The organism is Mycobacterium sp. 1465703.0 (genome assembly GCF_001672975.1).
Classification (GTDB): Bacteria; Actinomycetota; Actinomycetes; order Mycobacteriales; family Mycobacteriaceae; genus Mycobacterium.
In genome coordinates this window covers 1-48,713 of the sequence record NZ_LZKU01000102.1, presented here as the reverse complement: position 1 = coordinate 48,713, position 48,713 = coordinate 1, and the positions used below count along the sequence as shown (strand labels likewise).

The 48,713-nt window shown below is 66.8% G+C and carries 43 protein-coding genes and 3 pseudogenes; 27 read left to right on the top strand and 19 right to left on the bottom strand.

Annotation, left to right across the window (positions count from 1 at the left end; all coding sequences use genetic code 11):
- Positions 1–329 precede the first annotated feature (329 nt).
- Together A5625_RS09355 and A5625_RS09350 are read left to right on the top strand one after the other, a co-directional pair.
- On the top strand, positions 330–1,049 hold the full coding sequence (locus tag A5625_RS09355; RefSeq protein ID WP_066991944.1) for a GAP family protein: 720 nt from the start codon (positions 330–332) through the stop codon (positions 1,047–1,049).
- Positions 1,050–1,124: 75 nt separating this feature from the next.
- On the top strand, positions 1,125–2,213 hold the full coding sequence (locus A5625_RS09350) for a PE-PPE domain-containing protein (RefSeq protein WP_066991941.1): 1,089 nt from the start codon (positions 1,125–1,127) through the stop codon (positions 2,211–2,213).
- Positions 2,214–2,217: 4 nt separating this feature from the next.
- Here the strand turns inward: A5625_RS09350 and A5625_RS09345 are convergent, their stop codons facing one another.
- The 4 genes from A5625_RS09345 to A5625_RS09330 form a co-directional block, all read right to left on the bottom strand.
- Positions 2,218–5,430 (bottom strand): RND family transporter, encoded by a 3,213-nt coding sequence (locus A5625_RS09345; RefSeq protein WP_082984339.1) that lies wholly within the window; start codon positions 5,428–5,430, stop codon positions 2,218–2,220.
- A gap of 23 nt (positions 5,431–5,453) precedes the next feature.
- On the bottom strand, positions 5,454–6,908 hold the full coding sequence (locus A5625_RS09340; RefSeq protein WP_066991962.1) for a condensation domain-containing protein: 1,455 nt from the start codon (positions 6,906–6,908) through the stop codon (positions 5,454–5,456).
- Between the two features lie 195 nt (positions 6,909–7,103).
- Positions 7,104–8,666 (bottom strand): NAD(P)/FAD-dependent oxidoreductase, encoded by a 1,563-nt coding sequence (locus A5625_RS09335; protein ID WP_066991939.1) that lies wholly within the window; start codon positions 8,664–8,666, stop codon positions 7,104–7,106.
- A gap of 59 nt (positions 8,667–8,725) precedes the next feature.
- Positions 8,726–9,364: a TetR/AcrR family transcriptional regulator gene (locus A5625_RS09330; protein ID WP_066991936.1), complete on the bottom strand. Its 639-nt coding sequence runs from the start codon at positions 9,362–9,364 to the stop codon at positions 8,726–8,728.
- Positions 9,365–9,451: 87 nt separating this feature from the next.
- On the opposite strand from A5625_RS09330, the gene A5625_RS09325 reads away from it, so the two are divergent.
- Positions 9,452–9,949 carry a DUF2834 domain-containing protein gene (locus A5625_RS09325; RefSeq protein WP_066991932.1) on the top strand — a complete coding sequence of 166 codons (498 nt, stop codon included), beginning with the start codon at positions 9,452–9,454 and terminating at the stop codon, positions 9,947–9,949.
- On the opposite strand, the gene A5625_RS09320 is transcribed toward A5625_RS09325, so the two are convergent.
- On the bottom strand, positions 9,946–10,512 hold the full coding sequence (locus A5625_RS09320) for a class I SAM-dependent methyltransferase (protein WP_066991928.1): 567 nt from the start codon (positions 10,510–10,512) through the stop codon (positions 9,946–9,948). The genes A5625_RS09325 and A5625_RS09320 overlap by 4 nt on opposite strands.
- 54 nt (positions 10,513–10,566) lie before the next feature.
- Between A5625_RS09320 and A5625_RS09315 the strand changes: the two are divergent.
- A pseudogene (locus A5625_RS09315) lies at positions 10,567–11,347 on the top strand (helix-turn-helix transcriptional regulator); the annotation flags it as partial.
- Here A5625_RS09315 and serS read toward each other — a convergent pair.
- On the bottom strand, positions 11,313–12,572 hold the full coding sequence (serS, locus tag A5625_RS09310; protein ID WP_066991959.1) for a serine--tRNA ligase: 1,260 nt from the start codon (positions 12,570–12,572) through the stop codon (positions 11,313–11,315). The pseudogene A5625_RS09315 and the gene serS overlap by 35 nt on opposite strands.
- A 112-nt stretch (positions 12,573–12,684) precedes the next feature.
- On the opposite strand from serS, the gene A5625_RS09305 reads away from it, so the two are divergent.
- The 3 genes and pseudogenes from A5625_RS09305 (at position 12,685) to A5625_RS09295 (ending at position 14,709) form a co-directional block, all read left to right on the top strand.
- The gene (locus A5625_RS09305) at positions 12,685–14,088 is read left to right on the top strand and encodes a septum formation family protein (RefSeq protein ID WP_066991922.1); all 1,404 of its coding nucleotides are present in this window, start codon (positions 12,685–12,687) and stop codon (positions 14,086–14,088) included.
- Positions 14,089–14,092: 4 nt separating this feature from the next.
- Positions 14,093–14,511, top strand: a pseudogene (locus A5625_RS09300) (metallopeptidase family protein); the annotation flags it as partial.
- 6 nt (positions 14,512–14,517) lie between these two features.
- On the top strand, positions 14,518–14,709 hold the full coding sequence (locus A5625_RS09295; protein WP_066991916.1) for a hypothetical protein: 192 nt from the start codon (positions 14,518–14,520) through the stop codon (positions 14,707–14,709).
- An 8-nt stretch (positions 14,710–14,717) separates the two neighbouring features.
- On the opposite strand, the gene A5625_RS09290 is transcribed toward A5625_RS09295, so the two are convergent.
- Both A5625_RS09290 and pheA read right to left on the bottom strand, forming a co-directional pair.
- Positions 14,718–15,404, bottom strand: coding sequence for a histidine phosphatase family protein (locus A5625_RS09290; protein ID WP_066991914.1), 687 nt, complete (start codon positions 15,402–15,404; stop codon positions 14,718–14,720).
- A complete protein-coding gene (gene pheA, locus A5625_RS09285) occupies positions 15,401–16,351 on the bottom strand; it encodes a prephenate dehydratase (RefSeq protein ID WP_066991911.1) in 951 nt (316 codons plus the stop codon). Before pheA ends, A5625_RS09290 begins: the two co-directional genes overlap by 4 nt.
- Before the next feature lie 90 nt (positions 16,352–16,441).
- Between pheA and A5625_RS09280 the strand changes: the two genes are divergently transcribed.
- Together A5625_RS09280 and A5625_RS09275 are read left to right on the top strand one after the other, a co-directional pair.
- Positions 16,442–17,236 carry a DUF2470 domain-containing protein gene (locus A5625_RS09280; RefSeq protein WP_066991908.1) on the top strand — a complete coding sequence of 265 codons (795 nt, stop codon included), beginning with the start codon at positions 16,442–16,444 and terminating at the stop codon, positions 17,234–17,236.
- A gap of 53 nt (positions 17,237–17,289) precedes the next feature.
- The gene (locus tag A5625_RS09275; protein WP_066991956.1) at positions 17,290–18,465 is read left to right on the top strand and encodes an LCP family protein; all 1,176 of its coding nucleotides are present in this window, start codon (positions 17,290–17,292) and stop codon (positions 18,463–18,465) included.
- Between the two features lie 8 nt (positions 18,466–18,473).
- Here A5625_RS09275 and A5625_RS09270 read toward each other — a convergent pair whose 3' ends face one another.
- Together A5625_RS09270 and A5625_RS09265 are read right to left on the bottom strand one after the other, a co-directional pair.
- Positions 18,474–19,298, bottom strand: a complete 825-nt coding sequence (locus tag A5625_RS09270) for a glycerophosphodiester phosphodiesterase (RefSeq protein WP_066991904.1) — start codon at positions 19,296–19,298, stop codon at positions 18,474–18,476.
- A 4-nt stretch (positions 19,299–19,302) separates the two neighbouring features.
- On the bottom strand, positions 19,303–20,343 hold the full coding sequence (locus A5625_RS09265; protein ID WP_156748070.1) for a DUF4328 domain-containing protein: 1,041 nt from the start codon (positions 20,341–20,343) through the stop codon (positions 19,303–19,305).
- A gap of 480 nt (positions 20,344–20,823) precedes the next feature.
- On the opposite strand from A5625_RS09265, the gene A5625_RS29555 reads away from it, so the two are divergent.
- The 10 genes from A5625_RS29555 (at position 20,824) to rraA (ending at position 27,256) form a co-directional block, all read left to right on the top strand.
- A complete protein-coding gene (locus A5625_RS29555; RefSeq protein ID WP_197516031.1) occupies positions 20,824–20,979 on the top strand; it encodes a hypothetical protein in 156 nt (51 codons plus the stop codon).
- A gap of 150 nt (positions 20,980–21,129) precedes the next feature.
- A complete protein-coding gene (locus A5625_RS09260) occupies positions 21,130–21,753 on the top strand; it encodes a superoxide dismutase (protein ID WP_066991951.1) in 624 nt (207 codons plus the stop codon).
- A 193-nt stretch (positions 21,754–21,946) separates the two neighbouring features.
- Complete coding sequence (locus tag A5625_RS09255; RefSeq protein WP_066991901.1) at positions 21,947–22,480, top strand: peptidase; 534 nt, start codon at positions 21,947–21,949, stop codon at positions 22,478–22,480.
- Positions 22,481–22,729: 249 nt separating this feature from the next.
- Positions 22,730–23,425, top strand: a complete 696-nt coding sequence (locus A5625_RS09250) for a TMEM165/GDT1 family protein (protein WP_066991895.1) — start codon at positions 22,730–22,732, stop codon at positions 23,423–23,425.
- 419 nt (positions 23,426–23,844) lie between these two features.
- The gene (locus A5625_RS09245; protein ID WP_066991892.1) at positions 23,845–24,243 is read left to right on the top strand and encodes a secretion protein EspR; all 399 of its coding nucleotides are present in this window, start codon (positions 23,845–23,847) and stop codon (positions 24,241–24,243) included.
- Between the two features lie 128 nt (positions 24,244–24,371).
- Positions 24,372–25,028: a DUF6474 family protein gene (locus A5625_RS09240; RefSeq protein ID WP_066991889.1), complete on the top strand. Its 657-nt coding sequence runs from the start codon at positions 24,372–24,374 to the stop codon at positions 25,026–25,028.
- A 28-nt stretch (positions 25,029–25,056) separates the two neighbouring features.
- Positions 25,057–25,716, top strand: a complete 660-nt coding sequence (locus A5625_RS09235) for a YcnI family protein (protein ID WP_066991886.1) — start codon at positions 25,057–25,059, stop codon at positions 25,714–25,716.
- A complete protein-coding gene (locus A5625_RS09230; RefSeq protein WP_066991883.1) occupies positions 25,713–26,213 on the top strand; it encodes a copper resistance CopC family protein in 501 nt (166 codons plus the stop codon). Before A5625_RS09235 ends, A5625_RS09230 begins: the two co-directional genes overlap by 4 nt.
- Positions 26,214–26,308: 95 nt before the next feature.
- On the top strand, positions 26,309–26,749 hold the full coding sequence (locus tag A5625_RS30540) for a nucleoid-structuring protein H-NS (RefSeq protein ID WP_066991879.1): 441 nt from the start codon (positions 26,309–26,311) through the stop codon (positions 26,747–26,749).
- Positions 26,750–26,773: 24 nt separating this feature from the next.
- Positions 26,774–27,256: a ribonuclease E activity regulator RraA gene (rraA, locus tag A5625_RS09220; protein ID WP_066991876.1), complete on the top strand. Its 483-nt coding sequence runs from the start codon at positions 26,774–26,776 to the stop codon at positions 27,254–27,256.
- A 4-nt stretch (positions 27,257–27,260) separates the two neighbouring features.
- Here rraA and A5625_RS09215 read toward each other — a convergent pair whose 3' ends face one another.
- Entirely contained in the window at positions 27,261–28,730 is a 1,470-nt protein-coding gene (locus A5625_RS09215; RefSeq protein WP_066991874.1) for an NAD(P)/FAD-dependent oxidoreductase, read from the bottom strand.
- Between the two features lie 76 nt (positions 28,731–28,806).
- Here A5625_RS09215 and A5625_RS09210 point away from each other — a divergent pair, with 76 nt between their 5' ends.
- Positions 28,807–29,445 (top strand): TetR/AcrR family transcriptional regulator, encoded by a 639-nt coding sequence (locus A5625_RS09210; RefSeq protein ID WP_066991871.1) that lies wholly within the window; start codon positions 28,807–28,809, stop codon positions 29,443–29,445.
- Between the two features lie 30 nt (positions 29,446–29,475).
- Complete coding sequence (gene dinB / locus A5625_RS09205) at positions 29,476–30,690, top strand: DNA polymerase IV (RefSeq protein WP_066991868.1); 1,215 nt, start codon at positions 29,476–29,478, stop codon at positions 30,688–30,690.
- On the opposite strand, the gene A5625_RS09200 is transcribed toward dinB, so the two are convergent.
- A complete protein-coding gene (locus A5625_RS09200; protein ID WP_066991865.1) occupies positions 30,687–31,694 on the bottom strand; it encodes a PHP domain-containing protein in 1,008 nt (335 codons plus the stop codon). The genes dinB and A5625_RS09200 overlap by 4 nt on opposite strands.
- A gap of 22 nt (positions 31,695–31,716) precedes the next feature.
- Positions 31,717–32,151, bottom strand: a complete 435-nt coding sequence (locus A5625_RS09195) for a hypothetical protein (protein WP_066991862.1) — start codon at positions 32,149–32,151, stop codon at positions 31,717–31,719.
- A gap of 52 nt (positions 32,152–32,203) precedes the next feature.
- Here A5625_RS09195 and A5625_RS09190 point away from each other — a divergent pair, with 52 nt between their 5' ends.
- Positions 32,204–33,055, top strand: coding sequence for an LLM class F420-dependent oxidoreductase (locus A5625_RS09190; protein WP_066991859.1), 852 nt, complete (start codon positions 32,204–32,206; stop codon positions 33,053–33,055).
- A gap of 385 nt (positions 33,056–33,440) precedes the next feature.
- Here the strand turns inward: A5625_RS09190 and A5625_RS09185 are convergent, their stop codons facing one another.
- Positions 33,441–34,907, bottom strand: a complete 1,467-nt coding sequence (locus A5625_RS09185; RefSeq protein WP_066991856.1) for a glutamate synthase subunit beta — start codon at positions 34,905–34,907, stop codon at positions 33,441–33,443.
- Positions 34,900–39,483, bottom strand: coding sequence for a glutamate synthase large subunit (gene gltB, locus A5625_RS09180; RefSeq protein ID WP_066991947.1), 4,584 nt, complete (start codon positions 39,481–39,483; stop codon positions 34,900–34,902). Before gltB ends, A5625_RS09185 begins: the two co-directional genes overlap by 8 nt.
- A 645-nt stretch (positions 39,484–40,128) precedes the next feature.
- Between gltB and A5625_RS09175 the strand changes: the two genes are divergently transcribed.
- A complete protein-coding gene (locus tag A5625_RS09175) occupies positions 40,129–41,325 on the top strand; it encodes a MinD/ParA family protein (protein WP_066991853.1) in 1,197 nt (398 codons plus the stop codon).
- On the opposite strand, the gene sigI is transcribed toward A5625_RS09175, so the two are convergent.
- Entirely contained in the window at positions 41,322–42,179 is an 858-nt protein-coding gene (gene sigI / locus A5625_RS09170; RefSeq protein ID WP_066991850.1) for an RNA polymerase sigma factor SigI, read from the bottom strand. The genes A5625_RS09175 and sigI overlap by 4 nt on opposite strands.
- Before the next feature lie 112 nt (positions 42,180–42,291).
- Here sigI and A5625_RS09165 point away from each other — a divergent pair, with 112 nt between their 5' ends.
- Together A5625_RS09165 and A5625_RS09160 are read left to right on the top strand one after the other, a co-directional pair.
- Positions 42,292–43,140 (top strand): NAD(P)H-binding protein, encoded by an 849-nt coding sequence (locus A5625_RS09165; RefSeq protein WP_066991847.1) that lies wholly within the window; start codon positions 42,292–42,294, stop codon positions 43,138–43,140.
- A 1-nt stretch (position 43,141) separates the two neighbouring features.
- On the top strand, positions 43,142–43,582 hold the full coding sequence (locus tag A5625_RS09160; RefSeq protein ID WP_066991844.1) for a nitroreductase family deazaflavin-dependent oxidoreductase: 441 nt from the start codon (positions 43,142–43,144) through the stop codon (positions 43,580–43,582).
- Between the two features lie 11 nt (positions 43,583–43,593).
- On the opposite strand, the gene eccA2 is transcribed toward A5625_RS09160, so the two are convergent.
- From eccA2 to mycP, 3 genes and pseudogenes are all read right to left on the bottom strand, one after another.
- Positions 43,594–45,444, bottom strand: a complete 1,851-nt coding sequence (eccA2, locus tag A5625_RS09155) for a type VII secretion system ESX-2 AAA family ATPase EccA2 (RefSeq protein WP_066991841.1) — start codon at positions 45,442–45,444, stop codon at positions 43,594–43,596.
- 115 nt (positions 45,445–45,559) lie between these two features.
- Positions 45,560–47,164 carry a type VII secretion protein EccE gene (gene eccE / locus A5625_RS09150; protein ID WP_066991838.1) on the bottom strand — a complete coding sequence of 535 codons (1,605 nt, stop codon included), beginning with the start codon at positions 47,162–47,164 and terminating at the stop codon, positions 45,560–45,562.
- Positions 47,161–48,268, bottom strand: a pseudogene (gene mycP / locus A5625_RS09145) (type VII secretion-associated serine protease mycosin); the annotation flags it as partial. The pseudogene mycP and the gene eccE, both read right to left, overlap by 4 nt.
- Here mycP and A5625_RS09140 point away from each other — a divergent pair.
- Both A5625_RS09140 and A5625_RS30045 read left to right on the top strand, forming a co-directional pair.
- Positions 48,250–48,594 carry a hypothetical protein gene (locus A5625_RS09140; protein ID WP_369829997.1) on the top strand — a complete coding sequence of 115 codons (345 nt, stop codon included), beginning with the start codon at positions 48,250–48,252 and terminating at the stop codon, positions 48,592–48,594. The pseudogene mycP and the gene A5625_RS09140 sit on opposite strands and share 19 nt — an antisense overlap.
- On the top strand, positions 48,579–48,713 hold a 135-nt coding region (locus A5625_RS30045; RefSeq protein ID WP_232003556.1), incomplete at its 3' end, for a hypothetical protein. The genes A5625_RS09140 and A5625_RS30045, both read left to right, overlap by 16 nt.

Sequence of the window (48,713 nt, the reverse complement as noted above, 5' to 3'; positions counted from 1 at the left end):
CTGCGGTACCGTTGGCGGCGTCACCGCGGGGCCGGGCCCGCCAGCCCGCCGAAGCCTGCGCTGCGACCATCGCGACCACTTCGCGCGAACTCCGTTGCAAGGACGTCGGTAACGGCGGACCAACCGGCATGTCCAGCTGCTCCGGGGGATCTCTCAACCGTCAAACGGTGTACCGGAATCGTCAGCATAACGGATGGGATGAACCACCGCACCACCGAAAGTTCCTGGCGTTACGCAAAAGTGAACGAAGGATGACGAACTGCCCTCTGTTCCGCGCATTTTCGCTCGAGTGTGCTGGCGTTGACACAGCTGGAGTACGGTTGCCGAGCATGTGGATCACCGTGCTGGTATTGGCGGGTTCGGTGATCTTCGAACCGGTCCGGCTCAGCCTGGTGGTGCTGTTGCTCAGCAGGAAACGCCCACTCCTGCAACTGTTGGTGTTCCTTTGCGGCGGCCTCACCATGGGCTCGGCCGTGGGGTTGGTCGTGCTTTTCGTTCTCCGGTCCGCACCGGTGGTAGGTCAGGTCAACCTGGCGCAGGTGCAGATCGCCTCCGGTCTCGTCGCTTTGCTGATCGCTGCCCTACTTGCCACAAACTCCTTGCGGCACAAGCATGTCCGGCACCGGTCAGCTAACGGCGGGGTCCGCCGTGGTGGCGGTGTTCTGCTGCTGGAAGAAACGCCGCCTACCGGCCTGGCGAAGCTGACCGGCCGGGCACGTGTTTTCCTGCAAGGCGACTCACTTCGAGTGGCGTGGGTTAGCGGGATGGGCACCGCGCTGCCGTCGGCCAACTACATGGCGGCGATGGCCGTCATCCTGGCCACCCACGCCGGGCCCGTCACTGCGGTGCAAGCCGTTGTGGCGTACAACCTCGTAGCGTTCACGGTGGCCGAAATCCCCCTTGCCAGCTATCTACTCGCACGCGGTCGGACCCGTGCGTTCATGGTTGCGCTGCAAACTTGGCTGCGGTCGCGCACCCAGCGCGACGTCGCCGCTCTGATCGCGGCCAGCGGCACGTTGATGCTGGCGCTCGGGTTGACCAGCCTTTGAGCCGCGGTAAGCTGCTGCACTGAGCTGGCAATCGCCCAATCTAATTCTGTCGACCAAGGCAGGTAGCACGAGGACATGTTGAAGAAGCTGCTCGCCGGCGCGGTCGCCACGGGAATACTTTCCCTGACAATAACTTTCGGAGATGGCGTCGCATCCGCCGATACCGCGTTGATCGTCCCAGGCACCGAGCCCTCCCCGTATGGTCCGCTGCGGTCGCTGTATCACTTCAATCCTGCGATGCAGCCGCAGATCGACGCCAACTACTACAGCCCGGACGCCACCCGGCGGGTCATCTCCTACCCGGGTAGCTTCTGGCCGGTGACCGGGCTGAATTCGCCGACCGTCAACAGCTCGGTGAACACCGGAACCAACAACCTCGACGCGGCGATCCGCAGCACCGGCGGACCCATCTCGGTGGCCGGCCTGTCCCAGGGAACGCTGGCGCTCGACCGCGAACAAGCCCGGCTGGCACACGATCCGGGCGCACCGCCCCCGGATCAACTGACCTTCATCAAAGCCGGCGACCCCAACAACCTGCTGGCCAAGGCATTCGGACCCGGGGCGCACGTGCCGATCATCGACTACACCGTGCCGCATCCGGTGGAGAGTCAGTACCGCACCATCAACATCGTCGGCCAGTACGACCCGTTTTCCGACCCGCCCAACCATCCGGGGAATTTGCTCGCCGACCTGAACGCGGTCGCGGCCGGCGGCTATTACGGCCACAGCGCCACGGCGTTCTCCGACCCGGCCCAGGTTGCTCCTTGGGACATCAAGCGGGAGACCAACAGCGTCGGCGGCACCACGACGACCTACTTCATCCGCAATCCGCGGCTGCCGCTGGCGCGTGCGCTGGTGGATGGCGCGGGCATGCCGCAAGAGGCGGTCGGCCCTATCGATGCGGCGCTGCGCCCGCTCATCGACCGAGCATATGACCCGGGCCCGGCGCACAATCCGGTTCAGATGATCACCGGGATCGCCCATATCCCCACCATTTTCACCGCGGTCAACATTCCGCTGCGGGCCGCCTCGCTGGGCCTGCACGCGGCATCGGGTGCCATCGGCACGGTCGCCTCAGTCGGACCCAAGGTCGGGCCGAAACGCATCAAGGGCAAGGGTCTGTTGCCGACGGCCGCCCGCTTGCTACTCAAGAGCAAGAGATAGCGCCTCAGAGTCGCAGCCCGTCGTGCGGTGAGAAGCCGACCAGGTCGTCGAGCGCCCACCGCGGCGATTTCTCCGATTCGGGCAGCAGTGGTTTGCGTTTGCCCGACCGCCTGCTGCGGTTCCGTCGAAGCCGCCACAGATTCATCGGCCACCGGGGTCGCCACCAGTTCGCCTCGCCGACCAGCACCGCGATCGCCGGCACCGTGATGGTGCGCAGCAGGAACGTGTCCAACAACAGCCCGGCGCCCAGCACGAAGCCGCTCTGAATGACGTTGGTGAGGCTGGCGAATACCAGCCCGAACATCGAGGCGGCCATGATCAGGCCCGCCGCGGTGATTACCCCGCCGGTTGATCCGACGGTGCGGATCACACCGGAGCGGATGCCGAACTTCGACTCGTCGCGCATCCGGGAGATCAGCAGCATGTTGTAGTCCGCACCCACCGCGACCAAGATGATGAACGTCAATCCGGGTACGCTCCAATGCATTTCGTTGCCGAGGATGAATTGGAAGACGATCACGCCGATTCCGAGCGCCGACAGGTAGGAAACGATCACCGAACCGATCAGGTACAGCGGCGCCACCACCGCGCGCAGCAACGCGAACAAGACGAGCAGCACCACGCAGACGGTCATCACGATGATGAATCGCAGATCTTGCCCGTAGTAGTCGCGGGTCTCCTTGACGAAGACAGGCAGCCCCACCGTCGATACCGTGGCGTCGGCCAGGGTGGTATTCGGCTGCGCCCCCGCGGCGGCCGCCATCATCGCGTTGACCTGATCCATCGCGGCGCCGCTGAACGGGTTGAAATGGGTCTGGATCAGGTAGCGCACCGCGTGCCCGTCCGATGAGACGAAGGCGGCGGCGAACTTTTTGAGCTGGTCGGCATTCGTCCCACCCAGCAGGGCTTGCACCTCGCCCGGCAGCGTCGTGGGCTTTTCCCCGGAGCCGGTTGCGTACGACAACGCTTGCGCGGGAATGTAAAAGCCCGACATCGCCGGCGTAGTCGCGTCGTTTTTCATGCCCATCAGAAATGCCGACGCCTCACCTAGCCCGAGGCCCATCTTCTTGACCTGGTCGACCAGTTGCTGCACACCGTCGGCCAATTGCCGGCTGCCGTCGGCCAGCGTGCTGGTGCCCTGCCGCAGAAAGTTGATCTTCGCCCGCATGCCACCGGGACTGGCCATCCCCAGCGAACCCATGGCGCCGATGGCGGTGGACAGCGCGCGGCGCAATCCGGATACGGTCGTGGCCAGGCTTTGCACGGCCTGGGTCGCCCGCAACTGTCGAGCGAGCTCGGAAAGCTTGCCGAGCGTTCCGTCGTCGCGCGCGATGACCAGCCGCTGCAGTTCGGCGCGCGCGTTGACGCAGGAGGGTTCCGCGCTGCACATCGGGCTGTTGTCCAGTGCCGCCAATACCGGAGTGGCCCACTCGGAGTTGTTGGCGACGAAGTTTGAGTTCGCCCCGATCGCGTCACCGAGTGAGCGGATGCCGCTGACGAGTTTTTCGGCGTCGTCGAGTTCGGCGAGCGCCCGATTGCCGCCGAAGGCGTTCTGCAGAAAGCCCAGCGCGTCGACCAGACCGCCGACGGCGGACACGGCCTGGTCGACCTGCGCGCGCACGTCAGACAGCTTGCCGGCCATCAGGTTTGCCCCGCCCGCTAGCTTGTCGAGATCGCCGGTGTGATCGACGATCTGCTTGGAGCCCTGGTCCAGCTTGTCGCCGACCTCGCCGGCCTGCCAGGACGTCCTGGCTTGCTCCAGCGACTGCCCGGTGGGCCGGGTGATGCCGCGGACGCTCGCCACACCCGGCACTTGGCTCACCCGCTGCGCCATCTGCTCGAGGTCGGCCAGCGCCCTGGGCGTGCGCAAGTCGTGCGGCGATTGGACGACGAGGTACTCCGGAATGATCAGGTTGGACGGAAAATGCCGGTCGAGAGTGGCATATCCGATGGAACTTTCGGCGGCGGCCGGCACCGCCCGCCGTTCGTCGTAGTTGTAGCGCGCCAATCCCGCGCAGCCGGCCAGGATCACCAGTACCAGCACACTGGCCAGCAGATGGGCCTTGGGCTTGCGGACGATCTGGACACCCGACCGTCGCCACATCCGGCGGCTGAGGTCGCGGCGCGGTGCGATCCAGCCGCGGCGTCCGGCAAGCACCAGCAGCGCGGGCAGTAAGGTCACCGCAGCGGTGAAGACGACGACCACCGAGATTCCCAACACGGGTCCCGCGCTTTTCAGAATTCCCAACTGGGCGAAGATCATCCCCAGGAACGTGACGGCCACGGTGGCAGCCGAGGCCGCGATCACCTTCCCGACCGACGTCAGGGCCTTGATGACCGCTCGGTCCGAATCCAGGCCCTCCCGCAAATAGTCGTGATAGCGGCTGATCAGAAAGACCGCGTAATCGGTTCCGGCGCCGACCATCATCCCGCTCATGAATATGGTGGTCTGATTGGCGATTCCGAAGCCGGCCAAGCCGACTATGGCGACCAGGCGCTGGGCCACCACCACGGACATGCCGATCATGATCAACGGCAGCACCATGGTCACCGGGTTGCGGTAGATGATCAGCAAAATGACCAACAACAGCACGACGATCGCAAGCTCGATCCGGCCTCTGTCCTGCTGGCCGGTGAGGTTCATGTCGGCGACGGTGGCCGCGGGCCCAGTCATATTGGCGCTCAACGTCGTACCCGCGACCGTGTGGTTGACGATGCCGGTCACTCGGGTGTATGCGTGTTTGGATTGCGGCGAGCTCAATTCGCCGGGCATACCGACGGGCAGGATCCAGGCTTGGTGGTCCTTACTGGTCATCAGCTCACGAAGCGGCGGTGCGCTGATGAAATCCTGCAGCGTCACCACGTCCCGGGTGTCGCTGCGCAGGGTGTCCACCAGTCTTTTGTAGGTACCCTCGTCGGCCGGGCTCAGCCCGTTGGCATCGCTGAGCACCACTACCGCAATGCTTTCCGATCCGGGTTCGTGGAAGGCTTTCGTCATGTTCTCGGTTGCGACCAGCACCGGGGCGTTGGCCGGCAAGATGTCCACCGGATGCCGTTGCGAGATCTCCTCCAGCGACGGCAAGGTCAGCGACAGCACCCCGACGAGTGCGACCCAGATCCCGATCACCAGCTGCGGCCACCGCGCGATCATCCGCCCCAGCCGCGGGAAGACGCCGGCCGCCGTGTCCTGGCCGCGCTTGTGAGTCTGCCCTGACATCCCCGAACGCTAGCCTTCGAGCGTCAGCACGCGACCGGCCCCAACGCCGGTGCCAGCACCCGTTCCCGTTCGGCTGCACCCCCATCGGCGATGCGGACGCACGTGGATTTGATGACCGCCAGGTAACGCTGGATGGATTCGCGGGCAACCGGGTTGCCGGGCAGCAACACGCTGGCCGCCGTCTCGTCGTAACGGCCCACCATGGTGCTGAGCGGATAGGTGACCCGCCCGTCGCTGTGCGCACCGACGGTCATGCCCTCTAACAGCTTGGTCATCATGGAAAGTGGGCTGGCTTGTGCGTCAAAGAAGTTCACCAGCGAAAAGAGCGGCGGTGGCGGACTCAGCGACGGGACCAGCTCCGTCACTCGTTCAAAGGGCACCGTTGCCAGCTCGGCGCCGGTGTCGAAGGACGTCTGCGCGCTTCGCGCAATGTCGTTGAAGGACAACCCGGCGACCGGGACGGTGATCGGGATCTGACCGGTGAACCAGCCCTGCGTGGTCAGGTCGGCTGGGGTGCTGCGGGTGTCCTTTGGAGTGATGCCGTAATAGGTTGCAGTGCCGGTCAACTCGTGCAGAGCCAGCGCGATGCAGGCGAACATGCCGCCGATGAACCGTGCGCCCGCATCCAGGCAGGCGGTTTCGAATCGGTCGGTTTGCGCTTCGTTCATCAGCGTGAGGCTGATCAGGTCACCGTGGTACGGCGTCGATTGATCGCCCAGCGGCAGCGGGAATTTGGGGAATGTGCCGCCATTCGCTTCAGCGAAGTCGATCCAGGCTCGCACCGGCGGGCAGTCCGCGGTGAGCCCGGACGTGTACTCGCGCTGCCGAAGGCAGAAGGCGTCGTAGCTGCCGGCCGGTGCCAGCTCGACGGGTGGGTTGCCCGTGATCAACTCGGCATACATGGTCTGGAACTCCATGAGCCCCATCCCGACGAACTGGCCGTCGGCATGCAGATGATCGATGCTGGCAAAGAACGTGAACTTCTCCGCGCGCTGAATGATCCCGAAACCGAAGCAGTCCCAGTGCAGCGAATCCGGGATGGCCACGATATGGTCGCACAACGCTGCGCTGCCGAGTTCGCCGTGTTCGGTCAGGACGACTTCGATGTCTGCGGGGTCGGCGATGGTGTGCCGGACGAACTGCTGGGCTTGGAGCGAATCAGGCTGGTACTCAAACCAACTGCGGTAGGTATCGTGCCGGCGAAGGTGTGCGTTGATGACGTAACTCATGGCGCGAAGATCGCAGCGACCGGAGACCTCGACCGAGGCGATGAGCAGCCGGGAGTGGTCGAGCCCGCGGTTGGCCTGCTCGCGCAGGCTGCGTAGGTGGCGGGTTTGAACATAGCTGGGAGGTACTGCGCTGACCGGCGCCTGCAGGGCCTTGGCACGTGATGACGGTGACGGACTCCAGGAGAACAACGCACCCGGCCGGGGCTCCCATTCGTTGACCGTTGAGACATTCAATGCCCCGATCCGCACCACTACCTCCTGCCGTTGCGCACCGACTCCCGGAATCGGTCGCTGAATCCTCCACCCACGCGACGCGGGCGCGTCAGGGCGGCGAACTGGTTCTAAGAGCTGACCCGTCAATCCCCAGGGTCGGTGCTGAGGTCCTTGGGTAGCCTAGCCCGCATTCGGCGCCGCCGCCTGTCGGCGCCGCCCCGGGCCGAATGACTAGGCCGTGCGGTCGGCGAGGGCTTGCCGCGCCGCGTTGTAACCGGGAATGAAGGTGATCCCCGGCCCGCCGTGGCAGCCCGCACTGCCCAGGTACAGCCCTTCGATCGGGAGCGGCTGGCCGAGGAATCCCCGCGGGCCGGGCCGGTTGGGCCCGATCTGATTGGCGTTCAACAATCCGTGGCAGTAGTCGCCGCCGGGGGCGCCGAACATGACGCCCATGTGCTTGGGCGTGAAGGTGGTGTGCCGGATGATGCTGCGTTCGAAATTCGGTGCGAGCCTGGTGATCTTGTCGATCACCCGCTGTCCCATTTCCACCTTGGCCTGCCCGTAATCCACGTCGCCCTCGATCGGGAAGAACAGCGCGAACGCCGACGCGGCGTGCTTGCCCTCCGGCGCCAGGTCCGGATCGTTTTGCGACGGGATCTGCAATACCACCGTGGGGTCGGCCGGGACCATTCCGCGCCGCGCGTCCTCCCACTGCTGCTGGACTTCTTCCGGTGTGCAGAACAGTCCGATCGAAGCTTGCATGGCCGGCTCATTGAGAGCCTGGTAGGGCGCGGCGAAGACCGGGGCCTCGTCGAGCGCGAAGTGCATCTGCAGGTAGCTGCCGCGATGATCGATGCGGGCATAGCGTTCCCGGATATCGGCGGGCAGTGCGGCAGCATCGATCAGGTCGTTGACCGTGACATCCGGCGCGATGCCGGAGACCACGATCGGGGCGGTCAACGTCTCGCCCGCCTCAGTGCGTACGCCGGTCACCCGCCCGTCGGCGACCAGAATCTCGGTCACCTTGGTACGCAATCGAACCTCGCCGCCGTGGCTTTCCAGCACGTCGCACAGATGCGCGGTGAGCGCGCCGATGCCACCGCGCAGTTTCTTCATCTGCATGGTGTCCCCGTCCGGAACGCCGAGTCCGAAGGCGAGTGCGGCGGCGCTGCCCGGGGTGGACGGACCCCGGTAGAGGGTGTTGACGGCCAGCACCGTCATCGAGCCGCGCAGCGCCCCGTGCTTCTCCCTGTCCGGCAGGTAACGGTCCAACACGTCGGTGACCGATCCGAACAGCATGTCGTCGATCGCCGAGCGCTCGAATTCGTTTGTGGCACAGGCATACATCTCGTCGAGGCTCTTGGGTGGCGTTCCGGCTTCGAAGCGGCCCAGTGCGCGGGTGGGGGCTTGGCTCCACGCCATCAGACCCGCCATGCCGTTGACGGCATCGGCCCCGTGCACCTCGTTGAGATGGGTGAACAGCTTGACGGGGTCGCTGTACTGAACCAGCGGATCGTCACCGACGCCGCGCACTGCCACCGACATCACGTCCAGATCGATCGTCGGCAGGGTGTCCAGGCCCAGTTCGTCGACCACCACCTGGGACGTCGGGAACTGCACCGAGCCGGCGATCTCGAACTGGTATCCGTCGAAAAGCTCGACGGTGGACGCCATGCCGCCCGCGTAGAGCTTGGGATCCAGGCACACCGTGCGCAGTCCCGCCTTCTGCAGCAGCACCGCCGCGGTCAGCCCGTTATGCCCCGCACCGACAACTATCGCGTCATAACCAGTCATGTCCTGCCTCCGGAAGGAGGCTCGCATGGTCGGAAAGTTTTGTCAATTATGACGAAACTTTACGACCGCGCGGTTGCGGTGATCCACGAGTCGGTGATGCCCGCCCGCAGCGATTCCAGCGCCGCATGGCACAGGCGTGCGAGTTCGCCCAGCGACCGTTCGTCGCCCACCATCCAGACCTCCATCGCGCCGAACACCGCGGCGGCAATGCATCTGGCGGTCACCGCGCTGTGCACACGTTGGTCCGCCGTCGGATCCGCGGCGCCGTTGGCCGCACGGCTGCGCCGTTGCACCTGCGCGGCGATCGCCTCGGCGAAATCGGCCTGCACCTCCCGGATGTGCCGGACGATGCGACCGGGGTCGAGTTCGTCCTGCCGCAGTGCGGCGATCTTGGTCACGGCGTCAACGTCATACGGGAACGAGAAGATGGCCGCCTGCACCGAATCGATGATCGGTTCTTCCGCCGGCCTCGCGTCCAGGGCGGAGCGAAACCAGTGCAGCCCGGTGTAATCCGCAAACAGCAGATCGTGTTTGGAGCTGAAGTGGCGGTAGAACGTTCGCAGCGACACCCCGGCATCGGCGGCGATCTGCTCGGCCGACGTGTCTTCCACACCCTGGGCGAGGAATCGCACCAGGGCAGCCTGCCGTAGCGCTTCACGAGTTCGCTCGCTGCGTGCCGTCTGAGCGGGCCTGACCATGGCAGTAAGGTACCAAGACTCCGGCTCGCCATCTCCGTTGTTGTGTCAATATTGACAAAACTTTGTGGCGGGGGTGAGACTGCGGCCATGGTCTCGCTACTCACGCACGCGGTACTCGGACTGGCGGTCATCAGCTGGATCGTGCTGGCCAACAGAGGAGTTTTCGCCCGGCCGGCCGCCGGGCCGTTGTTCTCGCCGATGGAAGTCGTGTACTACGTGGTCGGCATCGCCTCGGTCGCCCTCGGCTGGTACTTCAACATCACCTACGTGCAGCAATACGCGCACGGATCCACCAATCCGGTGTGGGGTGAACACGGTAGCTGGCTCGAGTACATCAAGCTGATGTTCACCAACCCCGCCGCCAGCTCGGCCAGCCAGGACTACACGATCGCGAACGTTGTTCTGTTGCCGCTCTTTACCATCGTCGACGGCTATCGTCGCGGTCTGCGTCACCCGTGGCTGTACTTCGTCTCCAGCCTGTTCACCAGCTTCGCGTTCGCCTTCGCGTTCTACTTCGCGACGATGGAACGGCAGCGCCGCCACGAACGCGACGCTGCCGCGGCGGCACCGAAAGTCGCCGCCTAGATCTTGCTCGCCCGCCATTTCTGCCGACCGGCCTTGACCTCGGTGTGGATGTCGGTGAAGCCCGCGGCGCGCAGCCGACCTGGCAGATCGGCCGGCGCTATCGGGTTGTAGGTATCGGCAAGGTGGATCAGACGGAAGCCCAAGGACGGAACGCCGTCGCTGCCGGCGAACACTCCTCCCGGTTGCAGCACCCGGAACGCCTCGGTGAAAAGCCGGTCCTGCAGTCCGGCGCTGGGGACGTGGTGCAGCATCGTGAAGCACACCACCGACGTGAAATGGTCGGCGGGCAGTCCCGTTTCGGTGCCGTTGGCGTGCAGGATGCGCGCCCGCTCGCCGTAGCGGCGGCGCAGGCGATCGGCCATCGCGCCGTCCACTTCCACCGCGGTGAGCGAGGTCGTCCGATCGAGCAGCGCGCGCAGTGTCGCCCCGTACCCGGGGCCGATTTCTAAAGTGCGCGAGCCTAATTCGACGCCTTGCAACGCCCAGGGCAGCAGCTGATCGGCCACCGCCTTCTCCCATGATGCCGAGCTGCACCGCCGCCGGTGCAGGAGGTTCATCGCCATACCGGAAACCCTAGGCCGCACCCGTTCTGCGGGCTTCCGATATTCTGCCGACTTATGTCGATAATCAGCCACCACGCGCGGGTGACATCGTCGCAGGCGCTGCCGGCCGGAGCGCGCATCGAACGGCACCAGCATCCGCTGCACCAGATCGTCTATCCGTCTTCGGGTGCGGTTTCGGTGACCACCCCCGCGGGCACCTGGATCACTCCCGCCAATCGCGCCATTTGGATACCGGCGGGCTGCTGGCACGAACACAAATTCCACGGCACCACGCAGTTTCACGGCGTGGCCCTCGACCCGGGCCGCTATCGCCACGTCCCCGCGGAGCCCGCGGTGCTGGCGGTCAATCCCTTGATGCGCGAACTGATCATCGCGTGTTCGCAAACCGACGGCACCGACACCGACGAGCATCACCGGATGCTGGCCGTCCTGCATGATCAACTGCAAGCAACCAGCGTGGTGGAGCCACTGTGGATTCCCACCGCCGTCGATGGCCGGTTGCGCAACGCGTGCGCGTTGATCACCGACAACTTGCGCGAGCCGTTGACGCTGCAGCAGATCGGGAACCGAGTCGGCGTCGCCCCGCGCACGCTGAGCCGGCTGTTCCACGATGAGCTGGCCATGACGTTCCCGCAATGGCGCACCCAGGTGCGGCTGCAACAGGCGCTCGTGCTGCTCGCCGAACGTCGCGACGTCACGTCGGTGGCATCCGAATGCGGTTGGGCCACACCAAGTGCCTTCATCGACACCTACCGGCGGGCCTTCGGGCACACCCCCGGCCGGCTGTCCGCCAGAGCGTTCTAGCCGACGGGCGCGAGCACTTCGGCACCGACGAACGGCACCAGCGCCGCGGGCACCCGCACACTGCCGTCGGGCTGCTGATGGTTCTCCAGGATCGCCACCAGCCACCGCGTGGTGCCCAGCGTGCCGTTAAGCGTGGCCGCGGTCTGCGGTTTGCCCGCTTCGTCGCGATACCGGGTGGCCAGCCGGCGGGCCTGGAACGTGGTGCAGTTCGACGTGGACGTCAGCTCACGGTAGGCACCCTGCGTGGGAACCCAACCCTCGCAATCGAATTTGCGGGCGGCCGACGAGCCGAGATCACCCGCGGCCACGTCGATCACCCGATACGGCACCTCGATGCGGGCCAGCATTTCGCGCTGCCAAGCCAGCAGCCGTTGGTGTTCGGCCTCGGCGTCGGCGGGTGTGCAGTAGACGAATCCCTCGACCTTGTCGAACTGATGCACCCGGATGATGCCGCGGGTGTCCTTGCCGTAGCTGCCTGCCTCGCGGCGGAAGCACGACGACCAGCCGGCGTAGCGCAGCGGCCCGTCGGACAGGTCCAGAATCTCGTCGGAGTGGTAACCGGCCAACGGCACCTCCGAGGTGCCCACCAGGTAAAGGTCGTCGGCCTCGACCCGGTACACCTCGTCGGCGTGCGCGCCCAGGAACCCGGTGCCGGCCATCACCTCCGGCCGCACCAGCACCGGCGGGATCATCGGGATGAAGCCGTTGTCCACGGCCAGCCGCAGCGCCAGCTGCAACAGGCCCAGCTGGAGCAGCGCGCCCTTGCCGGTCAAGAAGTAGAACCGCGACCCGGATACCTTGGCGCCGCGCTGCATGTCGATCAGTCCGAGCGATTCACCGAGCTCCAGGTGGTCCTTCGGATTGTCGATCGCCGCGGGCTCGCCAATCATGTCGAGGACGGCGAAGTCGTCCTCCCCGCCGGCGGGAACGCCGTCGATGATGACGTTGGAGATCGCCATGTGCGCCGCGGTGAACGCCGCCTCCGCGTCGGCCTGGGCGGTTTCGGCGGCCTTCACCTGCTCGGCCAGCTCCTTGGCACGCGCCAGCTTGGCCGGACGCTCGTCGGGGGACGCCGCCCCCACGCTCTTGCTGGCGGCCTTCTGCTCGGCCCGCAGCCCGTCGGCCGACGAAATCGCGGCCCGGCGCGCGGCGTCGGCGGCCAGCAAGGTGTCGACCAGCGACGGGTCCTCGCCACGACTGAGTTGGGAGCGGCGCACAGCGTCGGGGTCTTCCCGGAGCAGCTTCAGGTCGATCACGGCCCTGAGACTACTTTCACCGGTTCCGGCCGGCTGGCGGCGCATCCACCTCGAACAGTCGCAGGACTCACATCAGTAACTTTTGTAACGCGCCTCAGGTGCTGCTGTCAGAATGGAGCGGATGTCGCAAGCGCCCGAGAAGGAACTGTCGGAAGGCCGGGGGGTCGAGACGCCCGTCGCCTCAACCGATGAGTTGTCCGCACAACAGCCGTCCGCCTTCCTGTGGCCGCGCAGCCTGCAGGCCCGGGCGACCCGGCGCGCGCTGCTGCTGACCGCGCTCGGCGGCCTGTTGATCGCCGGTCTGGTCACCGCGATCCCGGTCGGCGGCCCGGGAGCGGGACGGTTCCTGGACAGCAGCCCGGTGCGCAGCACCGGGACCAAGAGCGAGGCCGCCTTCAACCGAGCCGCCACCGGGGAATGCCTGATGTGGCCGGACACCACCCCGGAGTCATCGAAGATCGTCAACTGCGCCGACGAGCACAAGTTCGAGGTCGCCGAATCCATTGACATGCGGACCTTCCCGGGCTCCGAGTACGGGCCCAACGCCGCTCCCCCGACGCCCGCGCGCATTCAGCAGATCACCCAGGAGCAGTGCGAGGCCGCCGTCCGCAACTACCTCGGCCCCAAGTTCGATCCGAACAGCAAGTTCACCGTCAGCCTGCTGTGGCCCGGCGACCGGGCCTGGCGCCAGTCCGGCGATCGCCGCATGCTGTGCGGCCTGCAACTGCCCGGCATGAACAACCAACAGCAGCCGTTCAAGGGCAAGGTCGCCGACGTCGACCAGTCCAAGGTGTGGCCGGCCGGCACCTGTCTGGGCATCGACTCGGCGACCAACCAGCCGACCGATGCGCCGGTCGACTGCGCGGCGCCGCACGCGATGGAGGTCACCGGCACCGTCAACCTGGCCGAAAAGTTCCCCGGCGCCCTGCCCGCCGAGCCCGATCAGGACGGCTTCATCAAGGACTCGTGCACCAAGATGACCGACGCCTTTCTGGCGCCGGTCAAGCTGCGCACCACCACCTTGACGCTGATCTACCCGACGGTGCCGTTGGCGAGTTGGACGGCGGGCAGCCGCGAGGTGGCCTGCAGCATCGGCGCCACGCTGGGCAACGGCGGTTGGGCCACCCTGCTGAACAGCGCCCGCGGCCAGTTGCTGATCAACGGTCAGCCACCGGTGCCGCCGCCCGACATTCCCGAAGAGCGGCTCACCATGCCGCCGATTCCCCTGCAGGCCCCTCCGCAGCCGCCGTCCAGCAGTCAGTCCGGCACCCAGCCCGGCTCCACGCCGGAGATTCCGCCGAACAACCAGCACCTGCCCGGCCAGCCGGGCCAGCAGCAGGCGCCCGCTCAACAGGCGCCGCAGCAGCAGGCACCGCCGCCGGCGGATAACGGCGCCCCGCCGGCCAATCCGGCGCCCGAGGCGCCGGCACCTCCGCCGCCGCCACCACCCGCGAACCCCGCACCCGCAAACCCCGCACCGGAGGCGCCGCCCGCCGAACCGCCGCCGGGAGGCTAGCCGGGTGGCCGTGCGGATGGACCCACAGCGCTTCGACGAACTGGTCTCCGACGCCCTCGATCTGATCCCGCCCAAGCTGGCGGCGGCCATGGACAACGTCGTCGTTCTTGTCGAAGACCGCCATCCCGAGGAAGCCGAACTGCTCGGGCTGTACCAGGGGGTGGCGCTGACCGAACGCGACTCCGACTACGCCGGGGCGCTGCCCGACACCATCACCATTTATCGCGAGGCGCTGCTGGACGCGTGCGAATCCGACGACCAGGTCGTCGAGGAAGTCGCAATCACGGTGATCCACGAAATCGCCCACCACTTCGGCATCGATGACGACCGGTTGCACGAGCTGGGTTGGGCCTGAGCGACTTCGCAAGGCCGCCGATGCATGGGCGCGGCATCCCGGATTTGTCCGCGACGGGTGCTATGAACACACTTATGAGCACTGACTGCCGCGACTGCCGGGCAGGCTTAGATCACTGTCACGGCACCATCATTCGCCACGCGCTGCACCGGTCGGAATGCACGGAGCCGGATTGCTTCAGCCCGGAGTTGTTGCCGCACGCCTTCGTCATCGACTGCGACGCCGTCGGCTGCGCATGCACCGAAGTGGTTGCGCTGGCCGTCTGATCCAGACGTCAGCCCATCGGGTCGGTGCTTGACCGCACCGCGTCTGCGACCGGGGTCGCCTCCTCCTCCGGGTAAAACGGCGGCGTCAGCGTTCCCCACCGCACGCAGCTCCACCGACCGTCGGTGATCGGCGTCAATGCCACCGACTGGGCGTTCTCTAGGTGATTGTCCAGCGCGAAATCCGCCTCCACCCCGGCCAGCACCGCGGCGGCCAGCCGGATCGCCGCGCCATGGCTGACGATCACGATGTCGCCGTGGAAGTCATGGTCGTCGAGGTAGCGCAGCCGCAGTTCGGTGAGCACCGGGACGTAGCGGTCCAGCACCTCGTTTCCGGTTTCTCCACCGGGAAGCGGGACGTCGAGCTCGCCGTGGTGCCAGCGCTGGTAGATCGCGTTGAACTCGGCGACCGCGTCGTCATCGTTGCGGTTTTCCAGCCGGCCAACCTGGACCTCATGGATGCCGGACACCTCGATGGGCGGCATCTCGAGCTGGCCGCCGATCACCGCGGCGGTCTGCGACGCCCGGGTGGCCACCGAGTGCGCGAGCATCGCGGGTCGCCCTGACCCGCGGGCAAACGCCCGGGCCTGGTCGCGACCCAGCGGTGTCAGCTCCGCCCCAGGCGGGCGCGTGTCGAGTCGGCGCTCGACGTTGCCGAACGACTGGCCATGCCGCATCAGGATCAACCGGCCGCTCATCGCTGCGACCCCCCGGCGGAGTCGTCGGGGTTCCCATCGCGCAGCCGTGTCAGCCAGCGCGCCGCGCCGTCAGCGGACGGCGGCAACGCCCCGGCGGGTGAGCCGGTCGGCCAGGACCCCAGGTATCGCACATCAGCACAACGACGGTGCAGCGCTTTGAGTGCCTCGGCGACGAGATCGTCGTCGATATGGCCCACACAATCGGCGAAGAACCGATAGGTACCGAGTCCGGTTCTGGTGGGCCGAGATTCGATGCGGGTCAGATCAATGCCCCGGACCCCGAATTCGGCGAGCGCGGAAAGCAACGCACCCGGCGCGTTGTCGATGCCCAGCACCACCGAGGTCCGGTCGGCTCCGGTGCGGGCGGGCGGCGGACCAGGCTGCCCCACCAGGAGGAAGCGGGTGCGGGCGTTGGGTTCGTCGACCACACCGTCGGCCAGGGTGGCCAGGCCCCAATGGGTGGCGGCCAGCGGCGAGGTCACCGCGGCGTCGACGCGCCCCTCGGCCACCTGTTGGGCGGCATCGGCATTGGAATACGCCGGTCGCAGGTCGGCGTCGGCCAGGTTGGCGGCCACCCACTGGCGCACCTGGGCGGCCGCCACACCGAAGGCCGCCAGCGTCCGCACGTCCGCGGCGCTGCGTCCGGGTTTGACGACGATGCTGAACGCGACGTCCAGAGTGGTTTCGGCGAACACCTGCAGCGGTGAGCCGATGGCCAGGCTGTCCAGGGTGCGGGTCACCGAGCCGTCGATCGAGTTCTCGATCGGGACGCACGCGTAGTCGGCGGTGCCATCGCGGACGGCGTCGAGCGCCGCGGAGGTGCTTTCGACGGGCGAAGGTTGAACTGCGTCCGGGCCATGTCCGGGGACCAGACCGGCGGCGGCGATTTGTCGCAACGCCGCCTCCGTGAAGGTCCCCTCTGGACCGAGGTAAGCGATGCTGGCCACGTCCCAACCCTAGCGGCGTGCAGGCCAGAAGACCCTTGCGACGCCAACCCTTCTAAGTTAACTTAGGCTTACCTAAGCAGAAGGATGAGAATGGTGTTACCGCTGACTTGCCCCGCCCCGACCACCGCCGAGCGGATTCGCAGCGCTTGCGTCCGTGCCGGCGGCGCGCTGCTGGCCATCGAGCATGACGACCCGGTCCCCACTCCGGTGCATCACCTGATGGACGACGGGTCTTTCGCGCTGGCACTGCCGGTCGAGCGGGAGCGCGACCTCGAGCGCCCCATCTCGGGATCCCCGGCGCTGCTGGAGTTGACCGACTACGCGCCGCTGCCGCTGCGCGAACCGGTCCGTTCGCTGGTGTGGGTGCGCGGTCGTCTTCAAGAGGTGCACCCCGCCGAGATCGTCAAGACACTCGACCTGATCGCCACCGAGTGCCCGAACCCGGCCTTGCTGAGCGTCGACACCCCGCGGCGTGCCCCCACCGCTGCGGACGAGCCGCGGTACACGCTGTTGCGGCTCGAGATCGCCTCGGTGGTCGTCACCGACGCCACCGGCGCGGAACCGGTCAGTGTGGACGATCTGCTGGACGCCCGGCCCGACCCGTTCTGCGCGCTGGAATCCAGCCTGCTGTGGCACTTGGACAGCGCCCACGGGGACGTCCTGGCGCGACTGGTGTCCAGGCTGCCGGCGCCGCTGCGGCGCGGGCATGTGCGGCCCCTTGGTCTGGACCGTTATGGTGTCCGGTTCCGCGTCGAGGGCGACGACCGGGATCACGATGTCCGGCTGCCGTTCCACAAACCGGTGGACGACATGACCGGCCTGAGCCAGGCCATTCGGGTGCTGATGGGATGCCCGTTCATCAACGGGTTGCGGGCGCGCGGCTGACCGATCTCGCGGCGTACCACCGCGGCCGGGCGCCGGGCACGTACGTTAACCAGGTGAACGGCGACCGCTCACCGCAGCGCCGGCGGCCTCCACGGTGGAGCCCGCCCGAGCCAGCGCGCCCCGAGCCGCCGCAGGTGATTCGCCGCCAGGGCGTCCCGCCGCCTTCGCCGAGCGCCCAAACCCAGCCGCTGCACCGACAACCGCCGGCGCCGCGGGTACCACCGCCGCCACCCCCGGCGCCCAGCCCATCCCGCAGGCGCCGCAAACGCCGCCGGCTCCGAACGGCGGTGTCGATCCTGTTGGTGGGCGTGCTGCTGATCGGCGCGGGGATCATCGCCGGGGCGGTCTGGTTCGACAACAAGCTGCACCGCGAGCAGGTGCTCGCGGACTACCCCGATCGGCCCGCATCCGGTCGGGGCACCAACTGGCTGATCGTCGGATCCGACAGCCGCCAGGGCCTCAGTGCCGAGCAACAACAGGATCTGGCCACCGGCGGCGACATCGGTAACGGCCGTACCGACACGATCCTGCTGGTCCACATCCCCGGCATCGGCTCACACACGCAGACCACCATGGTGTCGATACCGCGCGACTCCTATGTGCCGATCCCGGGGCATGGCAAGGACAAGATCAACGCCGCGTTCGCGATGGGCGGCGCACCGCTGCTGGCGCGGACGGTCGAGCAGACCACCGGGTTGCGCCTCGATCATTACGCCGAAATCGGGTTCGGCGGGTTCGCAGCGTTGGTGGACGCGCTCGGCGGGGTCACGGTCTGTCCGAAGGCGGCCTTCGATGACCCGTTGGCCGGCGTCGATCTGCCGGCCGGCTGTCAGACGCTCAACGGCCGCAACGCGCTCGGCTACGTCAGATCACGCGACACTCCGCGCGCCGACTTAGACCGAATGGCGAATCAGCGGCAGTTCGTGGCAGCCCTACTGCATCGAGCCGCCACTCCCGCGGTGTGGCTCAATCCATGGCGGTGGTATTCGGTGCCCCGCGCGGCCGCCGACGCCCTGACCGTCGACCGGGATGACCACGCCTGGGATCTGGCCCGGCTCGGCTTGGCGCTGCACGGATCGACAACGACCATGACCGTGCCGATCGGCGAGTTCACCAGCGGCGGCGCCGGATCGGTGGTGGTGTGGAACCACAACGAGGCCGCCCGGTTGTTCGAGTCGTTGGCTTCCGACGCGCCGGTAGTTCCCGCCACGTCCAACGAACAGCAATAGCCGTCGGCCTAACCGCTGCCGTCACCCGCGCGGTTGCCCTGCAGCCAAGCCTTGGTGCGACCCGGGTGGTGGGTGGCGAGCCAGGCCACGCCGACGTCGCGGCAGAAGTCGATGTCTTGGTAGTCGTCCACGTTCCAGCAGTAGACGGCCCTGCCCTGGGCGATGGCGCGGTCCGCGAGCCGGGGATATTCCTTCAGCGTCGACAGCGAAGGCCCGACGGCGGTGGCACCGATGGCGGTGGGCGCACCGCTGGTCAGGTAGCGCGCGGTCTTGCCCAGCAGCACGGTGGGCAGCAGCGGCGCCGCACGCCGGATCCGCCAGACCGCCGACGCCGAAAACGACATCACCACCGCACGCGACCGGTCCGCCGAGGCGGGCGCCGCGATGCCGAACCGGTGCAGCGACGCGAGCAGCTTGGTTTCCACCAACGAGCCGTAGCGGACCGGGTGCTTGGTTTCGATGAACAGCTTCACGGGTCGATGCCAATCCAGCACCAGTGACACCAGCGCGTCCAGGGTCAGCAAGCTCGTATCGCCGTGCGCGCCGTCTTCTCGCCAGCTGCCATGCCACGCGCCGTACTCGAGTTCGCGCAGCTCGGCGAGCGTCATGGTGCTGACCAGGCCCGCTCCGGTTGACGTCCGGTCCAGCCGGCGGTCGTGCACGCAGACCAGGTGACCGTCGCGGGTCAGCCGCACGTCGCATTCGACGCCGTCGGCGCCCTCTTTGAGCGCGAGATCGTATGCGGCCAGCGTGTGTTCGGGCCGCGAGGCCGAGGCGCCGCGGTGGGCGACGACATAGGGGTGCCCGGCGAGCACCTCGTCGGCCCACGTCATATCCCTATGCTGCCGGTTCCTGCCCGTCCAACTCAACCGGGTCGGCAGACGCCGGCGCGGCGGGCCGGTCATCCGGAACCGCGACCCAGCGATGCACGGGTCGTGCCACCGGTTTGCGCTGGAAGCCCTCGAAGACACGGGTGGCGGAGGCCAAGGTGGCCGCCGCGAACAGATACCCGAAGACCATCAGGACGGTGTTGTTGGCGATGCCCTGAGCGTCGGTGGCAAAACTCGTCGCGATAGCGGCGATGGACACGGCGTAGCTGCACACCCACGCGGCCCACCACCGCAGGATGGGATCGCGCAGCCGGGCGTAGTGCTCTTCGAGGAGCGCCAGCTCGATCACATACACCGGAGCCCACAGCAGATTGGCCAGCGGCACAACACAGCCGGCCCACAGCGCACGCGCGGAACGTGGCTCGGGCAGCCCGTGATGGGCGAATACGGCGGCGCGGCGCGCGATCATCCAGCGGATCAGCAGCACGCCGGAGGCGATCAGCGCCGCACCCGCGCCCACGCTGGCGAGCACGCCGAGCCATTCGGCCGCGAAGGCAACCCACGAGTTGAGCAAGGTGTTCCGGTTGATCACCAACAGCACGTAGCGGACCACGTAGACCAGGGCGGCGATGCTGAGCACCAGCACGCTGACAAAGGACGTGGTGCGGACGGCCTGGGCCGACGGCCCCGTTGGCGCGGGCGCTTCGGCCAGCGCGGGTGCCTGCTCGACGCGGTCGGCCAAACCCCACCGCGGGATGACGGTGTAGCGCGGCGTGGGCCCGAGGGGTCGGCGGCCATGTCGTGTCGGCGGCGCGGCACCGGGCCGCACCGCTATCCAGCGGTAGCCGGGCGGCAGTCGCGGCGTGCGGTGCCACGCCGGGGCCGCGGCGGGGCGGGCCGGCGGGGCGCCGGGCGCGCTCCATCGGGGGTCGGCCGACGGGGCGTCGGGCGAGGGCGCCATCAGTGCCCCGCGGCAGCGAGGGCACCATTCGCGCTGTCGATCGCGCACGTTCCAGCGGGTGCCGCACTGGGAGCACACCTGGATCACCGGACCAGACTAACGCCGTGCCGGCGCGGGCCGAGGAACGCGGGCCGGGGGCCCCGGCAGCCGCGTCGTCGATGGCCGCTGCCCCGGGCTCGGCAACCGTGCGGGCGGCCGAAGACTATCCACAGTTTCCACAGGTTTATCCACACATAGCTAGGGGGTATTAAAACCATCGCTACAGCCTCTGGCGGCAAACCGTGGTGTAACTGTGGATAACACTCCGGGGCTGTAGGCGTGTCATAGACAGCCCACCGCTGGTTGCTGAGCGAAATGGATCGTCCTTCTAAGCACCCCACCGCAGCGCATCCCGGCCGGCAACCGAAGTTGTGGCCGAGGCGGAGTTCCGCGCCATCCGTCGTCGCCAACCAGCAGCTCAACGCGCTATTTCTCAACCTCGCTGCAAAGGGTTATGATCGCGTTCGCGAAAATGTGTTTGTGACTCACCTCACTGATGCGAGGTGACCGGGGGGTGAAAGGCGATTGATGGCCACGCATTCGTTCGGTCCGGGCTCACCGGGCCCGTCGAAGCCGTATTGCGGTTCTCCGGCGTGGAATCACAGCTATAGCGTCGCAGCGCTGCGCGCCGGGTTGATCGCCCTGGTGTTGTTGGCAGTGCTCGCGGTCATCGTCTTGTCTTGAATCTGCCGCCGAGCGGGTATCCAGCGTTCCGGCTCACAAGGGTCGTTCTTGCGGTGCGCGCGGTCATGGAGCAGGGTTGATATCGACTGGCCGCCGTGAGGAGGCCCTGGCTGATTGAGCGTCAAGACGATAATCGAAGAAAGGAATGCCGTGGCTGAATACACCCTGCCCGACCTGGACTGGGACTATGCAGCGTTGGAACCGCACATTTCGGGGCAGATCAACGAGATCCACCACACCAAGCACCACGCCACGTACGTCAAAGGCGTGAACGACGCTCTGTCCAAGCTCGAAGAGGCCCGTGCCAACGAAGACCACGCTGCGATCTTCCTGAACGAAAAGAACCTCGCCTTCCACCTGGGCGGCCACGTCAACCACTCGATCTGGTGGAAGAACCTGTCGCCGGACGGCGGCGACAAGCCGACGGGCGACCTGGCCGCGGCGATCGACGACGCGTTCGGCTCCTTCGACCGATTCCGCGCGCAGTTCAGCGCCGCCGCCAATGGCCTGCAGGGGTCGGGCTGGGCGGTACTGGGCTATGACACTCTCGGTAGCAGACTGCTGACCTTCCAGCTCTATGACCAGCAGGCCAACGTTCCGCTCGGCATCATCCCGCTGCTGCAGGTCGACATGTGGGAGCACGCGTTCTACCTGCAGTACAAGAACGTCAAGGCGGACTACGTCAAGGCATTCTGGAACGTCGTCAACTGGGCCGACGTGCAGAAGCGGTACGCGGCCGCGACCTCGAAAACCCAGGGCCTGATTTTCGGCTGATTTTTCTCTCGATCGGCGGGGGCGTCGCGCGGTTGCGCGGCGCCCCCGTCGTTTGTCTGACCTGAATCAACTGGGCCGCAACATCTACGCCGCCAACCGTGTCGTGTTGCACGGCGCATAAACCGCAGGCATGCTTGATTATTCGGGCTACCAGTGTGGTTATTCCAAGCGGAGGCGTCGCGCGGAGGTCGAAATGGAGACTGGGTCGGATAGGCCTATCGGGGTTTCCCCGTTCCATTCCCGTGGTGCCCTGAAAGGATTCGTGATCTCTGGACGCTGGCCCGATTCGACCAAAGAATGGGCCCAGCTGCTCATGGTCGCGGTCAGAATTGCGTCATTGCCCGGATTGCTGTCCACCACAACAGTCTTTGGGGCCCGGGAAGAATTGCCGGACGAACCCGAGCCGGGCACGGTTGGCCTGGTGCTGGCCGAGGGCACGGTTTTCGGCGAATCAGCAATCCAGCCAGGCTATTTCGCAGAGCATCAACCCCCCGCATTACTCATGTTGCACCCGCCTTCGGAAACCACGCCGTCACTGCCCGAATGCACCGGGGCTGCCTCAGGTTGCGTATTGCTGCCCGGATTGCCCTATCTCGGGCTCGAGCATCGGGCGGCTTGGGTGGAGGCGGAAGCCGACGGCACCATCACCTCAATGGTGAGCCGGGTGGGCGTTGACCCGATCAGCCACCCCGATACGGCAATATTGGCGATGCTGCTCGCCGCATAACGAAAAGCCGGAAAACAGTTCGGGACCCGAATCGAGAAATGCGGTTGACCGAACTCCACTACCCCGCTGGCGATCACCGAATGGGCCTATTAGCCTGAGACCGTTAGCGAAGGGGAGTAGCCCCCAATCGTCGAGTCGACATACTGGCGCACAGCCCGGCCGGCGAACCGGTGCGCCGGTGGGCGAGACCTTCGACCGGAGTTCGACGACTTCCGCCGTCGTCGACGACGCGTCGAAAGGTCGCCCGACATGCTCGCCGCCACGCTGTTGACTCTCGGAGTGGTTTTCGTCGCCGAACTCGGCGACAGGTCCCAGCTGATCACCATGACCTACGCGCTGCGCTACCGGTGGTGGGTAGTGCTGAGCGGGGTGGCACTCGCCGCGTTCACGGTGCACGGGGCTGCGGTGACGATCGGCCACTTCCTGGGTGCCGCGCTACCGGCACGACCGCTGGCCTTCGTGTCGGCCATCGCCTTCCTCGCGTTCGCGGTATGGGCCTGGCGCGAGGGCGCCGGCACTGACGAGACGGTGTCGGCGGCGCGCGAACCGCGATTCGCCTTCCTCACCGTGGTGTCGTCGTTCGCGCTGGCGGAGATGAGCGACAAGACCGCCCTTGCGACGGTGACGCTGGCCAGCCATCACGACTGGATCGGCGTGTGGATCGGTTCGACGTTGGGCATGGTGCTGGCCGACGGCTTGGCGATCGCGGTGGGCAGGCTGCTGCATCAGCGCCTCCCGGAAAAGTTGCTGCACATCGCGGCCGGCCTGCTGTTCGCCACATTCGGGCTGTGGATGTTGTTCGACAGCGCCTTGGGCTGGCGCTGGATGGCCGTCGCCACGACCGTGGCCGTGGTGGTGGCCGCCGGCGTAGCGGCGGTGGCACAGACCGTGCGACGCCGCAAAAACTCGGCCGCCGTCGGCGCCCATCCACCACCACCCGGCTAAGTTAACGACCCCTCAACCACCGCTGTGGCGGCAGCCCGCCGCCGGGCAGCGTCGCGGTCTGCACGACTTTTTTGCGCACGGCAGCAAAGGGCGTGCTAGATCATCCAGGATCGCCGGCCCGTTGCGGTGCGGTTGCACAACACGTTCTAGCATATTATCGAGCACGTCAACGGACGGGTCGCCCGCCACCCCGGAACGGACCTTCGATTCTGCGGATAACCTGTGAGTTCCAAGGATTTAGTGGACACTTCAGCGAATCAGTTAGACGCTCGTCAAGTGGGGATTTGGCAGGCGTCAGCTATGCGAGTCGGGATTCCCCTGGGGTTTGCACCTAGTTACGGTCACCAAGCCTCGCTACCATGATCAGCAAATACACCTAGGTAATAGTTCACTTCTACAGCCAAGTGGAGGTCATATAAATGAGCACGACGTTCGCTGCTCGCCTGAACCGCCTGTTCGACACGGTGTATCCCCCGGGACGCGGGCCACACACCTCCGCGGAAGTGATCGCGGCGCTCAAGGCGGAGGGCATAACGATGTCGGCTCCCTACCTTTCGCAGTTGCGTTCCGGTAACCGGACCAACCCGTCGACCGCGACCATGGCCGCGCTGGCCAACTTCTTTCGGATCAAGTCGGCGTACTTCACCGACGACGAGTACTACGAGAAGCTCGACAAGGAATTGTCGTGGCTGGCCACGACGCGCGACGACAACGTGCGCCGCATCGCGGTGCGCGCGGCCGAGCTGTCCCCCGAGGCACAGCGTGAGGTCATGGAGCGGGTCAACGAACTCCGCCGCACCGAGCACCTAGACGCCTGACGTCCACACCCGCCGGCTGTCTGGTCTGCCCTGGTGGGCTGCACCCCGCCCATTCCGATTAGGGTTGGCTGAGCGGATCGCGCAACGCGAGAGCGATAGTCCACGAGATAACCGGGAGGCGGCCGGGAATGGGCCTGTTCCGCAAGCGAAAGACCCGCGCGACGCGTCGCGCTGAAGCCCGCGCGATCAAAGCCCGCGCGAAGCTCGAGGCCAAGCTGGCCGCGAAAAACGAGGTTCGCCGGGTCAAATCCGCTCAACGTGCGGAGAGCAAGGCGCTGCGCGCGCAGCTCAAGGCCCAGCGCGACAGCGACCGCAATGCACTGAAAGTCGCTGAGGCCAAACTCAAAGCGGCGCGGGAGGGCAAGATTTTCTCACCGACACGGATCCGCCGGGTGCTGACGGTGTCTCGGCTACTCGCCCCGATCCTCACCCCGGTGATCTACCGGGCGGCCGTCTCGGCGCGCGCGCTGATCGATCAGCGTCGCGCGGACCAGCTGGGCATTCCACTGGCACAGATCGGCCAGTTCTCCGGGCACGGCGCCCAGCTGTCGGCGCGCATCGCAGGGGCGGAGAAGTCGCTGCGGATGGTGCAGGACAAGAAGCCCAAGGACGCCGAGACCAAGCAGTTCACCTCTGCAATCGCTGAACGGCTCACCGACCTGTCGGCGGCGGTCACCGCCGCGGAGAACATGCCGGCCGCACGACGCCGCGCCGCGCACTCCGCGATCTCGACGCAACTCGACGGCATCGAGGCGGACCTGATGGCCCGCCTCGGGCTGAGCTGACCACCACTACCGAAAACAGCGCCTCGGCATGTCAGTTCAGAGCAAGTGGATATCGCGCATTCTGATCGCGATCACCGCGGCCGCCGCCTGCTATCTCGGATCGGGGGTCCAGACCCCGACCGCATCGGCCCACGTGCACGCCAGCAGCGACAACGCGGTACGCGGCGGCATGGCAATCGTCACGTTCCAGGTGCCCAACGAATCGAACACCGGGGCGCTCACCACGGCGCTGAGCATCACGCTGCCCAACGTCGCATCGGCGCGCACCGAAAGCCTGCCGGGTTGGACCGCCAAGATCGACCGTGACACGGCGGCCGGCACAGTGCGCTCGGTGACCTGGACGGCCGCCCCCAACGGCGGGATCGCGCCTGATCAATTCGCCCTTTTCCGGTTGTCGGTGAAGTTGCCCGACACCGACACGGTCAGCTTCCCCGCCGCGCAGACCTATTCCGACGGGACCGTCGTCAAGTGGGATCAGCCGCCGCTGCCCGACGGAAGCGAGCCCGAACACCCGGTGCCCATGCTCAGCCTCGGCACCACACCGGCCCCGCACCAACACCACGGGTCGCCGGACCAGGCACCGCCGCGGGCCGCGGCAGCCGACAACGCCGCGCGGCTGTTGGGGGGCGCCGCCCTGGTGGTCGCCGCACTGGGCATCGCGATCGCACTGATCCGCCGACGGGCATGAAGCGCCTGGCGATCGGCGCATGCGTCGGCGTCATGTTGGTGATCGCCGCGCTGACCGCTCCCGCCGCATCGGCGCACGCCACCCGGGTCTCCACCGATCCGGCCGCCGACGCGACGCTGGCCGCCGGCCCGCAGCGAGTCAGCGCCACCTTCAATGAGCAGTTGCAAACCACGTTCGCCGCCATGACGGTGGTCGGGCCCGACGGCAACGTGTGGTCCACCGGAGAGCCCACTGTGCAGGGCGCGATGGTGGGCATCGGCCTGCGTGCGCTCGGACCGGCCGGGACGTACACGGTGAACTACCGGGTGACATCGGCCGACGGCCACGTGGTGTCCGGGACCTGGTCGTTTCGGCTCACGGTGCCCGGCACCGGCACACCCGGGCCCCCCGCGGCCGGCCCGACCGGCGGCGGCGCGGTCCCGATCTGGCCGTTCGTCGCGGTCGCGGCGGCGCTCGTCGCCGGCGGTGCTTGGTGGGCGGTGCGGGGCAGGCGGTAAGACCCCGAGGTGCCGCGACGCGCCCTGGCATGATGGGATCGAGATCCCGGTGGGATAGGCAAAACGACGACGAAGGAAGCTCAAGGAGCGGCCGCATGGCAGAACCGCAGGATCCGACCAACAGCGCACCCGACGGCGCCGGTACTCCACCGGAGAAGAAACCGCCCGCCAAGGCGGCGAAAAAGGTCGCAAAAGCGCCGGCCAAGAAGGCACCTGCGAAAAAGGCACCCGCCAAAAAAGCGCCTGCCAAAAAAGCACCCGCCAAGAAGGTGCCGCCGGAGAACGCCGGCCCCACTCCCCCGAAGCCACCCGAGCAACCGGTCGATGTGCAACAGCGCGCCGAAAGCAACGGCGACCTCACCGCTGCCGCCAAAGATGCTGCCGCACAGGCCAAGTCCACAGTGGAGGCGGCCAACAACCCGGTCTCTCCGCAGATTGCCTCCCACGCGGTGGGTCAATCCCCGCTGCCGCTGATCGTTGCCCTGGCCGTCAGCCTGCTGGCCATCCTGCTCATCCGCCAGCTGCGGCGGCGCTGAGCGCATCCGTTTAACGTGTCAGACGTGACGGTGTCATTCCGGCCGACGGCCGACCTGGTAGACAGCATCGGTCCGGACGTACGCAGCTGCGACGTGCAGTTCCGCCAGCTCGGCGGCCGCGCCGAATTCGCCGGGCAGATCAGCACCGTGCGTTGCTTTCAGGACAATGCGCTGCTGAAATCGGTGCTCTCGGAGCCGGGTGACGGCCGGGTATTGGTCATCGACGGTGACGGCTCGCTGCACACCGCGCTGGTCGGCGACGTCATCGCCGAGTTGGCCCGCTCCAACGGCTGGGCCGGGCTCATCATCAACGGCGCAGTGCGCGATGCCGCAGCCCTGCGGAGCATGGACATCGGCATCAAGGCGTTGGGCACCAATCCCCGCAAGAGCACCAAGACCGGTGCCGGCGAGCGCGACGTCGAGGTCACCCTGGGCGGGGTGACCTTCGTGCCGGGCGAGGTCGCCTACAGCGACGACGACGGGATCGTCGTCGTCGCTGCGGACTGATCCGCTAAACCGCTACCGGGGCAGGCTTTTTCGCGAACCTCAAGCCTTCGTCGTCGACCTTGCCGCGCCGGATGGTGCGCATGTCGAAGAAGTAGTTCTGCTTGAGCCGCCACGGCGCCCGCGACCCCGACTTGGGCAGCAGGTGCATCGAGCGCCGGAAGTAGCCGGGAGTGAAGTCCATGAACGGCAGCTCGTCCACGTCGTTGCCGGGATGCTGCGGCTCCACGAAGTCAAAACCGTTGGCGTCCATGTAGTTCAGCAACCGGCAGACGAATTCGGAGACCAGGTCGGCCTTCAGCGTCCAGGAGGCGTTGGTGTAGCCGAAGGTGATCGCGAAGTTCGGCACACCGGAGAACATCAGCCCCTTGTAGGTCATCAGCGAGGTCAGGTCGATGTCCTCGCCGTTGCGGGTCGGTTTCACCCCACCCAGCAACTGCATGTTCAATCCCGTTGCGGTGATGATGATGTCGGCGGGCAATTCCTCACCCGAGGTGAGCTTGATGCCGGTCTTGGTGAACCGGTCGATGGTGTCGGTCACCACGTCGGCCTTGCCGTGCCGGATGGTCCGGAAGAAGTCGCCGTCGGGAGCCAGGCACAACCGCTCGTCCCAGACGTTGTAGCGCGGGCCGAAGTGCTTCTCGACGTCGTAGCCCTGCGGCAGGCGCCGCTGCGCCATCGTCATCAACGTCTTGCGCATGTACCCCGGGGCCTTGCGGGACAACTGGTATTGGAAAGTGCTGAACGCGATGGCTTTCCAGCGGTTCGCCATGTGGGCGAGGCGTTCGGGTAGCAGCCGGTTGGCCTTCTCGGCGAAGGGATCGACCCCGGGCAGCGACCCGATGTACGTCGGCGAGCGCTGCAGCATCGTCACGTGACCCGCGCCCGAGTTCACCAGGGCGGGAATCAGGGTGATGGCGGTGGCGCCGGACCCGATGACGACGATCCGCTTGCCCGCGTAGTCGAGGTCCTCCGGCCAGTGCTGCGGGTGGACGATGGTCCCACCGAAGTCGTCGGAGCCCGGGAAAGTGGGCGAGTAGCCCTCGTCGTAGTTGTAGTAGCCGGTGCAGGCGAACAAGAACGAGCAGGTGATCTCGCTCTGCTGGCCGTCGCTCTCGACGGTCACGGTCCAGCGGTTGTCGGCGTCGGACCAGTCGGCGGCCACCACCCGATGCCGGTAGCGGATCTTCGGCTCGATCTTGTTCTCGACCGCGGTCTCCTTGATGTAGGCCTTGATGGAGGCCCCGTCGGCGATCGACTTCGCCGAGCGCCATGGCTTGAACCGGAAGCCCAGGGTGAACATGTCCGAGTCCGATCGGATGCCCGGGTACTTGAACAAGTCCCAGGTCCCGCCCAGGTCGGCGCGGCGTTCGAGGATGGCGTAGCTCTTGGTCGGGCAGCGTTCCTGCAGGTGCCAGGCCGCGCTCACGCCGGAGATGCCGGCGCCCACGATGAGGACGTCAAGGTGCTCAGTCATGACGCAACGCTATCAACACCGTGTTGATCCAGTCAACACCCTGTCGAATCTTTCGACACGGTGTAAAGTAGCGGCCGTGACTACCGTCGGTTCCGCTCGCACCCACCGGGCCAGGCGTTCGACGCGCCCGTCCGGCGACGACCGCGAACTGGCCATTCTGTCCACCGCCGAACGACTGCTGCGCGACCGGCCGCTCGCCGACATCTCCGTGGACGACCTGGCCAAGGGCGCCGGTCTGTCCCGGCCGACGTTCTACTTCTATTTCTCGTCCAAGGACGCGGTGCTGTTCACCCTCTTCGAGCGCGTGATCATGGAGGCCGACTCGGCGCTGGAGACCATGATCGCCAACCCGCCCGCCGACCTGAAAGCGTTGTGGCGCATCGGGATCAACGTCTTCGTCGAAACCTTCGGGGCTCATCGCGCGGTGTCACTGGCCGCCGATGCCGCGCGCACCAATAAAGACGTTGACGAGCTCTGGTCGCGCTTCATGCAGAAATGGGTCGACCACACCACCACCGTGATCGAAGCCGAACGCGCCCGCGGCGCCGCCCCGGTGACGCTGCCGGCCCACCACCTGTCCGCGGCGCTGAACCTGCTCAACGAAAAGGTCATGCTCAGCTCGTTCGCCGACGGGCGGCCGTCGGTGCCCGACGAGCAATTGCTCGACACGCTGGTGCACATCTGGGTCAGCAGCGTCTACGGCGACGCCTGCTAATCGCGGCTTGTCGGCACCTTATGCGAACATATGTTCGTGCGGTGCGATGCATCCATCCTGCACGCGGACCTCGATTCGTTCTACGCGTCGGTCGAACAGCGCGACGACCCGACCCTGCGCGGCCGGCCGGTGATCGTGGGCGGCGGGGTGGTGCTGGCGGCGAGCTACGAGGCCAAGGCCTACGGCGTGCGCACGGCCATGGGCGGGTCCCAGGCGCGACGGCTGTGCCCGCAGGCCGTGGTGGTACCGCCGCGGATGAGCGCCTATTCGCGCGCCAGTGACGCCGTCTTCGAGGTGTTCCGGGACTGCTCCCCGATCGTCGAGGCGCTGTCGGTGGACGAGGCCTTCCTCGACGTCGGAGGGCTGGGCCGGGTCAGCGGAACGCCAGTGGCGATCGCCGAGCGGTTGCGCGCGGATGTGCGCGACCGCGTCGGGCTGCCGATCACCGTCGGAGTCGCCCGGACGAAGTTTTTGGCCAAGGTCGCCAGCCAGGAGGCCAAACCCGACGGGCTGCTGTTGGTGCCACCCGATCAGGAGCTGACCTTCCTACGGCCGCTGCCGGTGCGCCGGCTCTGGGGTGTGGGCGCGGTGACCGCCGAGAAGCTGTGCGCACACGGCATCGTCACCGTCGCCGACGTCGCCGAACTCAGTGAGTCGGCGCTGGGCTCGATGGTGGGCGCCGCAATGGGACGCCAGCTGTATGCGCTGTCCCGAAACATCGACCGCCGCCGCGTGACGACCGGTGTCCGCCGCCGGTCCGTCGGTGCGCAGCGAGCGTTGGGGCGCGCCGGAAACACCATGTCGGCCAACGAAATCGACGCCGTGGTGGTCAACCTGATCGACCGCATCACCGGCCGCATGCGTACCGCAGGCCGCACCGGTCGCACGGTGGTGCTGCGGCTGCGCTTCGACGACTTCACCCGGGCGACCCGGTCGCACACCCTGCCATGGGCCACGTCGTCCACGGCGCCGCTGCTGGCGGCCGCGCGCCGACTGGTGGCGGACGCAGCGCCGCTCATCACGCAGCGTGGCCTGACGCTGGTCGGTTTCGCGGTGTCGGGTATCGACCGCAGTGGCTCGCAGCAGTTGATGTTGCCGCTCGGCGAAGCGAACCACCGGGTGCCCGGCGACGTCATCGACGCCGCCATCGACCGGGTGCGCCGCCGGTATGGCAAATCGGCGCTCACGCCCGCGGTGCTGCTGGGCCGCGATCCGGGCTTCGAGATGCCGCATCTGCCGGACTAGTTCGACCCCGTCCACTCCAGCAGCCGCTCGGCCGGCCAGGTGTTCACGATCCGATCGACGGGAACACCCGCGTCCAGGGCGCGCTGGGCGCCGTAACCGAGGAAGTCCAGTTGACCGGGCGCGTGCGCGTCGGTGTCGATGCTGAACACGCACCCGATCTCCAGCGCGAGGTTCAGCAGCCGGGTGGGCGGATCACGCCGCTCGGGCCGGGAGTTGATCTCGACCGCGGTGCCATGTTCGCGACACGCGGTGAACACCGCCTCGGCGTCGAACTTGGATTCGGGCCGGATGCCGCGATTCCCGGACACCAGCCGCCCGGTGCAGTGACCGAGCACGTCGGTGTGCGGGTCGGCGACCGCGCGCAGCATGCGCCGGGTCATCGCGGCGGCGTCCATCGCCAACTTGGAATGCACGCTGGCCACCACCACGTCGAGGCGCTCGAGTAGCTCGGGTTCCTGATCGAGAGTGCCGTCGTCAAGGATGTCGACCTCGATCCCGGTGAGGATGCGCATCGGCGCGAACTGCTCCTGCAGGCCATCGATGACGTCGAGTTGCTTGCGTAACCGCTCCGGCGAGAGGCCGTTGGCGATGGTCAGCCGGGGCGAGTGATCGGTCAGGGCGCAGTACTCGTGGCCCAGCGCGGCGGCGGAGGCCATCATCTCCTCGATCGGCGCCGAGCCGTCCGACCAGTCCGAGTGCAGATGCAGATCACCGCGCAGCGCGGAACGGATGTCGCCGCCGCCGAGATCCTCAGCGCTGGAACGGAGTTCGACCAGCAGGTCGGGCTCCCGACCAGACCAGGCCTGGTCGATGACCTTGGCGGTTTTGGGGCCGATTCCCGGCAGCGACTGCCAGCTGTTGGCCTGACCGTGCCGCTCGCGCGCCGCGTCGTCGAGGCCCTCGATGATGTCGGCCGCATTGCGGTAGGCCATCACGCGCCTGGGGTCATGCCGGCTGCGGTCCTTGTAGTAGGCGATCTGCCGTAACGCCGCTACCGGATCCATGGCTCCAGTGTGCCCGCCCCGCTCACACGAGTTGACCGGCGACGAATCCGGCCAGCAACACGGTGAATCCGCCGATCTCCCCGGCGATCAGCAACGCCATCGCCACCGCGATGGTCCGGTCGGCGTTTTCGAATTGGTTGACGGTGTCCCGCCGCGCTCCGTGGTAGATGTAGGCCAGGATGGCGGCCACGAAAAAGAACACGACCACGCCCGCCGCCGTCAGGTTCACCCACCCCGGCCAGGCGCTCAGTTGCACAAAGACCGCAAGCAACAGCGTCGCGAACGAATACAGCAGCGCCGCCCGGTGCGCGATGTCGACGTAGGGATGCGCCAGGTGGTTCTCGGAGGTCATCATCTCGCGGTACTTCCACACGCCCAGAACCAGCGCGAGCAAGAAGATCAGCCCCGCGGCCAGCAGGGTGATCTTGGCGTCTATTCCGAGGGAGCAACAAGTCATCGCGGGGCTTGAGTTTAGTTGCCCTTCATAAACATCGACTAACGTCGAAGACATGCGATTCGCTTTCAAGACTTCTCCGCAAAACACCACCTGGACACAAATGCTTGCGGTCTGGCAAGCGGCCGATGACATCGAGGTTTACGAATCCGGCTGGACGTTCGATCACTTCTACCCGATCTTTTCCGACAGCAGCGGTCCGTGCCTGGAGGGCTGGACGACGCTCACCGCCCTGGCGCAAGCCACCAAACGCTTGCGGGTGGGCACCCTGGTCACCGGAATCCATTACCGTCACCCCGCGGTGCTGGCGAATATGGCGGCCGCCCTGGACATCATTTCGAATGGACGGCTTGAACTGGGCATCGGCGCCGGCTGGAACGAAGAGGAGTCCGGCGCCTACGGCATCGAACTGGGCAGCATCAAGGAACGTTTTGACCGGTTCGAGGAGGCCTGCGAGGTGCTGACCAGCCTGCTCAGCCAGGAGACCACCGACTTCGACGGCAAGTTCTACCAGCTCAAGGGAGCCCGCAACGAGCCCAAGGGTCCGCAGCGGCCGCACCCGCCGATCTGCATCGGCGGCAGCGGGGAGAAGCGCACGCTGCGCATCACCGCCCGTTACGCCCAGCACTGGAACTTCGTGGGCGGTCCGCCCGACGTTTTCGCCCACAAGCGGGATGTCCTCGCCTCGCACTGCGCAGACATCGGCCGCGATCCCAAGGAGATCACGCTATCGGCCCACCTACGCCTGGAGCCGGATCTCGACTACGGAAAGGTCATCGAGGACGCCGCCGGTCTGGCCGCCGAAGGCCTGGATCTGGGGATCGTCTACCTTCCGCCGCCGCATGACCCCGCTGTGTTGGAGCCACTGGCCGAGGCGATCCGCGACTCGGGTTTATGGGATCGGTGACGCCGGTTGCCCGGCGGGTGTCAGGTGCACACCACCCCGGACGATCGCCGAGCAAACCTGGCGTAGGCCGGTGAGCGCCCCGGCCGGGCGGTCATGCGCCGAAGAGCAACAAGTCCTGAGCGGTTACCAGGCGCTCATGCTTGGCGGGAAACTCGCGACTCTTGACCGGGTGACGTAGCCATGACCAGGCGATTCGCCCCATCCGTGACCGAGGTAATGGGTGAATATGCACAAGAATCTCTCCTGCGATCGGCCGTTCAACCGGGAAACCGGTGTGGCCCCCATGTGAGCGGGCTCACAACGGGTTATTAGACACCAGCCGCCTGGCAAACAGTGGGAGACTCGCCGAGCGAACTCGCTCGTGTTTCTGGTGTGACTGGTGTTACTACTGAAGCGGTACCGCAGTGGGCTTGACCGGCGCCGGCAGCGCTGTCGACCCCATCAAGAATCGGTCCGCGGCAGCCGCGGCAGCCCTACCCTCAGCAATCGCCCAGACGATCAGCGACTGGCCGCGACCCATGTCACCGGCAACGAAAACGCCCGGCACCGAGGTGTCGAAATCGGCGCCGCGCGCGACGTTGCCGCGCTCGGTGAATTTCACCTCGAGGTCGGTGAGCAGGCCCTCCTTCTCGGGGCCGGTAAATCCCATCGCCAGCAACACCAAGTCGACCTCGAGTTCGAACTCCGAACCCTCCACCTTGACAAACTTGCCGTCTTCCATGGTCACCTCGTGCGCCTTGAGCGCGGTCACGTGACCGTCTTCGCCGACGAATTCCTCGGTGTTGACCGAGAACACCCGCTCGCCGCCCTCTTCGTGCGCCGAGGACACCCGGTACATCAGCGGATAGGTCGGCCATGGGGTGGACGGGGCGCGTGTCTCCGGCGGACGCGGCATGATCTCGAACTGGTGGATGATGGCCGCGCCCTGGCGGTGCGCGGTGCCCAGGCAGTCGGCTCCGGTGTCGCCACCACCGATGATGACGACCTTCTTGTCCTTGGCAGTGATCGGCGGTTCCCCGTCGGGGCCCAGCACGTCGTCGCCCTCCTGCACTCGGTTACCCCACGGCAGGTATTCCATTGCCTGATGGATGCCGTCCAAGTCACGGCCGGGGATGGGCAGATCCCGTCCCGCGGTGGCGCCGCCGGCCAGCACCACGGCGTCGAAGTCGGCGCGCAGTTGCTCGGCGGTGATGTCCACTCCGACATTGACACCGGCCTTGAATTCGGTTCCCTCGGCCCGCATTTGGTCCAGCCGGCGGTCGAGGACACGCTTTTCCATCTTGAATTCTGGGATGCCGTAGCGCAGCAGCCCACCGATGCGATCGGCCCGCTCGAAGACGGTGACGGTGTGGCCGGCGCGGGTCAGTTGCTGGGCGGCGGCCAAGCCCGCCGGTCCCGAACCGACCACGGCGACCGTTTTCCCGGTCAGCTTGCTCGGCGGCAACGGCTGCACCCAGCCCTCGTCGAAGGCCTTGTCGATGATCTCCAGCTCGATCTGCTTGATCGTCACCGGGTCCTGATTGATACCGAGCACACAGGCCGGCTCACAGGGGGCCGGGCACAGCCGGCCGGTGAAGTCCGGGAAGTTGTTGGTGGCGTGCAGCCGTTCGATGGCGTCGCGCCACCGGTCCCTGCGCACCAGGTCATTCCACTCCGGAATCAGGTTGCCCAGCGGACATCCGTTGTGGCAGAAGGGAATACCGCAGTCCATGCAGCGAGTCGCCTGCTCTTGCAGGGTCTCGTTGTCGAACTCTTCGTAGACCTCGCGCCAGTCGCGCAGCCGCAGCGGGACAGGCCGACGCTTCGGCAATTCCCGATGCGTGTATTTCAGGAAGCCGCTCGGATCAGCCATGTGCGGCCGCCATGATCGCCTTGTCGACATCCGTGCCGTCACGTTCCGCTTCGGCGATGGCGTTCAACACCTTCTTGTAGTCGAGCGGCATCACCTTGACGAAATGCCGCTGCTGTTGTGACCAGTCACTCAGAATGCGCTGGCCGACAGCGGAATCGGTGGCATCAACGTGTGCCTGAATCATGCCTTGCAACCACTCGTAGTCATCTTCATCCAAGCTCTCGAGCTCGACCATCTCCGCGTTGAGATTCGCTGGGAATTCGCCGTTCGGATCGTAGACGTAAGCGACACCGCCGGACATGCCGGCCGCGAAGTTACGGCCGGTGCGACCGAGGACGACGACCTTGCCGCCGGTCATGTATTCGCAACCGTGGTCCCCGACACCCTCAACGACGGTGTGCGCCCCGGAGTTCCGGACCGCGAATCGCTCGCCGACGACGCCGCGCAGGTACGCCTCGCCGCTGGTCGCACCGAACAGGATCACGTTGCCGCCGATGATGTTGTCCTCAGCAACGTAGCCCTGCGGCGCGTTGTCCGACGGTCGAACCACGATCCGGCCGCCGGACAGACCCTTGCCGACGTAGTCGTTGGCGTCACCGTAGACGCGCAGGGTAATACCCCGGGGCACGAACGCGCCGAAGCTGTTACCCGCCGACCCGTCGAAGGTGATGTCGATCGTTCCGTCCGGCAACCCTTGACCGCCATAGGCTTTGGTGACCTCGTGGCCGAGCATGGTGCCCACCGTGCGGTTGACGTTGCTGATGGTCGTGGAGAACCGCACCGGCTTTCCGGAGTCCAGCGCCTCGCGGCTCATCACGATCAACTGCTGGTCGAGCGCCTTATCCAGGCCGTGGTCCTGACGCGAACTGCAGTACAGGTCCTGGTTCATGAACGCCGACTCCGGCTCATGCAGAACCGGGGCCAGATCCAGCCGGTGCGCCTTCCAATGGGCCCGTGCCAAGGTAGTGTCCAGCGCCCCGACTTGGCCGACGGCCTCGTTGAGCGTGCGGAAGCCCAACTGCGCCATGTACTCCCGGACTTCTTCGGCGATGAACATGAAGAAATTCTCGACAAACTCGGGCTTACCGGTGAACCGCTCGCGCAGGACCGGGTTCTGGGTGGCCACCCCGACCGGGCAAGTGTCCAGATGACATACCCGCATCATGATGCAACCGGCCACCACCAGCGGCGCTGTGGCGAAGCCGAATTCCTCGGCACCGAGCAAGGTAGCGATCATCACGTCGCGGCCGGTTTTGAGCTGGCCGTCGACCTGGACCACAATCCGGTCACGTAATCCGTTCAGCAGCAATGTCTGTTGCGTTTCGGCCAGGCCCAATTCCCATGGCGCCCCGGCGTGCTTCATGGAAGTCAGCGGGGTCGCACCGGTGCCGCCGTCGTGCCCGGAGATCAGCACCACGTCGGCGTGGGCCTTGGACACCCCGGCGGCCACCGTGCCGACGCCGTTCTCGGAGACCAGCTTGACGTGCACGCGCGCAGCCGGGTTGGCGTTCTTCAGGTCGTGGATCAGCTGCGCCAAATCCTCGATGGAGTAGATGTCGTGGTGCGGCGGCGGTGAAATCAGCCCGACGCCTGGAGTCGAATACCGGACTTTGGCAACCCAGGGGTACACCTTGTGTCCCGGAAGCTGGCCGCCCTCACCGGGTTTCGCACCTTGCGCCATCTTGATCTGGATGTCGGTGCAGTTCGTCAGGTAGTGCGAGGTGACGCCGAAACGAGCGGACGCAACCTGCTTGATCGCGCTGCGCCGCCAATCTCCGTTGGGGTCCTGCTCGAAACGCTTGACGTCCTCGCCGCCTTCACCGCTGTTGGACCGACCACCCAGCCGGTTCATCGCGATGGCCAACGTCTCGTGCGCCTCGGCGGAGATCGACCCGTAGCTCATCGCACCGGTGGAGAAGCGCTTGACGATTTCGCTGGCGGGCTCGACCTCCTCCAGCGGGATCGCGGGCCGTAGACCACCGCGGAACTTCAGCAGGCCGCGCAGGGATGCCATGCGCTCGCTTTGGTCGTCGACCAGACGGGTGTAGTCCTTGAAAATCTTGTACTGGCCGGTGCGAGTGGCGTGCTGCAGCTTGAAGACGGTCTCGGGGTTGAACAGGTGGTACTCGCCCTCGCGGCGCCACTGGTATTCCCCGCCCACCTCGAGTTCGCGGTGCGCCCGTTCGTCCGGGCGGTCCAGGTATGCCAGTGCGTGCCGGGTGGCGACGTCGGCGGCGATGTCGTCCAGGGTGATACCGCCGATCGGACAGCTCAGCCCGGTGAAGTACTCGCTGAGCACATCCTCGGAAATGCCGACCGCCTGGAACAACTGCGCACCGGTGTAGGACGCCAGCGTTGAAATGCCCATCTTGGACATCACTTTCAGCACACCCTTGCCGGCGGCCTTGATGTAGTTGCTCAGCGCGGTCTTGCGGTCGATGCCCTCGATGAGGCCACGGTCGAGCATGTCCTCGATCGACTCGAACGCCATATACGGGTTGATCGCCGCGGCACCGAAGCTGACCAGCGCGGCCATGTGGTGCACCTCGCGGGCGTCGCCGGTTTCCACCACCAGACCGACGTGGGTCCGCGTCCGCTCCCGCACCAGGTGGTGGTGCACTCCTGCCACGGCGAGCAGCGACGGAATGGGCGCCATCTTTTTGTCGGATTCGCGGTCGGACAAGATGATCACCCGAGCGCCGTCAGCGATCGCCGCCGACGCCTGCGCCCGCACCTCGTCGAGGGCGGCAGCCAGCCCGGCGCCTCCCTCGGCCACCGGGTACAAGCAGCGGATCACCTTGGAGCGCATGCCATGTGGGCGCCCGTTGACCTCGTCTTCGGGGTTGAGGTTGATCAGCTTGGCCAGTTCCCGGTTACGCAGAATCGGCTGCGACAGCGCGATCTGGTGACACGAGCGCTCGGTCGGCGTGAGCAGGTCGCGCTCGCCGCCGGTGGTGCCCTGCAGGCTGGTCACCACCTCCTCACGGATGGCGTCCAGCGGTGGGTTGGTCACCTGCGCGAAGAGCTGCTGGAAGTAGTCGTAAAGCATCCGGGGGCGCTGCGAGAGCACCGCGACCGGGGTGTCGGTACCCATCGACCCGATCGGTTCGGCGCCGGTGCGCACCATCGGTGCCACCAAGAGGTTCAGTTCCTCGTAGGTGTAGCCGAATGTCTGCTGACGCTTGACCAGTCGGTCGTGGGGCATCCGCTTGTAGTTGCCCTGCGGCAGGTCATCGAGCGGAACCAGGTTCCTGTCCAGCCATTCCTGGTAGGGGTGCTCGGCGGCCAGTTCCGCCTTGATCTCCTCGTCGGAGACGATGCGGCCCTGCGCGGTGTCCACCAGGAACATCCGGCCGGGCTGCAACCGCATCCGGCGGACCACCTTGGCCGGATCCAGGTCGAGCACACCGGCCTCGGACGCCATCACCACCAGGCCGTCTTCGGTGACCCAGATCCGCGAGGGGCGCAAGCCATTACGGTCCAGGACGGCACCGATGATGGTCCCGTCGGTGAACGTTATGGACGCGGGCCCATCCCACGGCTCCATCAACGACGCGTGGTACCGGTAGAAGGCCCGCCGCGCCGGATCCATCGACTCGTTGCGTTCCCAGGCCTCGGGGATCATCATCAACACCGCATGGGCCAGGCTGCGCCCGCCCAGGTGAAGCAGTTCGAGTGCCTCATCGAAACGCGCGGTGTCCGAGGCGCCCGGCGTACAGATCGGGAACAGCTTCTCGACGTCGGCTTCCGTCCCGAACACGTCGGTCTTCATCAACGCCTCGCGGGCGCGCATCCAGTTCTCGTTACCGGTGACGGTGTTGATCTCACCGTTGTGGGCGACGCGGCGGAACGGATGCGCCAGCGGCCAGGACGGGAATGTGTTGGTGGAGAACCGGGAGTGCACGATCCCCAGCGCGCTGGTCAACCGATCGTCTTGCAGGTCAAGGTAGAACGCCTTGAGCTGCGGAGTGGTCAGCATGCCCTTGTAGACCAGGGTCCGACCGGAAAGGCTTGGGAAGTAAACGGTTTCGCGGCCGGGCCCGTCTTGGCCCGGGCCCTTGGTACCCAGTTCGTGCTCGGCGCGCTTACGCACCACGTAGGCGCGGCGCTCCAGCGTCATACCGGATTCGCCCGCCATGAACACCTGGCGGAAGGTGGGCATCGCATCGCGCGACAGCGCACCCAGCGACGAGTCGTCGATGGGAACGTTGCGCCAGCCCAGCACCGTCAAGCCCTCGGCTTCGGCGATCTTCTCCACCGCCGCGCACGCGGTCGCGGCGTCCTTGGACGACTGCGGCAGAAAGGCGATACCGGTGGCGTAGCTGCCTTCGGGCGGCAACTCGAAGTCCACCACCTCACGCAAGAAGGCGTCCGGGACCTGAAGCATGATGCCGGCACCGTCGCCACTGCGGGGCTCGGCGCCCTGGGCACCCCGGTGTTCGAGGTTCAGCAGCGCAGTGATTGCCTTATCGACAATGTCGCGGCTACGACGGCCGTGCATATCGACGACCATGGCTACCCCGCATGAGTCGTGCTCGAACGCGGGGTTGTATAACCCGACGCGCTTGGGCGTCATATGCACCTGACCCTTCACCTGAACGTTATGCGCGGCCGTTAGCAGCGGCCCCGGCGAGGCTGCACCCGGAGGTTGCGGGCTAAGACCCCTTCGGTCTTGTCTCGATGGGCTGCGGCCCCAGGCGGATAAAATCCCATGAGGGATGTCCGTGCAGCTCTGCGCGGTGGCCTGGAACCAGTCTCGACAAGTCGTAAAACGATATGACAATACCCGCCTGACATGCCAACTTCGTCAAGTCTAGCCGCCAGCTGACAATGCCGTGAATTTCGCTGCGGCCGTACTTCCCCAATTTCACCAGCCCGCTGCTGGGAACCGCGAATTCCGCCCTAAGCGGCGGATATTCCGGGCGGGGACGGTCCCACGCAGCGGGCCGCGCCGAGTTTGCTGACGGGTAGGTCGCGGAACGTCGACGATGTTGCTGGCGCAGATATGAGCGTGTTCAGGGCCTAACCCGGGGCCCTGCGGCGGATCCGGGTGGGGCCGCGACGAGTTTGCAGGTAGGTACCTCGGCTGCGACAGGAGATACTGGAGCGATAGCGGTCACATCCGGCATCGCAGGTCGGAGCGTGGCGCTTATCACCTAACCCGCTCGCCGCCGCCGGGTCACCGGCGGCGGCGATCGACCGCCTGGCAGCCGAGGAGCCCATGAACGAGCGCGACGAATTCCTGCGGGACCGTCTGCAGCCCGAGCGGCCGAGCACCCCGGCGGCGGCCCCGTCCGGTCCCTCCCCTGCGCAGTCACGACCGACGTCTGCGGCGGCCCAGTGGCCCGCTCCGCGCCCGCCGTCGACTTCTGCTGGCCCACCGGCCCGGCCCCCCGCTCGGCCGCAAGGCTGGTCGCCGGCGCCTCCGCAACTCGCGCCTTCCTTCCGGCCACCGCCGGCCGCGGCACCGCAACCGTCGGCCCCGAGCAGTCCGCAGGGCGACGAGTTGCATGACCGCGGCTGGCGACGCGTGCTGCGGCTGGTCTCCTTCGGCCTGATCAACCTGGGCCCGTCGCCGGCCCAACAGCAGGAGGCCCGGTTCGAAGCCGCCATCCGAACCCGCCTGTACGGCAACCGCAAGGTCGGCGTGCTGGGCAAGGGCGGCGTGGGAAAGACATCGGTCGCCGCGAGCGTGGGGTCGCTGTTCGCCGCGCTCCGTCGGCAAGACCACGTCGTGGCAATCGATGCCGATACCGCCTTCGGTCGGCTCGCCAGCCGCATCGACCCGGCTTCGACGGGTTCGTTCTGGGAGCTCACCGCCGACAAGAATCTGCGGTCCTTCGACGATGTGGTGGCGCGGCTGGGCCGTAATTCCTCGGGTCTGCACGTGCTCGCCGGCGAACCGGCATCGGGCCCGCGCCGGGTGCTCGATCCGGCGATCTACCGGGAGGCCGCGCTGCGACTGGACCACCATTTCACCATCTCGGTGATCGACTGCGGTTCGACGATGGACGCACCGCTCACCCAGGAGGTGCTGCGTGACCTGGATGCGCTGATCGTGGTGTCCTCACCCTGGGCCGACGGCGCATCCGCGGCCGCCCGGACCATGGAATGGCTGGCGGATCAGGGCCTGACCACGCTGCTGCGCCATACCGTCGTGGTACTCAACGATTCCGACGGGCATGCCGACAAACGCACCCGGGCGTTGCTCGCCCGCGAGTTCACCGATCACGGCCGCCCGGTCATCGAAGTGCCCTTTGACCCGCACCTGCGGCCGGGCGGCGTCATCGATGTGATCCACGAAATGGCCCCGGCAACGCGGCGCAAGTTCCTCGAAGTCACCGCGACGATCGCCGGCTATTTCGCGACGCGCGCCGACGGCGCCGACGGCGAACGGTCGTCGGACAAGCCGGACTAAGCCCGCGCCGATGGGTCGGCGATCGCCTCGATCTTCACCACCCTGGACTCGCGGATCGTCAGCACGATGACGGCGAAGAGGCGGCGCTCGCTGAAGGCCAGCAGCACCGGTGCGCCGGCGGGACCGCTGACCAGAGTGACGTCCGGCCACAGGTAGCGCAGCAGGTTGGTGGCCACCGCGTCCGGACCGTGGTTGATCTGCGGCGGCGGTGCCGGGTCCGCGAGGACGGTGCCCACGCCCCACACCGTCGGATCCAAGACGGCGGCCAGCCCTTCGAGGTCGCCGTTGGCGCACGCGGTGATGAACTTCTCGGTGACCAACTGGTGTTCTGCCGACGCTACGTCGCTCATCTTCGGTTGTGCCGCATGGAATTTGGCGCGCGCACGGCGTGCCAACTGTCGGCAGGTGCCGACCGGCCGGCCGACGGTTTGCGAGATCGATTCGAAGGGGACGCCGAATACGTCGTGCAGCACGAAGGCGACCCGCTCGCCGGGACTGAGCCTGCGCAAGACTTCCAGCAGCGCGGTGCGGATCTCGTCGTCCAGAGTGACCCGCTCGGCCGGGTCGAGGTGGGCCGGTGCCGGTCGCTCGTTGACGTCACCCGGGCGCTCGTTACGGGCGCGCGCCGAGCGCACCTGATCGAGGCAGAGGCGGCTTGCCACCACGGTCAACCAGCCTCGGGCGTCTTCGATCTCGCCCGCCTCGGTGCGGGAGAATCGCAGAAAAGCCTCTTGCACAATGTCTTCCGCCTCGCCGACGTCGCCCAGCATCTGATAGGCGAGGTTGACCAGGTACGGGCGGTGACGACGCCAGGCCTCGCTGACCTGCTCGCCGGCTGACTGCGACTGGTTCATGACTCTTCGACGATCTGGTGAGACGAAAAGTTACGGATTCTGCCGATGTAACTTTCCCACCTTTTGCCCCGTCGTTTCAGCAGTGCAAGAAGTTCACGGAAGGAACAGTCCCATGACCATCGTCGTCACCGGTGCGACCGGCAATGTCGGACGCCCCCTCGTCACCGCACTGCTCGGCGCCGGAGCACGCGTGCGGGCGGTCACCCGACAACCCGGGTCGGCCGGATTTCCGCCGGACGTCGAGGTGTTCGGTTCGGCCACCGACGCCCTACCGGGTGCCACAGCGGTATTCCTCAACTCGCGGGCGCTCGGGGAGCAGTTGGAAGAAGTGGTGGCTCGATGCGGGGCCGCCGGCGTCAGCAAGCTGGTTGCGCTGTCGGCCATCAATGCCGACGACGACGACACCCGCCAGCCGTCCCGCTTCCGTGGCGACCGCAACCGGGGGGTCGAGCAACTCGCGATCGGCTCCGGCATCAACTGGGTAAGCCTGCGGCCCACCGTGTTCGCGACGAACTTCGCCGGCATGTGGTCCGCTCAGATCCGCGCCGGCGATGTGGTCGCCGGGCCATACGCCGCCGCGTCGACGGCGCCGATCGTGGAGGCGGACATCTCCGCGGTCGCAGCCCACGGTTTGCTTACCGACGAGCTTGTCGGACAGCGGATCCCGCTGACCGGCCCGCAGGCGTTCACCAACTCCGAACTCGTCGAGGAGATCGGCAGTGTCCTGGGCCGGCCGCTGCAGTACCGCGAGATCCCCACTGACGCGGTGCGCCAACGGTTTATCGAGCTGGGATTCGGCGCCGGATTCGCCGACGCCTACATGGCCATGCTCGCCCAGACGATCGACAAACCCGTGCTGGTCACCCACGACGTGGAGAAGATCCTCGGCCGGCCACCAATCCCGTTCGCGCGCTGGGTGTCCGAGCACCGCGACCTGTTCAGCAACGAGAAAGGAATATGAGATGACCCAACCGCGCCCCCCGCGCTACCTCAAGCCGATGAACAAATTCATGATGGCGGTGCAACGGCTCGGGATTCCGACCGGGCCCGCCATGGTGCTCACCGTCCCCGGCCGCAAGTCGGGCCAACCCCGCAGCACCCCGATGACGCCGTTCACTTTCCAGGGCGGCCTGTACGTGGTGGCCGGCTATCCCGGCGCCGATTGGGCGGCGAATGCCCGGGCGGCCGGCATCGGCACGCTCAGCCGGGGCCGACGGTCACGCTCGGTGCGGATCGTCGAACTCGCCGCCAGCGAGGCGCGCCCGGTACTGCGGGCATTCCCGACCGAAGTTCCCGTCGGGGTGGCCTTTGCGAAACGCTCGGGAATGGTGCGCGACGGAACGGCCGACGAGTTCGAAGCGCTGGCGGGGCGGTTAGCCGTGTTCCGCTTCGAGCCGGCGTAACACCCGCAAGCTCACCAGACGATGGCCGCCATGTCGCGATTGTCCGAACACACGCTGTGCACCGCGGCCCGAATGTCGTCGGCGGTGATGATCTGCAGATCTTCAACGGTCACCGGTTGGCCCGCGCGCTTTTGGGCTACGACTCGGGTGTCACGAAAACCCTCGGCGCGTTCGACGACATTGCGGGCGAACCTACCGTTCTGCATGGCGTCGATGCCATGGCGCCCGCTGGGAGTGGTGTAGTTGCGGATGGTCGTCGCCGCATCCAAGAACGTCTCGCGGGCACCCTCGTCGAGCAGGCTGGCCCGCGGCGTGGCGTAGCGGTGTGCGATCTCGACGATCTCTGCCGGCGAGTAGGACTCGAAGCGCAGCTTGCGGTTGAACCGGCCGGCCAAACCCGGGTTCACGGTGAGGAATTGGTCCACCTGGTCTTCATAGCCCGCCCCGATGAAACAGAAGTCGAACCGGTGGGCTTCCAGGGCAACCAGGAGTTGGTTGACGGCTTCCATGCCGATCATGTCCGGAGTGCCGTCCTGGTGGCGCTCGATCAGGGAGTAGAACTCATCCATGAAAATGATTCGGCCAAGCGACTTTTCGATCAGCTCGTTGGTTTTGGGGCCCGACTCGCCGATGAAGTGTCCGCAGAAATCCGAACGGCGCACCTCCCTGATCTCGGGGTGGCGCACGATCCCCATGCCGGCGTAGATCTTGCCCAGCGCTTCCGCGGTGGTCGTCTTACCGGTACCCGGCGGGCCGACCAGCAGCATGTGGTTGGTCTGCCCCTCCACCGGCAGGCCGTGCTCGAGGCGCATCATTCGCACTTCGAGCTGGTCTTCCAGCGCCGCGACCGCTTGCTTGACGGCGGCCAGTCCCACCTGCTTGGCCAGCAGCTTGCGCCCCTCGGCCAACAGCTCGGCCCGCCGGTCGGCTGCCGCGTCGTCGTCGAGTTCGTCACGGCTCTTGGCCGACGAGGCGTCCCACCGATCGGTGCGGCTGTCGATGGTTTGTTCGTCCGTCACGACCAAGTGCAGGTTCGGATCGGCCAGCGCTTCTTTGGCCGCCGGAGTCAGGACGCCGTTTATGGTGGCCTTCGAGAGCCAGATCTGGGCCTGATCCTCCTCGCGCAGCTGACGGTGCACCATCCCCCGCACGTACGCCAGATCGGCGACGAGCAGCGGGATGTCGGCCGGGCCGATCGACGCCGTCAACACATCGGCGTCGAAGCGTGACGACGACTGGTTGTGCCCGATCACGTCGACGCGGTCCAGCCAGTCCAGGGCAACCCGGCCATGGCCGAGGTGCGCGGCCGCGTGTGCGGCCAACGCGCAGATCGACGCTGTCACCGCCGACATGACGATGGCGTGCGCGGGCAGCTCCTCGGCGGCGGCCAGCAGCACGTCCGGCCAACGTTGGGTGCGGTACATCAGGAACGTGCGGGCCAACTGATGCCATTGGTAGTTGGTCCACGAGTCCAGCAGGTCGCGGTTGGCCAGCAGCTTGTCGGCTTCGGCGTACTCTCCGGCGATCGTCAACGCGGAGGACAACGCCAGCCCGACCTGTGAGGCGTCGGTGACGGTGATCCCGATGTAGGGGCCGAGCTGGATCTCCGCGGCCAGCGTCTGTCCGATGCGTGTGGTCTCGCGGTGCAGCCATTCGCTGGTGGCGTAAAGCTGCCGCAGCGACGCCAGATCGCTGTCTCCGCAAGCGATGCGCCCCAGCCACGCGTCGGCCATCGATGGGTCGGCGTCGGTGGCGGCGACGAACTCGGGCAACGCCGCCGCCCGGCCCTGCTGACGCTTGATTGCCATGGCCCGGTCGAAATGCCTTCGGGCAGTTTGCAAATCACCCATCACGTCCCCCATCCCGGGCAGCGTGGTGATGGTCGCCGGGGTGGCGGGCAGCCGTCTTTCGCCCGACCGCGCTGTGGCCGCGGCCGCTTCGTGCGCCCATCACACTGTGCCTCAAAACTTCGACCTGCTAGCTGCCGACCGTCATGCTGACCGGCTCGAGACTGACGTAACGGTTCTCGGCGCGGAACATGTCCATCTCGACAAGCCAATTCTTTCCTGCTGCACTGACGTTCAGCACGGCCGGGCTGATCTGCTCGATGATCACCTCGAAGCCGTGCCGTTGCCCCTCGGAGAGTTGCGCACCCGCGGGCGCGACGGTGATCACGGTCGCCGGTCGCGGAGTGGGTGAGATCGCCGCCTCGATGCCGCCTTCGGGCGCGCCGGGGTTGTTCCGCCGCGCGGCGTACTCGACGACACTGACGGTGGTCCTCGGCGCTGGACGTGAGCTGTTTACGACGCTGATCTCCGGCATCCGCACGCTGACCCAGCGGGACATGTCGCGGGTGTGCACGCACACCCGCTCGCCGGCACCGGCGGTGCGGATCACGATCCGTTTGGCGACCGGGTCGTCGGCGGCGACGAATACGCGCGACAGTTCACCGGCGTCGGTAACCGGCATCAGCAGCCGGTCGCCGTTGCTCAGTTTGCCGATCAGCACGCCCGACGGTCCGATCTCGGTGACCAGGTGCTCAGGCAGCGGACTGCGCCGCAATCCGCGCAGATGCGGGCGGGGACCGCACATGTTCGCGGCCGCCGCGGCGGCCTGCTCGCCGTTGAGCCGCCGCAGGATCACGCTGGGTGGCGTCGGCGCCGGCGTCGGCGTCCGCACTGTGATCGTCGCGGTGCATTTGGCGTACGGGTACACCGTCACGTTCTGGATCACCTCGTCGGCGCGCAGCGTCCACGCCTGGGAAAGATTGCGCGAGGTGATCGCCTCGGCCGGATACGCATAGGTGGTCATCCAACCCGCTTCTCCGCGGATGGCTTTCCATCTCTGGGTGGTTCCCGATACCGCGTCCCAGCCGAGCCGGCGATCGAGCTCGACGAGGTCGGTGGCGGTGGCCACCTTTGCCCGCAATCCGTGGCAGCGCAACAATCCTGCGATGCGCTGGGCGACCGAAATGGCCGCCGCGCCAACGGTGGTGCGCCAGAACAGGGCCTGGGCGTTGTCGATCACCGCCAACCGCATGACCAGCCACGTCTCCCGCCGGCCTGCGTAGGGCGGGGTACCGATCTCGGAGTCATACACCCGGGGGAAGTCCCCGATGGTGCCGTGCCGAGAACCGATGGTGACGACGCTGATCGACTCGAGCTGCAGACCCAGGGCTTGATGCAGCATCGGCACCAATTCGACTACGTCGAGCACGTTTTCGGTCTCGACGGTCACCGAACCGGTCACCATGGTGGCGCGATGCGCCCTGCCGAGCAGTTGCACGGCGACCACGGCGACGCCGTCTTGCACACGGACCCCACCACCGGATCGGTTGTTGGCCACAGTGATTGGAGCCGACCAGTCGATTGGGCGCCGGCCGCGCCGCCACAACACCGCCCAGGACCACGCCGGCTGACCCCACCAGCGTACGAAGATCAGCGCGACACCCACCACGATGGCGACCGCGGCGCCGATGTAACCGCCTACCAGCCAGCCCGCCAACGCCAGCACGAACACCACCCACACCCCGACCACCCGCCGGTTGCTGCCGCGGGTGAACCCGGTCAGGTCGGGCCTCATCGCGCCCTGCGCAATCGCGCCGCGATCGCGACCACCAGCACAGCGGCGGCGACGGTGCCCAAGAATCCGATGGCGATGTTGCGTGCCCGGTGGTCGGGCGGCGGCGGTGGCGGGGCAGGGGTGATAACCCGGCTCTGCGCTCCCGGCGGCATCCGATCGCCCGGCGGGATGTTGAAGGTCAGCGCGGCGACCGGGTCGACCAATCCGTACCCGACCTTATTGTCAACGCCGGCAGGCGGATTGTGCGCCGACTGCACGATCCGGTTGATCACCTGGTGTGCGCTGAGGTCCGGGTATTTCGCGCGGACCAATGCCGCGACGCCGCTGACGTAGGCCGCGGAGAAACTGGTTCCCCAGAACGGCATGTTCTTCTCGCCCGGCCTCGACGGTGGGTAGGCATTGACCGGACCGCCGCCTTGGGGGGACAGACCCATGATGTGAGTTCCCGGTGCGGCCACACCGACCCAGGGACCCGACATGCTCTTGTCGAGTGGGGCGCCGCTGGCATCGACGGCGCCCACCGACAGCACGTAATCGGAAAACCACGAGGGCGCCGAGACGATCTTGACCTGATGCCAGTCTCGCGGATCCGACGGATCCAACGCGTCATACATCGGGTTGTTGTTACAACCGGCCTCCCCATCGTTGCCCGCGGCCGCCACGATCACCGCGTCCTTGGCGGTGGACGCGTACCACAGCGCTGCGCCCAGCGCCCGCTGATCGGCCGGGGCCGCCGCGGGCAGGCACGCGGTGACCGAAATATTGATCACCTTCGCCCCCATGTTCGCGGCGTGAACCACCGCGCGCGCAACCGAATTCAGCGTCCCGGCCTTGACCTTCTCGTCCGAATTGGGATCTCCGGGCGGGGGGTTGACCGGTTCGAAGGCTCGGGATGATTGCCGAATCGAGATGATGGTCGCGTGCGGGGCCACACCCACCACCCCATCGGGCGCTCCCGGGGGAAGCGGCGGCACCGCGGGTTCGTCCTCGGTCTGCGGATCGGCAGGCCCGTTCGATGCGGCCGTGGCACCACCTCCCTCTGGGGCGTGCTGACTCCAGGTCGGTCGTGGGCGTGGCTGGCGCTGGTGGTCGCCGGACTGGTGGTGGGCATCTTCCTCACCCAGGGACGCGGATTCGCCGCCAAGTATCAGGCCGTCGCGCTCGTCTGCGGGGCATCCGCTGCGGTGTGCGCGGGAGTGGTCAAATACGCCGTCGCCGCGCCGAAAGATGCTATGACCGGGCTGATGTGGCCCGTGCTGGCAGTGGTGACCTTCGCCGCGTTGGGTTTGGCCGCAGCGCTTTTGGTGCCGGCCATGAGGTTCCGGCCGTTCATCCGCCTGACCGTGGAATGGGTGGAAGTGCTCGCGTTCATCGTCTTGCTGCCTGCGGCGGCGGCCCTGGGAGGGCTCTTCACGTGGATTCGCCACTGAGACGGGCGGCGGTGGTTACCGCCGCCGTCACACTGGTCGCGGTATCAGCCAATATCCCTGCCGCACTGGCTATTACACCACCTTCGGTGGATCCGGGACTGGTACCGCCGGACGGGCCG

Excerpts from the sequence above, each read along its gene's own strand:
- A5625_RS09195 (WP_066991862.1), bottom strand. The coding sequence starts at position 32,151 with ATGACTTGTTGCTCCCTCGGAATAGACGCCAAGATCACCCTGCTGGCC.
- A5625_RS09250 (WP_066991895.1), top strand. The coding sequence starts at position 22,730 with ATGCTCGCCGCCACGCTGTTGACTCTCGGAGTGGTTTTCGTCGCCGAA.
- A5625_RS09185 (WP_066991856.1), bottom strand. The coding sequence starts at position 34,907 with ATGGCTGATCCGAGCGGCTTCCTGAAATACACGCATCGGGAATTGCCG.
- A5625_RS09215 (WP_066991874.1), bottom strand. The coding sequence starts at position 28,730 with ATGACTGAGCACCTTGACGTCCTCATCGTGGGCGCCGGCATCTCCGGC.
- A5625_RS09235 (WP_066991886.1), top strand. The coding sequence starts at position 25,057 with ATGTCAGTTCAGAGCAAGTGGATATCGCGCATTCTGATCGCGATCACC.
- A5625_RS09245 (WP_066991892.1), top strand. The coding sequence starts at position 23,845 with ATGAGCACGACGTTCGCTGCTCGCCTGAACCGCCTGTTCGACACGGTG.
- A5625_RS09345 (WP_082984339.1), bottom strand. The coding sequence starts at position 5,430 with ATGTCAGGGCAGACTCACAAGCGCGGCCAGGACACGGCGGCCGGCGTC.
- dinB (WP_066991868.1), top strand. The coding sequence starts at position 29,476 with ATGTTCGTGCGGTGCGATGCATCCATCCTGCACGCGGACCTCGATTCG.
- A5625_RS09320 (WP_066991928.1), bottom strand. The coding sequence starts at position 10,512 with ATGGCGATGAACCTCCTGCACCGGCGGCGGTGCAGCTCGGCATCATGG.
- eccA2 (WP_066991841.1), bottom strand. The coding sequence starts at position 45,444 with ATGGGGGACGTGATGGGTGATTTGCAAACTGCCCGAAGGCATTTCGAC.
- A5625_RS09325 (WP_066991932.1), top strand. The coding sequence starts at position 9,452 with ATGGTCTCGCTACTCACGCACGCGGTACTCGGACTGGCGGTCATCAGC.
- A5625_RS09200 (WP_066991865.1), bottom strand. The coding sequence starts at position 31,694 with ATGGATCCGGTAGCGGCGTTACGGCAGATCGCCTACTACAAGGACCGC.
- A5625_RS09295 (WP_066991916.1), top strand. The coding sequence starts at position 14,518 with ATGAGCACTGACTGCCGCGACTGCCGGGCAGGCTTAGATCACTGTCAC.
- gltB (WP_066991947.1), bottom strand. The coding sequence starts at position 39,483 with ATGACGCCCAAGCGCGTCGGGTTATACAACCCCGCGTTCGAGCACGAC.
- A5625_RS09255 (WP_066991901.1), top strand. The coding sequence starts at position 21,947 with ATGGAGACTGGGTCGGATAGGCCTATCGGGGTTTCCCCGTTCCATTCC.
- A5625_RS09165 (WP_066991847.1), top strand. The coding sequence starts at position 42,292 with ATGACCATCGTCGTCACCGGTGCGACCGGCAATGTCGGACGCCCCCTC.
- A5625_RS09270 (WP_066991904.1), bottom strand. The coding sequence starts at position 19,298 with ATGACGTGGGCCGACGAGGTGCTCGCCGGGCACCCCTATGTCGTCGCC.
- A5625_RS09355 (WP_066991944.1), top strand. The coding sequence starts at position 330 with ATGTGGATCACCGTGCTGGTATTGGCGGGTTCGGTGATCTTCGAACCG.
- eccE (WP_066991838.1), bottom strand. The coding sequence starts at position 47,164 with ATGAGGCCCGACCTGACCGGGTTCACCCGCGGCAGCAACCGGCGGGTG.
- A5625_RS09350 (WP_066991941.1), top strand. The coding sequence starts at position 1,125 with ATGTTGAAGAAGCTGCTCGCCGGCGCGGTCGCCACGGGAATACTTTCC.
- A5625_RS09290 (WP_066991914.1), bottom strand. The coding sequence starts at position 15,404 with ATGAGCGGCCGGTTGATCCTGATGCGGCATGGCCAGTCGTTCGGCAAC.
- A5625_RS09305 (WP_066991922.1), top strand. The coding sequence starts at position 12,685 with ATGGAGCGGATGTCGCAAGCGCCCGAGAAGGAACTGTCGGAAGGCCGG.
- A5625_RS09330 (WP_066991936.1), bottom strand. The coding sequence starts at position 9,364 with ATGGTCAGGCCCGCTCAGACGGCACGCAGCGAGCGAACTCGTGAAGCG.
- A5625_RS30540 (WP_066991879.1), top strand. The coding sequence starts at position 26,309 with ATGGCAGAACCGCAGGATCCGACCAACAGCGCACCCGACGGCGCCGGT.
- A5625_RS09160 (WP_066991844.1), top strand. The coding sequence starts at position 43,142 with ATGACCCAACCGCGCCCCCCGCGCTACCTCAAGCCGATGAACAAATTC.
- sigI (WP_066991850.1), bottom strand. The coding sequence starts at position 42,179 with ATGAACCAGTCGCAGTCAGCCGGCGAGCAGGTCAGCGAGGCCTGGCGT.
- A5625_RS09175 (WP_066991853.1), top strand. The coding sequence starts at position 40,129 with ATGAACGAGCGCGACGAATTCCTGCGGGACCGTCTGCAGCCCGAGCGG.
- A5625_RS09240 (WP_066991889.1), top strand. The coding sequence starts at position 24,372 with ATGGGCCTGTTCCGCAAGCGAAAGACCCGCGCGACGCGTCGCGCTGAA.
- A5625_RS09230 (WP_066991883.1), top strand. The coding sequence starts at position 25,713 with ATGAAGCGCCTGGCGATCGGCGCATGCGTCGGCGTCATGTTGGTGATC.
- A5625_RS29555 (WP_197516031.1), top strand. The coding sequence starts at position 20,824 with ATGGCCACGCATTCGTTCGGTCCGGGCTCACCGGGCCCGTCGAAGCCG.
- A5625_RS09335 (WP_066991939.1), bottom strand. The coding sequence starts at position 8,666 with ATGACTGGTTATGACGCGATAGTTGTCGGTGCGGGGCATAACGGGCTG.
- A5625_RS09280 (WP_066991908.1), top strand. The coding sequence starts at position 16,442 with ATGGTGTTACCGCTGACTTGCCCCGCCCCGACCACCGCCGAGCGGATT.
- A5625_RS09190 (WP_066991859.1), top strand. The coding sequence starts at position 32,204 with ATGCGATTCGCTTTCAAGACTTCTCCGCAAAACACCACCTGGACACAA.